45 protein-coding genes and 1 pseudogene (1 of these 46 running past the window's edge) are annotated in these 57,671 nt (G+C 74.0%); 23 read left to right on the forward strand and 23 right to left on the reverse strand.

The genetic code is table 11. From position 1 onward, the window contains the following. Positions 1-233 (forward strand): annotated as a pseudogene (locus K7854_RS29265) (histidinol-phosphate aminotransferase family protein); the annotation flags it as partial. Between the two features lie 15 nt (positions 234-248). Here the strand turns inward: K7854_RS29265 and K7854_RS29270 are convergent. The 14 genes from K7854_RS29270 to K7854_RS29335 form a co-directional block, all read right to left on the reverse strand. Then, positions 249-1,532, reverse strand: a complete 1,284-nt coding sequence (locus K7854_RS29270; protein WP_226029566.1) for a lytic transglycosylase domain-containing protein — start codon at positions 1,530-1,532, stop codon at positions 249-251. 84 nt (positions 1,533-1,616) lie between these two features. Beyond that, on the reverse strand, positions 1,617-2,381 hold the full coding sequence (locus tag K7854_RS29275; protein WP_226029567.1) for a hypothetical protein: 765 nt from the start codon (positions 2,379-2,381) through the stop codon (positions 1,617-1,619). Positions 2,382-2,429: 48 nt separating this feature from the next. Next, positions 2,430-2,978, reverse strand: coding sequence for an Rv1363c family protein (locus tag K7854_RS29280; protein ID WP_226029568.1), 549 nt, complete (start codon positions 2,976-2,978; stop codon positions 2,430-2,432). 26 nt (positions 2,979-3,004) lie between these two features. Beyond that, positions 3,005-3,712 carry a hypothetical protein gene (locus tag K7854_RS29285; RefSeq protein ID WP_226029609.1) on the reverse strand — a complete coding sequence of 236 codons (708 nt, stop codon included), beginning with the start codon at positions 3,710-3,712 and terminating at the stop codon, positions 3,005-3,007. Next, positions 3,712-4,221 carry a hypothetical protein gene (locus K7854_RS29290; RefSeq protein ID WP_226029569.1) on the reverse strand — a complete coding sequence of 170 codons (510 nt, stop codon included), beginning with the start codon at positions 4,219-4,221 and terminating at the stop codon, positions 3,712-3,714. The genes K7854_RS29285 and K7854_RS29290 overlap by 1 nt, the downstream gene beginning before the upstream one ends. Continuing rightward, a complete protein-coding gene (locus tag K7854_RS29295) occupies positions 4,218-5,519 on the reverse strand; it encodes an MlaD family protein (protein WP_226029570.1) in 1,302 nt (433 codons plus the stop codon). Before K7854_RS29295 ends, K7854_RS29290 begins: the two co-directional genes overlap by 4 nt. After that, on the reverse strand, positions 5,516-6,652 hold the full coding sequence (locus tag K7854_RS29300) for an MCE family protein (protein WP_226029571.1): 1,137 nt from the start codon (positions 6,650-6,652) through the stop codon (positions 5,516-5,518). The genes K7854_RS29295 and K7854_RS29300 overlap by 4 nt, the downstream gene beginning before the upstream one ends. Beyond that, positions 6,649-7,719 carry an MCE family protein gene (locus K7854_RS29305; RefSeq protein ID WP_226029572.1) on the reverse strand — a complete coding sequence of 357 codons (1,071 nt, stop codon included), beginning with the start codon at positions 7,717-7,719 and terminating at the stop codon, positions 6,649-6,651. Before K7854_RS29305 ends, K7854_RS29300 begins: the two co-directional genes overlap by 4 nt. Further along, a complete protein-coding gene (locus K7854_RS29310; protein ID WP_226029573.1) occupies positions 7,719-8,771 on the reverse strand; it encodes an MCE family protein in 1,053 nt (350 codons plus the stop codon). The genes K7854_RS29305 and K7854_RS29310 overlap by 1 nt, the downstream gene beginning before the upstream one ends. Further along, positions 8,768-9,832, reverse strand: a complete 1,065-nt coding sequence (locus K7854_RS29315; RefSeq protein WP_226029574.1) for an MCE family protein — start codon at positions 9,830-9,832, stop codon at positions 8,768-8,770. Before K7854_RS29315 ends, K7854_RS29310 begins: the two co-directional genes overlap by 4 nt. After that, positions 9,829-11,094: an MCE family protein gene (locus K7854_RS29320; protein ID WP_226029575.1), complete on the reverse strand. Its 1,266-nt coding sequence runs from the start codon at positions 11,092-11,094 to the stop codon at positions 9,829-9,831. Before K7854_RS29320 ends, K7854_RS29315 begins: the two co-directional genes overlap by 4 nt. A gap of 1 nt (position 11,095) precedes the next feature. After that, positions 11,096-11,902, reverse strand: coding sequence for an MlaE family ABC transporter permease (locus tag K7854_RS29325; protein WP_226029576.1), 807 nt, complete (start codon positions 11,900-11,902; stop codon positions 11,096-11,098). Between the two features lie 6 nt (positions 11,903-11,908). Next, on the reverse strand, positions 11,909-12,673 hold the full coding sequence (locus tag K7854_RS29330; protein ID WP_109031569.1) for an MlaE family ABC transporter permease: 765 nt from the start codon (positions 12,671-12,673) through the stop codon (positions 11,909-11,911). Further along, positions 12,670-13,680 carry an ABC transporter ATP-binding protein gene (locus K7854_RS29335; RefSeq protein WP_226029577.1) on the reverse strand — a complete coding sequence of 337 codons (1,011 nt, stop codon included), beginning with the start codon at positions 13,678-13,680 and terminating at the stop codon, positions 12,670-12,672. The genes K7854_RS29330 and K7854_RS29335 overlap by 4 nt, the downstream gene beginning before the upstream one ends. Before the next feature lie 652 nt (positions 13,681-14,332). Here K7854_RS29335 and K7854_RS29340 point away from each other — a divergent pair. The 5 genes from K7854_RS29340 (at position 14,333) to K7854_RS29360 (ending at position 20,775) form a co-directional block, all read left to right on the forward strand. Continuing rightward, positions 14,333-14,965, forward strand: a complete 633-nt coding sequence (locus K7854_RS29340) for a hypothetical protein (protein WP_226029578.1) — start codon at positions 14,333-14,335, stop codon at positions 14,963-14,965. Positions 14,966-15,077: 112 nt separating this feature from the next. Next, positions 15,078-16,679 (forward strand): DUF6801 domain-containing protein, encoded by a 1,602-nt coding sequence (locus tag K7854_RS29345; protein WP_226029579.1) that lies wholly within the window; start codon positions 15,078-15,080, stop codon positions 16,677-16,679. Positions 16,680-16,713: 34 nt separating this feature from the next. Then, the gene (locus K7854_RS29350) at positions 16,714-17,655 is read left to right on the forward strand and encodes a hypothetical protein (protein WP_226029580.1); all 942 of its coding nucleotides are present in this window, start codon (positions 16,714-16,716) and stop codon (positions 17,653-17,655) included. 183 nt (positions 17,656-17,838) lie between these two features. Beyond that, a complete protein-coding gene (locus tag K7854_RS29355) occupies positions 17,839-19,050 on the forward strand; it encodes a PucR family transcriptional regulator (RefSeq protein ID WP_226029581.1) in 1,212 nt (403 codons plus the stop codon). A 156-nt stretch (positions 19,051-19,206) separates the two neighbouring features. Then, a complete protein-coding gene (locus K7854_RS29360) occupies positions 19,207-20,775 on the forward strand; it encodes a substrate-binding domain-containing protein (RefSeq protein WP_226029582.1) in 1,569 nt (522 codons plus the stop codon). Positions 20,776-20,799: 24 nt separating this feature from the next. Here K7854_RS29360 and K7854_RS29365 read toward each other — a convergent pair whose 3' ends face one another. Then, complete coding sequence (locus K7854_RS29365; protein WP_226029583.1) at positions 20,800-21,453, reverse strand: DUF4360 domain-containing protein; 654 nt, start codon at positions 21,451-21,453, stop codon at positions 20,800-20,802. Between the two features lie 360 nt (positions 21,454-21,813). On the opposite strand from K7854_RS29365, the gene K7854_RS29370 reads away from it, so the two are divergent. Then, positions 21,814-24,582: a beta-galactosidase gene (locus K7854_RS29370; RefSeq protein WP_226029584.1), complete on the forward strand. Its 2,769-nt coding sequence runs from the start codon at positions 21,814-21,816 to the stop codon at positions 24,580-24,582. 25 nt (positions 24,583-24,607) lie between these two features. Here the strand turns inward: K7854_RS29370 and arfA are convergent, their stop codons facing one another. The 4 genes from arfA to K7854_RS29390 all read right to left on the reverse strand — a co-directional run bounded on the left by arfA (position 24,608) and on the right by K7854_RS29390 (position 29,358). Beyond that, positions 24,608-26,113, reverse strand: coding sequence for an arabinosylfuranosidase ArfA (arfA, locus tag K7854_RS29375; RefSeq protein WP_226029585.1), 1,506 nt, complete (start codon positions 26,111-26,113; stop codon positions 24,608-24,610). Positions 26,114-26,195: 82 nt separating this feature from the next. Continuing rightward, positions 26,196-27,065, reverse strand: coding sequence for a carbohydrate ABC transporter permease (locus K7854_RS29380; RefSeq protein ID WP_226029586.1), 870 nt, complete (start codon positions 27,063-27,065; stop codon positions 26,196-26,198). Then, positions 27,062-28,003 (reverse strand): carbohydrate ABC transporter permease, encoded by a 942-nt coding sequence (locus tag K7854_RS29385; protein ID WP_226029587.1) that lies wholly within the window; start codon positions 28,001-28,003, stop codon positions 27,062-27,064. Before K7854_RS29385 ends, K7854_RS29380 begins: the two co-directional genes overlap by 4 nt. Continuing rightward, positions 28,000-29,358 carry an extracellular solute-binding protein gene (locus tag K7854_RS29390; protein WP_226029588.1) on the reverse strand — a complete coding sequence of 453 codons (1,359 nt, stop codon included), beginning with the start codon at positions 29,356-29,358 and terminating at the stop codon, positions 28,000-28,002. Before K7854_RS29390 ends, K7854_RS29385 begins: the two co-directional genes overlap by 4 nt. A gap of 227 nt (positions 29,359-29,585) precedes the next feature. Between K7854_RS29390 and K7854_RS29395 the strand changes: the two genes are divergently transcribed. The 4 genes from K7854_RS29395 (at position 29,586) to K7854_RS29410 (ending at position 33,981) form a co-directional block, all read left to right on the forward strand. Then, positions 29,586-30,116: a toxin gene (locus K7854_RS29395; RefSeq protein WP_226029589.1), complete on the forward strand. Its 531-nt coding sequence runs from the start codon at positions 29,586-29,588 to the stop codon at positions 30,114-30,116. After that, positions 30,113-31,291, forward strand: a complete 1,179-nt coding sequence (locus tag K7854_RS29400; RefSeq protein WP_226029590.1) for an MAB_1171c family putative transporter — start codon at positions 30,113-30,115, stop codon at positions 31,289-31,291. Before K7854_RS29395 ends, K7854_RS29400 begins: the two co-directional genes overlap by 4 nt. Positions 31,292-31,373: 82 nt before the next feature. Then, positions 31,374-32,585, forward strand: a complete 1,212-nt coding sequence (locus K7854_RS29405) for an MAB_1171c family putative transporter (RefSeq protein WP_226029591.1) — start codon at positions 31,374-31,376, stop codon at positions 32,583-32,585. Then, positions 32,575-33,981, forward strand: a complete 1,407-nt coding sequence (locus K7854_RS29410) for an FAD-dependent monooxygenase (RefSeq protein ID WP_226029592.1) — start codon at positions 32,575-32,577, stop codon at positions 33,979-33,981. The genes K7854_RS29405 and K7854_RS29410 overlap by 11 nt, the downstream gene beginning before the upstream one ends. An 18-nt stretch (positions 33,982-33,999) precedes the next feature. Here K7854_RS29410 and K7854_RS29415 read toward each other — a convergent pair whose 3' ends face one another. Next, complete coding sequence (locus K7854_RS29415; protein ID WP_226029593.1) at positions 34,000-34,860, reverse strand: SMP-30/gluconolactonase/LRE family protein; 861 nt, start codon at positions 34,858-34,860, stop codon at positions 34,000-34,002. Then, the gene (locus K7854_RS29420) at positions 34,857-35,630 is read right to left on the reverse strand and encodes an IclR family transcriptional regulator (protein WP_226029594.1); all 774 of its coding nucleotides are present in this window, start codon (positions 35,628-35,630) and stop codon (positions 34,857-34,859) included. The genes K7854_RS29415 and K7854_RS29420 overlap by 4 nt, the downstream gene beginning before the upstream one ends. 124 nt (positions 35,631-35,754) lie before the next feature. Between K7854_RS29420 and K7854_RS29425 the strand changes: the two genes are divergently transcribed. Continuing rightward, positions 35,755-36,357 (forward strand): hypothetical protein, encoded by a 603-nt coding sequence (locus tag K7854_RS29425; RefSeq protein WP_226029595.1) that lies wholly within the window; start codon positions 35,755-35,757, stop codon positions 36,355-36,357. A 21-nt stretch (positions 36,358-36,378) separates the two neighbouring features. On the opposite strand, the gene K7854_RS29430 is transcribed toward K7854_RS29425, so the two are convergent. Then, the gene (locus K7854_RS29430) at positions 36,379-37,086 is read right to left on the reverse strand and encodes a FadR/GntR family transcriptional regulator (RefSeq protein ID WP_226029596.1); all 708 of its coding nucleotides are present in this window, start codon (positions 37,084-37,086) and stop codon (positions 36,379-36,381) included. Between the two features lie 227 nt (positions 37,087-37,313). Here K7854_RS29430 and K7854_RS29435 point away from each other — a divergent pair, with 227 nt between their 5' ends. From K7854_RS29435 to K7854_RS29445, 3 genes are all read left to right on the forward strand, one after another. Further along, positions 37,314-38,717, forward strand: a complete 1,404-nt coding sequence (locus K7854_RS29435; protein ID WP_226029597.1) for an SLC13 family permease — start codon at positions 37,314-37,316, stop codon at positions 38,715-38,717. Positions 38,718-38,834: 117 nt separating this feature from the next. Continuing rightward, on the forward strand, positions 38,835-40,292 hold the full coding sequence (locus K7854_RS29440) for an acyl-CoA synthetase (protein WP_226029598.1): 1,458 nt from the start codon (positions 38,835-38,837) through the stop codon (positions 40,290-40,292). After that, on the forward strand, positions 40,285-41,661 hold the full coding sequence (locus K7854_RS29445; RefSeq protein ID WP_226029599.1) for a carboxyl transferase domain-containing protein: 1,377 nt from the start codon (positions 40,285-40,287) through the stop codon (positions 41,659-41,661). Before K7854_RS29440 ends, K7854_RS29445 begins: the two co-directional genes overlap by 8 nt. A 269-nt stretch (positions 41,662-41,930) precedes the next feature. Here the strand turns inward: K7854_RS29445 and K7854_RS29450 are convergent, their stop codons facing one another. Beyond that, positions 41,931-45,599, reverse strand: coding sequence for a S8 family serine peptidase (locus K7854_RS29450; protein ID WP_226029600.1), 3,669 nt, complete (start codon positions 45,597-45,599; stop codon positions 41,931-41,933). Positions 45,600-45,777: 178 nt separating this feature from the next. Here K7854_RS29450 and K7854_RS29455 point away from each other — a divergent pair, with 178 nt between their 5' ends. From K7854_RS29455 to K7854_RS29490, 8 genes are all read left to right on the forward strand, one after another. Further along, entirely contained in the window at positions 45,778-46,239 is a 462-nt protein-coding gene (locus tag K7854_RS29455) for a CU044_2847 family protein (RefSeq protein WP_226029601.1), read from the forward strand. Continuing rightward, positions 46,236-47,891 (forward strand): VMAP-C domain-containing protein, encoded by a 1,656-nt coding sequence (locus K7854_RS29460; RefSeq protein WP_226029602.1) that lies wholly within the window; start codon positions 46,236-46,238, stop codon positions 47,889-47,891. Before K7854_RS29455 ends, K7854_RS29460 begins: the two co-directional genes overlap by 4 nt. Positions 47,892-47,963: 72 nt before the next feature. After that, positions 47,964-49,001: an AAA family ATPase gene (locus K7854_RS29465; RefSeq protein WP_226029603.1), complete on the forward strand. Its 1,038-nt coding sequence runs from the start codon at positions 47,964-47,966 to the stop codon at positions 48,999-49,001. Beyond that, positions 49,001-53,053 carry an SAV_2336 N-terminal domain-related protein gene (locus tag K7854_RS29470; RefSeq protein WP_226029604.1) on the forward strand — a complete coding sequence of 1,351 codons (4,053 nt, stop codon included), beginning with the start codon at positions 49,001-49,003 and terminating at the stop codon, positions 53,051-53,053. The genes K7854_RS29465 and K7854_RS29470 overlap by 1 nt, the downstream gene beginning before the upstream one ends. 139 nt (positions 53,054-53,192) lie before the next feature. Next, on the forward strand, positions 53,193-54,257 hold the full coding sequence (locus K7854_RS29475) for a rod shape-determining protein (RefSeq protein ID WP_226029605.1): 1,065 nt from the start codon (positions 53,193-53,195) through the stop codon (positions 54,255-54,257). Positions 54,258-54,289: 32 nt separating this feature from the next. Then, on the forward strand, positions 54,290-55,714 hold the full coding sequence (locus K7854_RS29480; RefSeq protein WP_226029606.1) for a sensor histidine kinase: 1,425 nt from the start codon (positions 54,290-54,292) through the stop codon (positions 55,712-55,714). 116 nt (positions 55,715-55,830) lie between these two features. Then, entirely contained in the window at positions 55,831-55,977 is a 147-nt protein-coding gene (locus tag K7854_RS29485) for a hypothetical protein (protein ID WP_226029607.1), read from the forward strand. Positions 55,978-56,131: 154 nt separating this feature from the next. Continuing rightward, positions 56,132-57,671 carry the 5' portion of an MMPL family transporter gene (locus K7854_RS29490; protein ID WP_226029608.1) on the forward strand. It continues 692 nt past the right edge of the window, so only the first 1,540 of its 2,232 coding nucleotides appear in the window; the start codon lies at positions 56,132-56,134; the stop codon falls past the right edge of the window.

Raw genomic sequence — 57,671 nt, forward strand, 5'->3', positions numbered from 1 at the left:
CGTATCCCGGGCCGGTGCCGGTCCCCCACCCGGCACCGGCCCCGCAGCCCGCGCCCGCCCCGGTGCCGGCGCCCGCCGCAGCCGCCGGGTATCCACCGCCCGTCGGCCCCACCCCGCCCGGCGTCCCGGCCCGCGGCGGTCTCACCGCCGCCCAGGTCAGGGGCACCAACGGTCTGGAGTCGGTGCCGGCGACGGGCTGGCCGCACACGGCCGGGATGGGCCAGGCGGGCTGATCCCGCCGGGCGTCCCTATCCGGCCGAGGCGGCCGGGGAGGCCGGAGTGTCCGACGGCGTCGGGCAGGGGGAGCCCGTCGGGGCGTCCGTGGGATCGGGCGAGGCGGACGGGGAGGACCCCGAGTCCGTGGAGCAGTCGTCCGTCGGGGTCGGCGAAGGGCTCGGGTCGGTCGGGTCCGGCGAGGGGTCCGGGGTCTCGGTGGGCGGCTCGGACGTGCCCGGGTCCGTCGGGAGCGCCGTCGGGGAGGACGGGTCCGGGGACGTGGACGGCACGGGGCGGGACGGGGACGGCCCGGGACTGTCCGGTGTGGTGCCCGGGTCGGGACCGATGTCGATGCCGTCGTCCCCGCCGCCACCACCGCCCTTCCCGCCCCCGGGCCCGCCGCCGCTGCCGCCGCTCTCGCCGTCGACGGGCTCGGTCGCCGGGGTGTCGCCGCCCGCGCCGGGGCTCTTCGGGACGACGCCCTCGCCGTCGGGGACGGTGTGGACTCCCCGGCGGTAGAACTCCAGCCAGTGCCTGACCAGTCCGAGGTAGGTGCGGGAGTTGTTGTAGCTGAGGATCGCCCGGTCCAGGTCCGCCGCCCGGGCCAGGTCCCGGTCCCCGGCGCACAGGTAGTGCCCGGCCGCCAGTGCGGCGTCGAAGATGTTGTTGGGGTCGGCACGGCCGTCCCCGTTGCCGTCCGCGCCCCAGCGGGCCCAGGTGGACGGCAGGAACTGCATCGGGCCCACCGCCCGGTCGTAGACCGTGTCGCCGTCGTGGACGCCGCCGTCGGTGTCCCGGATCAGGGCGAAGCCGCGGCCGTTGAGGGGCGGTCCGGTGATGCGGCCGAGGGTCGTGCCGTTCCGGTCGACGGCGCCGCCGCGTGCCTGGCCGGACTCGACCTTGCCGATCGCCGCGAGCAGTTCCCAGGGCAGCCGGCAGCCCGGGTCCGTCCTGCCGACGGCGGTCTCGGCGGCGCGGTAGGCGCGCAGCACGGTGGCCGGGATGCCCGACTGGGCGCGGATCTGCGGCTCGAGTGCGCCGGTGGCCGCCGATCCGCCGTCCCGGGTCGTCAGGGGCGGGATCTCGGTGTGGTACGAGCCGTCGCCGGGCGGGGCGAGTTCGGCGAAGGGGCCGCCCGTCGTGGGCGCGTTCAGGTCGTCGGCCGCCGTTCCGGCGTGGGTGTCCTCGGGATCGCCGGTGAGGCCGGGGGCCTGGGACGCGGTGAGGGCCGCCATGGCCGCCACCGCGAGGGCGGTCGTGCGCAGTCCCTTGCGGGCCCGCCCGCGGTACAGGCGTCGGGCACGGCGTACGGGCATGGTCGTCACTCCTGTCGGATCCGTCGGAGGTGCGGGCGCAGGGCGGGCAGGGGGTTCGGTCGGGCGTGCCGTCGGGCGTGCGGCTCAGCGGCCGAAGGTGTCGAGGGCGGAGATCAGCCAGCGTCCGTCGCGGTGCACGACGTCGACGGCGAGCATGGCCGCCGCGTACACGCCGTCGTCCTGGGCGGCGTCCTCGCCGGCCGTGCCCTTCTTGCCGCTGGTGGCGACGCTGCTCTGGTCGGCGTAGACGAGGACCCGCGCCCGGTCGCCGTCGATCCGTTCGACCGCGCTCTCGGTGACGGTCGTGGTGATCACGGCCTTCTGCACGTCGGCCCGGTCCCGGACGTCGGCGAGCAGTTCCCGGTGCTGGTCGACGGCCTTGCCGGTCAGGAGGTCCTTCGCCGCCTTGTCGAGGGCACCGGGGTCGGTGTGGTCGTAGGAGAAGAGGCGGTCGACGGCCTTGGTCACCTGCCCTTTGATCTCGCTGGTGCGGGCGAGGTCGGTCAGCGCGGTGTTGCTCCGCGCGGGCTCGGACCTCAGCCCGTCGGCCTTCGCGTGCGCCCAGCCCGCGAAACCGCCGAGCAGCACGGTGAGCGCGCAGAGCAGGACGAGGACCGGCGGACGGCGGCGCGGCCGACGCCCGGCGGCCTTCGGGGCCTCGGACGCGGGCGAGTCGCCGGTGGCGGCCGGAGCGGGCTCCAGGACGGCGGTGGCGCCGCGCCTGCCGGTTGGGACCGGCGTGCGCTCGGCGCGCTCCGTGCCTTCCGGGCGTCCCGCGGGGGCGGCGGGCCGGGTCTCGCGGGCCTGGCGGCGCCGCTGGCGGTTGATGTGGTGACGGGTCGTCGACATGGTGCGGTGTCCTCCTCGCTGCGGCCGGCTTCGCGGTACGGAACCGGGTCAGCCGGTCGATGTGCCGCCGACGGGTGCCTGTCCCAGGGCGCTCAGCTTCCACCGGCCGTCGGTCCGGGTGAGTTCGCCGAGCATGCGGCTGTCCTTGTCGCTCTTCGCGCCGTCGGCCGCCTGGACGGTGACGCGCAGGGCGACCAGCACCCGGGCGCGTCCGGCGCGGTCGTCGAGTTCGGTGACGGCGCCGGACAGCACCCGGGCGGTGCTCACCGTCTTCGCCTCCTTCACCTGTGCGGCGAACTCGTCGCGACCGGAGGCCAGTTGCTCGTGCAGTTCGCCGGTGGTCGACGACTCCCACAGGTCCAGGCCGCGCTTCAGCTCGCGGTGGTCGAGCGTGTTCAGGTTCTGCACGGCCTGTTCACCGGCGGAGAGTGCCGCGTCCCGCTGGACGGCGTACGCGGCCTGCTCGTCGTGGGCCGCGCGGTACCAGTCCTGACCGGCCCAGGCGGCGAAGCCGCCCGCGACGAGGGTGAGGGCGAGGGCCAGGGCCGGCAGCGGCCGGGAGCCGCCGAGGCGCAGGAGGCGGGCCGCGCGTGTCATGGGGTGCTCCAGTCTCCCGCGCATGGTCAGCGGGCCTTGATGTCGACGATCCGCCACCGGTCGTCGTCGAGTCGTGCCGTGACGGTGAGTTGGGCCGCGGCGGTGGTGGCCTTGCCCTTGTCCCGGTGGGAGGTCTGGTCGAGGAAGACCAGCAGGCGGGCCCGGTCGCCGTCGAGTTCGACCACTCCGGTGCGGACGGCCCGGGTGCTCAGGGTGACGCGCTGCTCGGTGAGGTCGTCGCGGACCCGGGCGAAGAGGGTCTCGTACTGGCGGGCCGCGCGGCCGTCGAGGACGGTGCTCGCGGAGCGCTCGGCGGCGGCGGTGCCGTCCGGTGTGTAGGAGAAGATCCGGGCGAGGGCGTCGCCGACGTCGCCCGCGACGCGTGCGGTCGCCTCGGCGTCGGTGAGCGCGTGGTTCCGGGCGGGTGCGGCCGACCGCAACTGGTGGGCCGCGTAGAAGAATGCGCAGCCGCCCAGGACGAGGGCCGCGGCGGTCCCGGCCAGGGCCGCCCTCCGCAGGCGCCCGTGCGCCACGGCCTTGTCGACGGGCGCGTCCCCGTCGGGCGCGTCGGGTGCGTCCCCGGTGTCCCCGTCGGGCGCGTCCCGATCGCCCGCGTCCTGCTCGGGCGTGTCCTGCTCGGGCGTGTCCTGCTCGGACGGGTCCGCGGGGTCCTGGGCCGGGTCCGTGCCGGGCTCCGGCGGGGCGGGCCTGCGCAGCAGCCAAGTCGGTGTCATCACTCCTCGCCCTCTCCTTCCGCCACCGGTACGGCGCTCAGTGCCCGCACCTTCCACTCCCCCTCGCCGGTGCGGGCCAGGACCGCCTCCAGGCGTTTGCGGTCGGTGGACGCCTTCTTCGTCCCGGCGGGGGTGACCTCGACGCGTACGGTGGCGATGAGCTTGGCCGTGCCGGACCGCGGGTCGAGCGCGGTGACGGCGGCGTCGGTGACCGTGCCGCGCGCCGAGGTCCCGGCCGCCGCCTCGGTGTCGCCGAGTTCCTCGCGCAGCGGCCCGGTGGAGACGGCACGCCAGTCCCGGATGCTCCGCTCCGCACGCTGCCGGGTGGACGCGTCGAGGGTGGTGAGTACGGCGATGCCCTCCCGCCCGTCGGCGAGCGCCGCGTCGCGCTGCCGGCCGTAGGCGAGCGCGTCGTCGGTGCGGGCCTGCGCGTAGGACCAGGCGCCGGTGCCGCAGACGCCGAGGGCGAGCACGAGTCCCGCCGAGGTGAGGATCCCGGCCCGCCTCATCGTGTGCCCCCGGTGTCCGGGGCGAGGAGACCGGTCAGGCCGGCCGGTGCCTCGCCGCGCTGTCCGGGCAGCGCGAGCGCGCCGGGGAGGGCGACGGTGCCGTCCTCGGCCGGGGTGCCGTGCCCGGCCCGGGTGGTCCCGCTGCCGCCGGAGGGCAGGGAGCCGGGTCTGGCCGGGTCGGGCACCGCGCCGCCCTTCGGGGCGTTGGCCGAGCCGCGCACGTTCTTCCCGCTCGACGCCGGGGCCGTGCAAGCTGCGTCGGTGTTGAGGGCGGGGGCGGTGCCGAGGTCGAGGCCGTTGCGGTAGCGCGTTCCGCCGTAGCCGTCGGTGCAGGGCAGGGGGCTGAAGAAGGTGACGGCGAGACCGAGGTTCAGTTTGCCCCCGTCGACGGCACTGGCGCCCGCGGAGACGGCGGCCGGGTACTTCACCAGCAGTTCCTCGATGCCGCGCTGCCGGGTGACGGCGACCTCGGAGGTGGTGAGGAGGTTGGCCAGAACGACGCCGAGGCTGGGGTCGAGGTCCCGCAGCAGGCCGCTGACCTGGGTGGCGGCCTCCGGGGTGACCGCGAGCAGGCGGCGCAGGTCGGCGTCGGAGCCCTTGAGCGCGGCGGCCAGGTCCTTCGCGCCGACGGCGAAGTCCCGGATGGCCTGGGCCTCCTCGGCCTGGGTGCGCAGGACGGTCTCGCCGTCGTGGATGAGCAGGGTGGTGGACGGCAGGGCGCGGTCGGCGGCCTCGACGAAGTCGCTGCCGCTGTCGACCAGCACCTGGAGGTCGTCGCCGTGTCCTTCGAAGGCCTTGCCGAACTCGTCGACGACCGTACGCAGATCGTCCAGCGGGACGGAGCTGACGAGGTCGTCCACGCTGGCGAGGACGTCGGTGACCGGCGCGGGCACCTCGGTGTCGGCCTGTTCGATGCGGGTGCCGTCGGCGAGGTAGGGGGAGCCGTCGCTCTCGGGCCGCAGGTCGATGTACTGCTCGCCGACGGCGGAGAGCCCGGCGACCACCGCCTTGGTGTCGGCGGGGATCCGGGGCGCGGACTTCTTGATGCGCAGTTCGGCGACGACGCCCTCGGCGGTGAGGTCGATCGGCCCGACCCGGCCCACCGAGACGCCCCGGTAGGTGACGTCGGAGTGGGTGAACAGGCCACCGGTTCGGGGTAGTTGCACGTCCACCGTGTAGTAGTCGGCGACCCCCACGTAGCGGCCGAGGTCGGCGTAGCGGATGCCGGGGAAGGCGAGGGCGAGGACGGCGATGACGAGGAAGGCCAGGTTCTTCAGCCGTACGGCCAGGGTGATCACCCGCGGTCACCTCCGGACGCGGACACGGAGGGCAGCGGCAGCGGCGAGGAGGACCGCTTCTTCGCGGGTGTGCCCTCGGGCACCAGCGGCGGGATCACCTGGGTGCCGGGCTGGGCGACGATGCCGAGGTAGGCGTTGAGGTAGTCGCCCTTCACCCCGCGCAGCACCTCGTCGGTGAACGGGTAGGTCAGCAGCACCTGGAGCGAGTCGGGCAGGTCGGTGCCCGCGTCGGCCAGCGCCTTCAGCGTCGGCGCCAGGGCCTTGAGGTCGGCGATCATGTCGTCCTTGCTCGCGTCGATGGTGGAGACGGCGACGCCGGAGAGGGTGTCCAGGGAGCGCAGCATGGTCAGCAGGGAGCCGCGCTGCTGCTCCAGCGTCTTCAGTCCGGGCGAGAGGTCGGTGAGGACGGTGTCGACGTCGTCCTTGCGGGTGGCGAGGGTCGAGGAGAGCCGGTTGACGGCGTCGAGGGCGTCGGTGATGTCCTCGCGGTGGTCGTCGAGGTCGCCCACCAGGGTGTTGACGCGTTTCAGCATGGAGCGCACCTCGGGTTCGCGGCCGCCGAGGGCGGCGTTGAGTTCCCGGGTGATGGTCTTGAGCTGGTTGACGCCGCCGCCGTTGAGGAGCAGGGACAGCGCGCCGAACACCTCCTCGACCTCGGTGTTGCGGCTGGTGCGGGCCAGCGGGATGACGCTGCCGTCGGTCAGCCGGCCGGTGCCGGTCTCCTTGGCGGGCGCGACCAGCTGGACGTACTTCTCGCCGAGCAGGCTGGACTGTTCGAGCCGGGCGGTGGCGTCGGCGGGCAGCCGTACGTCGCCGTTGATCTCCATGGTGACGCGGGCCGACCAGTCGTCCTCGCCGAGTTCGATGCCGGTGATCCGGCCGACGGCGACGTCGTTGACCCGGACCGCGGCGTGCGGGACGAGGCTGAGCACGTCCTGGAGTTCGGCGGTGACGGTGTAGGGGTGGTCGCCGAGGTCGGCGCCGCCGGGCAGCGGCAGGTCCTCGATGCCGTCGAAGCCGCTCGGCACCACGGTGAGTCCGCCGAGGGTCAGGGCGAGGGCGAGACCGACGGCGACCAGTCCGCCGGCGGTGAGGCCCGCGGCCCGGCCCGCGCCGATCCTGCCGCGCCTCATCGCCCGTCGCCCTTCTCCTGGTCGGACACTCCGTCGGACGCACCGCCGGACGCGCCGTCGGACGCCGGGTCGGTCGCACCGGCCACGGGCAGCGGCAGCAGGGGGCCGCCCATGCTGATCTCGTTGAGGTTGCCGCGGCCGTCGAGGGTGCGGGTGTCGGGGTTGTAGGCGTTCACGACGTTGCCCGCGGCCAGCGGTGCCACGTCCAGCGCCTCGGCCAGCGAGGCGCGTTGCTCGACCAGGGTGCGGGTGATGGGGACGAGCCGGTCGACGTTCTTCTTCAGCTCGCCCCGGTTGTCCTCGATGAAGGTCTTGACCTGGCCGAGGGCCTTGCCGAGTTCCTCCAGCGCGCCGGTGAGGTCGTCCTTGTTGTCGGCGAAGAAGCTGACGACGTCGTCGAGGCGTTCCTGCGCGGTGCGCACGTCGGTGTCCTTGTTCTTCAGCATGGTGGTGAAGGTCTGCAGGCTGGAGAGCGTCTTGAACAGGTCGCCGCTGCTGCCGTCGAGGGTCTTGGCCGCCTTGCCGAACTCCTCGACGCTGTCGCCGATCGCCTCGCCGTTGCCGTCGAGGTTGTCGGCGCCGGTCCTGAGCAGGTCGGACAGGGCACCGTCGGCGTTGGCGCCGTCCGGGCCGAGGGCGTCGCCGAGTTCGGTGATCGAGTCGTAGATCTGGTCGATCTCGACGGGAACGCGGTTGCGGGAGGCGGGCAGGACGGCGCCGTCGGCGAGGGCGGGCCCCTCGCGGTAGGCGGGGGTGAGCTGCACATAGCGGTCGGCGACGACGCTGGGTGCGACGACGACGGCCCTCGCGTCCTTGGGGACCTTGATCCCCTCGTCCAGCCGGAGGCCGACGCGGACCCGGGTTCCCTCGGGGTCCACCGACTCCACCTCGCCGACCCGTACGCCGAGGATGCGCAGGTCGGACCCGGCGTAGACGCCGATGGTGCGGTCGAAGTAGGCGGTGAGGCGGGTGCCTTCGGCGTCGAGGACCCGGGCGGCGACCAGGCCGCCCGCGGCGAGCACCACGAGGGCGAGCACTCCGGTGAGGATCTTTCGGCGTCGGGTCATCACTCACCGCTCCCCTGGGCCGCCGCCGGCTGTTGCGGCGGCCGGCATCCGGTCTCGGGCTGGGAGGTCGCGGGCAGGTAGTCGCGGGGCACGACCCCGCACAGGTAGCTGTCGAACCAGCGGCCGTTGCCCAGGGTGTTGCCGACCAGGCGGTAGTAGGGGCCGACCAGGGCGAGGGTCTCGCCGAGCTGGGTGTTGTTCTTCTCCAGGACGCTGGTGACGCGGCCGAGTGCCTTGAGGGTGGGGCCGAGCTGCTTCTCGTTGTCCTTGACCAGGCCGCCGAGTTCGGTGCCGAGGTCCTGACTGCCCTTGAGCAGGGCGCTGATGGCGGTGCGGCGGTCGCGGAGTTCGCCGAGCAGCGGGCCGCCGTCCTCGATGAGGGTCTCGAAACTGGACTTGTTGTTCTCCAGCGTCTTGGTGAACTCGGAGCTGCCCTTGAGGAGTTCGGCGAGTTTCGCGTCCCGCTTCGAGATCGACTTGGACAGGTCGGACAGTCCGGTGGCCGCCTTGCGCACGTGCGGCGGGGAGTCCTTGAAGGTGTCGGAGATGGTCTCGAAGCTCTCGGCGAGCTTCCCGGTGTCGATGTCGTCGACGGTGCCGCTGAGGTCCTGGAAGGCCTGGGTCACGTCGTAGGGGGAGGTGGTGCGGGCGAGCGGGATGCGGGAGCCGGGGTCCTGGCGGGAGGAGCCGAGCGGGTCGAGCGCCAGGTACTTGTCGCCCAGGACGGTCTTGATGGCGATGGCGGCGGTGGTCCGGTCGCCGAGCCAGGCGTCCTCGACCTCGAAGGTGACCTTGACCTTGGCGCCGTCGAGCGCGACTGCGGTGACCCGGCCGACCTTGACGCCGGCGATGCGCACCTCGTCGCCCTCGTCCAGGCCGGCGGCCTCGGAGAAGTCGGCGCTGTAGGTGGTGCCGCCGCCGAACGGCAGCCGGTCGACGTGGTAGGCGAGGAGGGCGAGGAGAGTGAGGACCAGCAGCCCGGCGACGCCGACGGCGACGGGGTTGCGTTCCTTGACCGGCTTGATGCGCGGCTTCCTGCGCGGGCCCGTCATCCGCGGCACCTCGATTCGGTGATCGCGATCCCGGTCGGCGGCTTCGAGCCGTCGGAGGTGGTCACTCCGCTCACCTGCGCCTCGCAGAGGTAGAGGTTGAACCACGAGCCGTAGGAGGACAGCCGGGCCAGGGCGGTCATCTTGGCGGGGCTCTTCGCCAGGAAGTCCTCGATCTGCGGGGTGTGCTCACCGAGGTTCGTGGCGAGCCGGCCCAGTTCCCGGACGTCCTTCTTGAGGGGCGCCCGTCCGTCCTTGAGGAGTCCGGCGGTGACGTCGGTCAGGTCGCCCATGGCGGCGACGGCCTCGCCGAGGGGTTTGCGGTCCTGGTTGAAGCCGGTGACGAGCTTCTGGAGGGTGACGACGAGGTCGTCGAAGCTGTCCTCGCGGTCGTTGAGGGTGTCCAGCACGGTGGTGAGGTTCTCGACGACCTGGCCGATCACCTTGTCCTTGGCGGCGACCGTCGTACCGAGCGAGCCGACGTGGCGGATCAGGCTGTCGACGGTGGTGCCCTCGCCCTGGAGCACCTGCACGATCGATCCGGCGAGTTCGTTGACGTCCTTCGGGGACAGGCCCTCGAACAGCGGCTTGAAGCCGTTGAAGAGCAGGGTCAGGTCGAGCGCGGGCGTGGTGCGGTCCAGCGGGACGGTGCCGCCCTCCGGGAGGGTGCCGGCGACGTCGCCGCTGCCGCGGCCGAGGGAGACGTAGCGCTGGCCGACCATGTTCAGGTACTTCACGGCGGCGGTGGTGGAGCGGGGCAGCCTGCGGTCGTCGCGGACGGTGAAGGTGACCTGGGCGGTGCGCCGGTCGACGACGCGTACGTCGGTCACCTCGCCGACCGTCACCCCGGAGATCCGCACGCTGTCGCCGTCGACGAGCCCGGTGACGTCGGTGAACAGGGCCTTGTAGGTGCTGGTGCCGGTACCGGAGTCGACACTGGTGCCGGCGACGCTCAGGCCCAGCACGGTGGTGGCGAGGGCGGTGACCACCACGAAGACGAGGGACTTGACCAGCGGTCCGGTCAGCGGGCGGCGCCGGGTGTGCGCGTGGTCGGCGCCGGTCATCCGAGGGTCACCTCCGTACCGCGGTAGACGGGGCCGACGAGCAGGCTGCTCCAGTCGGGCAGGTCGCCGGGGCTCTTCCCGGCGGCCGGGGCGATCAGTTCGTTGACGAGGTCGTTCTCCTGCGGGGAGTTGGCGGGCCCGAGGTCCTGCTCGGCCGCCGGGGTGGCGGTGGGCGCGGCGGGCCGGGGCAGGGTGCCGAGGTAGGGCACGGACGGGCAGCGGGGCCCGCCGCCGGAGTCGTACACCGGGGTGTCGCGTCCGGGGCGGTAGGCGCCGCGGGAGGCGACGGTGGTCAGGTCGACCTGGATGCCGGGCCGGTCGGTGCCCTTGCCGAGCGCCTTGTCCATGGCCGGCACGAAGTCGGCGAGGGTGCGCAGGGTGCAGGGGAAGGCCGAGGAGTACTCGGCGAGCAGCTCCAGGGTGGGGCGGCTGGTGTCGCCGAGCTGGATGATGTTGTCCTTGTTCTTGCGCAGGAAGGCCGTCACGTCCTCGGCCGTCCGGGTGGTGGCGCCGAGGGTGGCGGCGAGTTCCGCCTCCTGCTCGGCGAGGGTGCCGCTGGTGGTGGTGAAGTCGGTGAGCGCCGTGACGATGTCGGGCGCCGCGTCCGCGTAGACATGGCTGACCTTCACGAGTTCCTTGAGGTCGCGGTTGAGGGCGGGCAGGCTGGGGTTGAACTCGGCCAGGTGCTCGTCCAGCAGGGTGAGCGTGTCGCCGAGCCGGTCCCCGCGCCCTTCGAGGGCCTGCGAGACGGCGGACAGGGTGGCGGAGAGCTTCTGCGGCTGGACGGCGGTGAGCATCGGCAGCACGTCGTCGAGCACCTGCTGGAGTTCGATGGCGTTCGCGGACCGGTCCTGGGGGACGACGGCCCCGGCGGCCAGCGGTTCGGGCGAGGGGTCCGCGGGCGGTACCAGGGCCACGAACCGCTCGCCGAACAGGGTGGTGGGCAGCATCTGCGCGCGGACGTCGGCCGGTACGTGGTCCAGCGCGCCGGGCTTCATGGCGAGGGTGAGCCGGGCGCCGTCGCCGGTGGCGTCGATGGCGCGGACCTCGCCGACGACGACGCCGCGCAGCTTCACCTCGGCGCCGGGGTGCATCTGGTTGCCGACGCTGCCGGTCTCGACGACCACGGGGTCGGAGTCGGTGAACTCCTTGTCGTAGACGGCGACGGCCAGCCAGATCAGCAGGGCGGGCACCAGCACGAACACCACTCCGGCGCTGCGGCGGCGCAGCTTCTGTCCCCGGGGACCCAGGCGTGTGCTCATCTCACCCCGCCACCTTCACGGTCGTGGTCGCGCCCCACAGGGCCAGCGACAGGAAGAAGTCGGTGACGCTGATCAGCACGATGGCGTTGCGCACGGACCGGCCGACGGCGACGCCGACGCCGGCCGGGCCGCCGGAGGCGCGGTAGCCGTAGTAGCAGTGGGCGACGATCACCATCACGCTGAAGATCAGCACCTTCAGGACGGAGAGCAGCACGTCCGTCGGGGACAGGAAGAGGTTGAAGTAGTGGTCGTACGTCCCCCGGGACTGGCCGTTGAACAGGACGGTCACGTAGCGGGAGGCGAGGAAGGAGGAGAGCAGCCCGATGGCGTAGAGCGGGATGATGGCGACGACGCCGGCGATGATGCGGGTGGTGACGAGGTAGGGCATGGAGCGGATGCCCATGCCTTCGAGGGCGTCGACCTCCTCGTTGATGCGCATGGCGCCGAGCTGGGCGGTGAAGCCGGCCCCGACGGTCGCGGAGAGGGCGAGCCCGGCGACCAGGGGGGCGATCTCGCGGGTGTTGAAGTAGGCGGAGACAAATCCGGTGAACGCGGCGGTGCCGATCTGGTCCAGGGCCGCGTATCCCTGGAGTCCGACGACGGTCCCGGTGAAGAGGGTCATCGCGATCATCACGCCGATGGTGCCGCCGATGACGCCGAGGCCGCCGGAGCCGAAGGCCACCTCGGCGAGCAGGCGCTGCACCTCCTTGAGGTAGCGGCGCAGGGTCCGCGGGACCCAGAGCAGGGCCCGGACGTAGAAGAGGAGTTGGTCGCCGGAGCGGTCGAGCCAGACGAGCGGGGAGGCCATCGGACCTCAGCCTCCCTTCGGCGGGACGATCTGGAGGTAGACGGCCGTCATCACCATGTTGACGAAGAAGAGCAGCAGGAAGGTGATGACGACGGACTGGTTGACGGCGTCGCCGACGCCCTTGGGGCCGCCGCGCGGGTTGAGCCCCCGGTAGGCGGCGACGATGCCCGCGATGAACCCGAAGACGAGCGCCTTGAGTTCGCTGATGTAGAGGTCGGGCAGCTGGGCGAGGGCGGAGAAGCTGGAGAGGTAGGCGCCGGGGGTGCCGCCCTGCATGATGACGTTGAAGAAGTAGCCGCCGAGGATGCCGACGACCGAGACCAGGCCGTTGAGCAGGACCGCGACGCCCATGGCGGCCAGGACCCGGGGCACCACCAGGCGCTGCACCGGCGAGACGCCCATGACCTCCATGGCGTCGAGTTCCTCGCGGATCTTGCGGGAGCCGAGGTCGGCGCAGATCGCCGAGCCGCCGGCGCCGGCGATGAGCAGCGCGACGATGAGCGGGCTGGCCTGCTGCACGACGGCGAGGACGCTGGCGCCGCCGGTGAAGGACTGGGCGCCCAGCTGCTCGGTCAGCGAGCCGACCTGGAGGGCGATGACGGCGCCGAAGGGGATCGAGACCAGGGCGGCGGGCAGGATGGTCACGCTCGCGACGAACCAGAACTGCTCGACGAACTCGCGGAACTGGAAGGGTCTTCGGAAGACGGCCCGGACGACTTCGGCGGCGAGTGCGAACAGCCGCCCGGTCTGCCGCAGCGCGCCGGTGATCACGCGCCGCTCCCGGCGGCGGGCATCGGCAGGGTGGCCGCCTCGGAGCCCTTCGCGTAGGTGTCCCGGATGGCGGCGCGGGCGGCGGGCGGCAGCGTGTCGATCATGCGCATGACACGCTCGCGCCGGCGGGCCACGGCCTGCCGGGGCGGCAGGCCCGGCGACGGCTCCAGCTGCGGGACGATCACCCGGGGCGCGGCGGGGGCCGCGGGGGCGGCGTCCGCCTCGGCGGCGAGGGTGGCCGCGTCCTTCTCCTCGGACATCCCGATGGGCCCCTCGCGCCGGCCGCCGAGGAACTGGGCCACGACCGGCTCGTCGCTGGTGAGCAGCACCTCGCGCGGGCCGAAGGTGACCAGTTCGCGCAGGAACAGCATCCCCATGTTGTCGGGCACGGTGGCGGCGATGTCGAGGTTGTGGGTGACGATCAGCATCGTCGCGTCGAGCTGCGCGTTCAGGTCGATCAGCAGCTGGGAGATGTAGGCGGTGCGGACCGGGTCGAGCCCGGAGTCCGGTTCGTCGCACAGGATGATCTGCGGGTCGAGGACGAGCGCGCGGGCCAGTCCCGCCCGCTTGCGCATACCTCCGCTGATCTCTCCGGGCAGCTTTCCCTCCGCGCCCAGCAGCCCGACGACCTCGATCCGCTCCATGACGATGCGGCGGATCTCGGACTCCTTCTTGCGGGTGTGTTCGCGCAGCGGGAAGGCGATGTTGTCGAAAAGGGACATGGAACCGAAGAGGGCACCGTCCTGGAACATCAGACCGAAGAGTTTACGGGTTTCGTAGATGTCCCTTTCCGGGCTGTTCACCATGTCCACCCCGTTGATGAGGACACGGCCCTTCTCGGGCTTGAGCAGCCCTATGAGCGACTTCAGGAAAACGGTCTTTCCGGTTCCGGACGGGCCCAGCATCACGCTGACCTCACCGGCCGGAAGAGTGAGTGACACGTCCCGCCAGATGCTCTGCTTACCGAAGGACTTGGTCAGGCCCTCGACCACTACTTCGATTCCCATATCACCTCCAGCGGAAGCCGATCGGATACGCGCTGCGGGCCCGCACGTTAAGTCGGCCCGGAGCGCACTGACAACGGGTGCGGCACGGATCACCGGCGCCCTCGCGGAACTTGTCACCGCGCTGACAACCCGCCCGGCTCGTACTTGTCTCCGGGGAGACAGGGCAGGGTCTCGCGGTTCCGGGGGGTGTGGATCCCGCGGGACCCCGCCGGCGGACACCCTCTCCCGACGGGAGGACGGGCCGGAACGTGTCCGCCACGGCTCCGGCCGACGGGGGCCACCGACCTGGAACCGAGCACCGCACCGGCACGTTACGGCCGAGTAACCTCGGCGGGCAACACCGGAATCGGAGATTTCCGGGATACCGGCTGCGGCCATCCGGAACCTGTCAGGCAGGACACAAAAACCACTCGGAAACTTGTCATCGGGTGAGCACCTGAACCCCGGCGCGTGCGACATTCACAGGGCGGCAGCGGCACGGCGCGGACGTTTCGGACTTGGCAGCAGGTGACTAAGCCGAATCGCGATTCACTCACCCCGGAAACAGCTTGTTCCAGTTTTAAAAGAATCATGGACCTCCGCATTGTTCGGCTATGTTTCCGGCGAGTAACGTCACGGCGCAATGCAGGTCAACCCTCAAGGAGACCGAGTCATGAAGAAGAGCATCAGAAGGTCGGCCCTCGTGGTGTGTGCGGCCGCGTCGGCGCTCGGCCTCGCCGCCGTCCCCTCCTCGGCGGTGCCCTCCACGGTGTGGACGGTCAGCCCCTCGCCGGCCGCCTTCAAGGCCGTGAACGTCGGCAACATCGTGCTCACCGCCACCATCCCCATGACGTGCACGACCTCGACCGCGGCCGGGACCATGGCGAGCACCACCGGCAACCCCGGGGACGTCGCCGACATCACCACCATGAACTTCGGCGCGTCCGGCTCGCCGTGCACCAGCGTCCTGGGCAACGTCACCACCACGTCGATCACGCCGTGGGACGTCATCGCGGTGGACTACACCGCCTCCACCGGTGTCACCAAGGGCTACGTCGGCAACGTCAAGGCCAACGTGACCGCCGGCGCGTGCAAGTTCACGGTGACGGGCCAGGCCTCCGGCACGTACACCAACTCCACCGGCATCCTGGCGATCAACAGCACCGCCGGTGAACTGACGGTCACCAACCCCGTCAACTGCGGTGCGGTCGTCACGACCGCCACCAAGCCCACCTTCAAGGGCAACTACGCGGTCACGGTGGCGAGCACCGGCGCCATCCCCACCATCGTCGGCTCCAACCCGTAGGCCGCCGACCGGTCCCGTCCGCCCGGCCGGCACCCCGGCCGGGCGTTCGCAGGCCCCGTGCCCCGCGCCCGAGCAGACCGGCGCCCTGTCCGAGCCATCCGAGCGGAGTCGTATGAAAGCCACGCCAGCCGCCGCCCCGCGGCCGTCCCGGGCCCGTGCCCGCACCACGTCGATCGCCGCGTTCGTCGTGCTCGCCGCCCTGGTCCCGACCACGGCCACCGCCTCGGGCACCCAGGAGGTCGAGGCCGAGCTCCCCTACGTCTGCACCCTCCCCTCGGGGCAACTGCCCGCGACGGTCCGGGTCTCGGCGGACTTCCCGGAGCGGGCCGGGGCGGGCGAGGCGTTCACGCCGTCCGACGTCACCACCACCGTGGAACTCCCGGCGGAGGCGGTCGCGGACCTCACCGCGCGCGACGCGGCCGAGGTACGGGCGGCCACCCGGCTCACCGTCGGCGTCGCCCAGAACTCGGCCACCGCCACGGCGACCTGGCGGGGCGAGTCCGAGCCGGTCGCGCTGCCCGGGTCGGGGCCGCTGACGCTGGTCGCGCGGGGCGAGGTGCCCTCGGTGGCCGGCCGGAGCGACGGCGACCTGACCTTCTCCGCGGGCGCCCTCGCGATCGACCTGGCGCTCGGGGCGGCCGGCCCGGCCACCACGGACCCCGGCTCGCTGACCGTCGACTGCGCCCTCGCCGAGGACGCACCCGGCCAGGGGCTGCTGGCCACCGTACCGGTCGGCACGGACGAGCAGGCACCGAGCGGTTCGCCGTCCTCGCCGGGGCCGGCCGAGTCCTCCGGGGCGCCGGAAGGCGACGGAGCGCCGGACGCACCGGGAGACCGGCGGCCGGAGCGGCAGTCCGAGCGCTCGCCGAAGGTGCTGGAGAACACCCCGGGCGCCGCCGCGGACCGCGACGACGTCCCGCCGTGCCGCTACGACGAGCAGCACCCGCCCACGGACGTCTCGCTCAACGCCTACATCACCGGCTACGCCAACGTGAAGAAGATGAAGGGCGCCGCGTACCTCCCGCCGTCCTGCGTGCTGATCGAGCAGGGGCTGCCCGTGCCGGGTCCGCCCGACCCGGAGTACCTGATCTTCGACACCGTGTCGTACGCGAACTTCCACTACCGGGAGCGCAAGCAGACACCGCCCTTCGAAGCGACCTTCCTGTCCTTCGACTTCGCCCCGGTGAAGGCCACCATGGTGCTGGAGCAGACGGGCCCCATGCGGATCGACTCGCGCATGAAGATACGGCTGTCCGACTTCACCACGATCACCGACACCTACGTCCGGGCCCCGCTGGTCCTGCACGTGCTGGACCTCGAGGTCAACGGAACGCCCCTGGACGTCGGTTCCGGGTGCCGGACCGAGACGTCCCTCACCTCCGCGGACCCGGACCCCGCGAACTTCCCCGGTGACCACCTGGTGCTGTACGGCCGGGGCGAGCAGATCGTCGGCCTGCCGGCCACCGGCTACCTGCTCCTGAGCGGCGGCGCGCTGTCCGGCGAGGTGACCATCCCCGCCTTCACCGGCTGCGGCAGCGACGGTGAGGACCTCGACCGCCTGCTCACCGCCTCCGTCTCGGGTCCGGGCAACTACATCAAGCAGGTCCAGGGCCAGACGTGCGCGATCGCCGCCCCCGTCTTCCCGAGCCCTGAGAACGAAGGCCAGTGCACCGAGGACCTCCAGCCCTACGAGATCCCGGTCGCCGAGCGCTGATCCCCGTCTCCCACCTCCACGGAAGGCCACCACCATGCCCCGGATCTCCACCCGCACCCGGCTCGCCACCGTCTCCGCGCTGACCGCCCTCGGCGCCTTCGCCTCGCTGGGCACGGCCACCGCGGCCGACCCCGCGCTGAACGGCGAGTGGGCGCCCTTCACCCGCTGCCCCGTGGACGCCCCGGCGATGCTGGCCGCCGACGGCATCGACAAGACCCCGCAGTGCGTGGTGTCCACCTCGGCGAGCGGCACCATCAAGCTGGGCGACACCACCGTGACGACCGGCAGGACCAACCTCCAGATCGGCGTCGTCCAGAACGCGGACGGCACCAGCAGCGTGGTGGCCCCCGCCTCCGGCGCGCTGGTCGCCGAGCCCGCCACCGTGCCCGGCGGACTGCTCGGCCTGATGTGTCCCAGCGACATCTTCGTGATCACGGGCATCTGCGAGTCGCTGGAGAACTCCAGCCTCAACAAGATCACCGCGACCATGGAGTCGGTCGGCGCGCCGTACGCCTTCGACCAGACCGCGGGCGTCCTCACCGACCTGCCCATCGTCGCCCTGCCGGTCCGCATCCATCTGGAGAACCCGCTGCTGGGCGACAAGTGCTACATCGGGACGGCCGCCAACCCGATCGTGCTGCGCCCGGAGAACCGCAACCTCCCCGACTTCGGCATGACCTTCTACCAGGGCGACGGCACCGAGGACCCGGCCGGCGAGATGAGCCGGATCAACCTCACCGGCGCCACCCAGAACGACAGCGGCTTCGCGGTGCCCGGCGCCACCGGCTGCGGCCTGAACGTCGGCCTGATCAACGCCGCGGTGAACGCGAAGACCGGGCTGCCCTCCCCCGCCGGGAGCAACAGCGTCACGCTCAACGACACGCAGACCCATCTCACCGGACTCAACGCACCCGGCACCGTCGTCCCCGACGCCGGCAAGGTCCTGGCCGAGAACTGGCACTCCGCCGTCAAGTAACAGCCACGTTCCCCCACAACGGGGGCACGTTTCCTCCTCAAGAGATGTACATCACACGGAAGTTGATTTACCGTCTGCTTGCCAGACCGGTGAACGCCACGTGGACCGGTCCAGGCTCCGCCCGCCGCGGGCGGGGCCCGGTCGGCCCACCCCACCGGACATGTCGACGGCAAGGGATCACTCATGCCCGCAATCGCGCGTCCCACGGTGCTCGGTGAACCGCTCGACCCCCTCCCCAAGAAGTTCGCGGCCTTCATGCGCCCCCTGCTCCCGGGCCTGCTGAACGAGATACGCACCGAGGTCACCCGCAGCTATCCGGTGTACGGCAGGCTGCTCAACGGCCCGGACGGGGACGCGATCCGCCAGGGCGTCGAACAGGCCCTCACCGCCTTCGTGGACCGGGTGGCCGACCCCACCAGCAGTTCCGAGCTGCGGGACGAACTGCTGCGCAGGTTCGGCCGGGTGGAGGCCTACGAGGGCCGCGACCTCGAAGTCCTGCAGGGCGCCTACCGGCTGGGCGCCCGCATCGCGCTGCGCCGGGCCAAGACCCTGGGACGCCAGTACAGCCTCTCCCCCGCGCTGATCCTCGCCTTCGCCGACGCCCTCTTCGCGTACGTCGAGGAACTGGAGGCGATCACCCGCGAGGGGTACGCGGAGGTGCGGGAGCGGGCCGCCTCCGAGGAGTCGGCGTTACGAAGACAGTTACTGCACTTCCTGCTGGCCGCCTCGCCGCTGCCCCGGACGGCCGTCTCCGAACTGTGCAAGACCGCCGCCTGGGAACTGCCCCGCTCGTGCTTCCTGGTCGCCCTGCAGTCCCCGGCGCCGGAGCACATCCAGGCGGGACTCGACCGGGACGTCCTCGCCGACCTGGACATCCCGCAGCCGCACCTGCTCGTGCCCGGCGACCTCACCCCCGCCCGCCTGGACATGCTCCGCACCGCCCTGGCCGGGACCCGCGCGGCGGTGGGCCTGACCGTGCCGATCACCCAGGCCGCCGACTCCGTGCGCTGGGCCCGCCGGGTGCTGCAGCTCGTTGACGACGATGTCATACCCGACGCCCCGCTGGTCCGCTGCGAGGACCACCTGACGACCCTGTGGCTGCTGTCCGACCCCGCCCTGGTCGACCGGATCGCGGCCCGTGAACTGGCCCCGCTCGACGAGTTGCCCGCCAGGCGGCGCGACCGGCTCGTGGAGACCCTGCGCGTGCACGTGTCCACCCGGGCGCCCGCGGAGCAGGTCGGCGAGATGCTGGGCGTGCACGCGCAGACCGTCCGCTACCGGCTGCGGACGCTGGACACCCTGCTGGGCGACCGGCTCGCCGACCCCGACCACCGCTTCGCCATCGAGGTGGCCCTGCGCTCGCTGCACCTGCGGGGGCACGACGAGACTCAGTGACGCCCGCGGCAGCGGCGGTTGCCGTCCGGGAAACGGCGGGTGCCCGAGTTGACCGGCGCGTGAATTCGAACCGGACAGTCACCGCGGCCAGGCCCGCCGCGGCCCCGCCCCCGTCACCATGGCCTCCCATGTCACCGTCCTGAGGGGGAGCCGGGCGTGAGTCTGTCCTGGGGTTCCGTGGCCGCCGTGCTGGGTCTGGCCGTGCCGGTCGCGGCCGCGCTGTGGGAGTTCGTGCTGGCGGGCCGCAAACGGCTCGGCTACCGCGTCCAGTTGGACACCACGATCCGGGACTCGGCCGCCTCGGGGCCCGACACCACGGTGCTGCAGCGCATGCAGTGGGACGGCACGAACCTGCGCGACCCGTCGGTCGTGCTGCTGCGGATCGAGAACGCGGGCTGGAGCCCCGTGGTGGCCGGCGACTACGTCGCTCCCGCCAGCGACCCCGTGGGCATACGCATCGCCTTCCCCGGCCGCCGCGTGGTCGGCATGGCCGTCACCGAGCGCAGCCCCCAGGTGCCGCCCACCTTCTTCGTGCCGGGGGCCGAGGGGTTCGAGACCACCGGCCGGGAGATCAAGCTGCCCAAGGTGATCCTCAACCGCCGGGCGCACTACAAGGTCCTGGCCGTCCTGGACCGCGAAGAGGGCTTCACCGAGCCCGAGTTCCCCGAGCCGGAGGTGACCGCGGGGATCGTCGGCGGGGTGCGCGGCGGGAACATCAAGAAGACCGCGTACTACCCCTTCGCCTCGCGCCAGGTCCGCTGGCTGCTCGCCTCGCTCATCCTGGTGAGCGCCACCCAGTCCGCCTTCACCCTGGCCGGGAGCGAGGACGCGGCCGCGCCGCTGGACTGCGCCGCCGGGACCCTGCACCTGTCGGGCTCCACGGCCTTCGCGCCGGTGCTGCGGGAGGCCGCACGGCAGTACGAGCGGACCTGCCCCGACGCCCGCATCCCGCTGACCGCCACCTCCTTCAAGGGCAGCGTCGACGGGCTCGACACGCTCGCCGCGGCCGGTGCGGACACCCGGCCGCCGGACGGCCGGGGCCTGGGCGACCGGCTGGCGTTCAGCGACGGACCGAAGTCCGACGGCCGCCCGCGGCTGCTGCCCAGGCCCGTCGCGCTGTCCCTGTTCACGCTGGTCGTGCACGAGGACGCCGGGGTCGAGGACCTGTCCCTGAAGCAGGTACGGGACATCTACGCCGGGCGCGTCACCAACTGGAGCCAGGTCAAGGGCAACGACGTGCCCGTTCACCTGGTCAGCCGGAACCCCGGCTCGGGCACCCGCACCACGCTGGAACAGCAGGTCCTGGGCGGCCGTCCGCTCCCCGCGGTCACCACGCCCGACTGCGCGGGCCTCGACCGCGGCCGGCCGGGCCGCTGCGAGGTGGGCGGCACCGGGACGCTGCTGGACACGGTGGCCTCGACCCCGGGGGCCCTCGGGCACAGCGAGGTCGGCGCCGCCGCCGCGCGCGACGACGTGCGGCAGATCCGCATCGACGGCTACCCGGCCACCCTGGAGGGCGCCGACGAGGGCGCCTACCCGTACTGGCAGACGGAGATCGCCTACACCTACGGCGAACCGCCGGCCGACTCCATCGCGGCGGGCTTCCTGCGCTACCTCGCCGACGAGGTCGGCAAGGACATCGTCCGCTCGAAGGGTCACCGCCCCTGCGCCGAGCTGGACAAGCCGCTGCTGTGCCGGCCGGACGGCGCGCCCGCCGCGAGGTGACCGCGGCGGGCGCCGGCGGTCCGCTCAGGACTGGGGGCACTCCTTCCACGCCAGGTGGTACACGGTGCTGATGTCGCCGTCCGTCGAGTCCATGGTCATGAAGCTCACCGCGCCGGGGTCGGACGTGCCGGTGCTCACCCGCAGCTCGGTGTTGATGTTGAAGTTGCGCTGCACCCCGCAGGGCGCCCAGACCAGCTGCGCCCAGTCGGTGCTGTCGGTGGCCTGCCAGTTGTCGTCGTACGGGCCGTCGAAGGGGTGGCTGCGGTACTCCGTGTTCGGTGAGCCCTGGAAGTAGTACGAGGCCCGCTGGGTGCCCTTCGCGCCGGGCTGGAGGGCGGCGAAGCCGCGGTAGTCCGCGCTGGCGACGGCGTAGGTGAAGCCCTGCGGGACGTGGACGAGCAGGTTGAGCTGGCAGTTCTTGCGGAAGTCGGTGGGCGCGGAGGCGCCGCCCGCCTGGGCGAGGTAGTCGCTGTAGGTGACGGTGAAGGCGGTGTTGTCCTCGGAGACGGCGACCGCCGCCGTGCCCTGCGGACAGCCGGAGCCGTTCACCGTGGCGACCTTGATGACGATCTTGTCCGGCGGCGGGTCCTCGAACCCGCCGGAGGACTGGTGCTGCGCGGGCAGCACGGAGGTGAGGAGCGCGGCGATCGTGCCGCTCAGGAGCAGGCCGGTGGCCATGGGTCTCCCATCCCGTTCGGTGGGGGGTGGATGTGGTTGAATGCGTCCGCCATCTACACCTGGTGCGCACATGACATTCACGGAACGGTCGCATGGTAGGGAGCCCCGCCGGGGGCGGACAGGTACTCCCCCGGCCATTCACACCGGCCGGTTCCCACCGTGCGCGCGGGCGTCCGCGCCCGGGGCCCGGGCCGCGTCGGGGCCGGCGCCGGACGGGTCACCCCTCCAGAAATGTGTGCGGTCCGCACCACCGCGATCCTCGTACCGACCCCCGGGGCGTCCGCTGGGACAATGGCCCGGCACAGGCGTCCCGGGCAGCCGACGGGACCAGAGGTACCGCGCGCAACAGGAGAGGCTCCCTTGGAGCTCAGCAGGCCCAACAGACTCGGCAGACGAGCGTTCAGCGCCCTCGCGGGCACCACCGTCCTCGGTCTCGCGCTCGGCGGCAGCGTGAGCAGCGCGGCACTGCCCTACTCCGCCGGTCCCGGCCCCGTGCCCACCGGGCCGCCGCCCGGCCCGCCCGGCGCCGACGGGACGCGCCACCGGGTCGCCCTGGACCGGTACTCCCTGCTGGTGGACGGCAGGCGGCTGGCCCTGTGGTCCGGCGAACTGCACCCCTTCCGGCTGCCGAGCCCGTCCCTGTGGCGGGACGTGCTGCAGAAGCTGCGGGCGTACGGCCACAACGCGGTCAGCGTCCGCCTCGCCTGGAACCAGCACTCCCCGGCGCCCGGCAGGTACGACTTCACCGGCGTGCGCGACCTCGACCTGTTCCTGCGCACGGCCGCCGAGTGCCACCTGTACGTCGTCCTGCACCCCGGCCCGTACATCGGCGCCGACGTGGACGCCGGGGGCCTGCCGGGCTGGCTGACGGCGGCGGGGGCCCGGGCCAGGACCACCGACCCGGCCTACCTGCGCCACGCCGACGAGTGGCTGAGCCGGGTCAACGCGATCGCCGCCCGCCACCAGTTCACCCGGGGCACCGGCACCGTGCTGCTCTACCGGGCCGACACCCCCGGGCGGGCCGACCTGGACCACCTGCGCGAGCGGCTGAGCGCCGACGGCGTCGAGGTGCCGCTGCTGCACGCCGGCTCCCCGCTCACCTGGCAGGAGCCCGGGCCGGTCCGGGACGCCGCCGAGGCGCGGCGGGTGCACTTCGACCGGCTGGCGCACGGGAGCACGCTGCACAACGTCCGGATGGCCTTCGGCGGCACCTCGTGGGGCTGGCTGCCCGCCCCGTCGGCGCCCTCCCCGACGTACGACCCCGCCGCCGCGATCGACGAGGCGCGGCGGCCCACGCAGAAGCTCGCTCCGCTCCACCAGCTCGGCCAGCTCCTGCGCCACGTGCCGGACTTCGCCCGGATGACCGAGGCCCCGGCGGTGCGGGCCACGGACCGCCGGATCCGGGTGCGGCACCTGGCCAACCCGGACACCGGCGCGCACGCCTACGTGCTGCGCAACGACTCCGCCGCCGACGTCACCTCGAAGCTGCCGATGGGCGGCACCGACGTGGAGGTCACCGTCCCGGCCCGGGACGCCAAGCTGCTCGCCACCGGGCTCCACCTGGGCGCCGGGCGCAGGCTCGCCTACGCCACGGTGCAGCCCATGCTGTCGCTGAGCGTCGGGAAGCTGGACATCGCCGCGTTCGTCGGGCGGGCGGGCGAGACGGCGCACCTGGTCCTGGACTGCCCGGACGAGCCGTGGCCGACCCGGCTGGACGAGGAGGCCGCCTGGACCTTCGACCACGGCGAGCTGCACGTGATGGTGCCGCTCGAGGAGGACCGGCTGACCCGGGTGCGGGTACGCAGCGGCGAGACCGACCGCACGCTGCTCCTGCTCTTCGCCGACGACGCCGCCTCGCTGCGGCTGTGGCCCTACGAGACCCCGTCGGGCCGGGTCCTGGTGCGCGGCCCCGAGCTGCTGCGCGAGGCCGCCCTGGACGGTGCCACCATCCATCTGACCGGTGACACGGTCGGCGAGCGCGAGCTGGAGGTGTGGACGCCGCCCGGCATCACCGACGTCACCTGGAACGGCGAGCGGGTGCAGTCGGGCCTCGGCCGCGCCCTGAGCCTGATGACGGTGTGGCCGCTGCCGGGCGTGCCCGAGCTGGTCCTGCCCGCCCTCGACGGCTGGCGGCGGCGCACGGAGGACTTCGAGCGCGAGCCCGGCTACGGCGACGAGGGCTGGACGGTCGCCGACCGGCGCACCTCGCACAGCACGACGCCGGTCCCCGACGGGCAGCCGGTGCTCTTCGCCGACGACTACGGCTTCCACTACGGCGACGTCTGGTACCGCGCCCGGCTCACCGGCGCCCCGGACCTGGAGTCGGTGTCGCTGTCGTACAGCACGGGCGCGCACGGGCTGCTGATGGCCTGGCTGGACGGGGAGCCGCTGGGCACCCACCGGCCGGGCGGGCCGGGCGACGGGAAGGGCACGTGGACGGCCACGGCGGACTTCCGGCTGCCGCGGGACCTGCGCGCGTCCCTGCGCGCGCGGCACGGCGCGGACGGCGGACCCGCCGTGCTCTCCGTCCTGGTCCGGCGCACCCAGCACGGCCAGGACGCGTACCGGGCGGCCCGCGGCCTGACCTCGGCCCGCTTCGAGGGTGCCTCGCCCGACGTGCGCTGGCGGATCATGGGCGCGGCCGCCCCCGACCCGGTGCGCGGGCCGCTCAACCACGGCGGGCTGTACGGGGAGCGCCACGGCTGGCACCTGCCCGGGTACGACGACGGCGGCTGGGAGCCGGGGTCCCCGGCGGATGCGCGGGACGAGGTCCGGCGCCAGGGTGTGACCTGGTTCCGGACCACGTTCCGGCTGGACGTCCCGCCGGAGACGGACGCCTCGGTCGGTCTGGTCGTCGGCGACGCCCGGGCCCGCGGCGTGCGCGCCCAGGTCTTCCTGAACGGCTGGAACATGGGCGAGTACGTGGGCGACCGGGAGGCCGCCCCGCACACCTTCGTCCTGCCGAACGGCATCCTGCGCACCCGCGCCGCCGCCAACACCCTGGCCCTCGCGGTGCTGTCCGACGGCGGCACGGCGCCGGGGCCCGGCCCGGTCCGGCTGGAGCTGCTGGGCAGCGCGGCCGGCGGGGTACCGGTGAAGCCGGTCGCCTCCCCCGGCCGGCGCGGCTGACCCGGCAGCAGGCCCCGGGGCCGGCTCAGCGCAGCCGGATCACGTTCCAGGACAGCGGCTCCAGGGCGGCGGTGAGCCTGCCGTCGGCCAGGGTCGTGCCGTCCACCCGGTGCGGGACGACGCGCTCGGGTTCGGCGAGGGTGTTGCGGGCGTCGGGGTCGGCGTCCGCGAGGGCGCTGTGCTCGACGACCCGTGTGAGGTCCAGGCCGCTGAGGGCGACCTCCAGCGGGAGGGCCTCGGTGCGGGAGCGGTTGACCGCGAAGACGGTGACCGAGCCGTCCCCGGCGCGCACCGCGGTGGCGTGCAGGAGGTCGGCCTCGCCGTACTTCGCGGTGTCGTACGTCGGGGAGTCCACGCGGACGTCAAGGACCTCGCCGCGGCCGTACTTCGAGGCCTGGGAGAAGGGGAAGAAGGTGGTCTGGCGCCAGGCCGGGCCGCCCGGCTCGGTCATGATCGGGGCGATGACGTTGACGAGCTGGGCGAGGCAGGCGACGGTGACCCGGTCGGCGTGCCGCAGCAGGGCGATCAGGAGCGAGCCGAAGACGACCGCGTCCAGGACGCTGTAGTTGTCCTCCAGCAGGCGCGGCGCCTCGGGCCAGTCGAGGGCGCTTACCTGGGCCTCGGTCCGGCTCATGTACCAGACGTTCCACTCGTCGAAGGAGAGGTTGATCCTCTTCTTGGACTTGAGGCGGGCGCCGACGTGGTCGCAGGTGGCGACGACGTTCTCGATGAAGGACTCCATGTCCACGGCGGAGGCGAGGAAGGAGTCGACGTCCCCGTCGTGCGGTTCGTAGTAGGCGTGCAGGGAGATGTGGTCGACCAGGTCGTAGGTCTCCTTCAGTACCGTCGCCTCCCAGGCGGCGAAGGTCTCCATCGCCTGGCTCGACGACCCGCAGGCGACGAGTTCGACGTCCGGGTCGATCTGGCGCATGGCGCGGGCGGTCTCGGCGGCGAGACGGCCGTACTCCTCGGCGGTCTTGTGGCCGGTCTGCCAGGGGCCGTCCATCTCGTTGCCCAGGCACCACAGCCGGATGCCGAAGGGGTCCTTGTCGCCGTGCTCGGCGCGCAGGTCGGACAGCGCCGTGCCGGCGGGGTGGTTGGCGTACTCCTGGAGTTCCAGGGCCTCCGCCACGCCCCGGGTGCCGAGGTTGACGGCCATCATGGGTTCGGCCTCGGGGCCGATCTTCTTCAGGAAGGCGATGTACTCGGAGAGGCCGAAGCGGTTGGTCTCGGTGGAGCGCCAGGCCAGGTCGAGGCGGCGCGGGCGGTCGGCCACCGGGCCGACCGAGTCCTCCCACTTGTAGCCGGAGACGAAGTTGCCGCCGGGGTAGCGCACGGCGGTGACGCCGAGTTCCCGGACCAGCTCCAGCACGTCCTGGCGCAGGCCCTCGGCGTCCGCGGTGGGGTGGCCCGGTTCGAAGACGCCGGTGTACACGCAGCGGCCGAGGTGTTCGACGAAGGAGCCGAACAGACGGGGGTTGACGGCGCCGACGGTGAAGGCGGGGTCGAGGGTGAAGCGGGCGGGGCGCATCTTTTCCTTTCGGGGGTTGTGTTTTGTCTGCGGGTGCGTGGGGGCTGGTCGCGCAGTTCCCCGCGCCCCTCACAGGGGCGCGTCACTGACCGGCGAGTCCGGTATGGGCGACGCCCGCCACGATCTGGCGCTGGAAGAAGACGAAGACGACGATCAGCGGCAGGCCCGCCATCAGGCCGCCGGCCATGAGCTGGGCCCACTGGATGCCGTAGGAGTTCATGACGGTCGCGATGCCGTTCGGCATGGTCATCAGGTCGGGGTTGTTGGTGACCATGTAGGGCCACAGGAAGTTGTTCCAGGAGCTGATGAAGGTGAAGATGCCGACCGCCGCGAGCGAGGGGCGGGACAGCGGCACGATGATCGTGAAGAAGACGCGCCAGCGGCCCGCGCCGTCGATGAAGGCGGCCTCCTCCAGCTCGCGCGGGATGCCCTGGAAGAACTTGTAGAGGATGTAGACCATTGCGGCGGGCGCGCACTGCGGCAGGATCATGCCCCAGTAGGTGTCGACCATCCCCATCTGCTGGACGGTGGTGAACAGCGGGACGCCGAGCACGGCCGGGGAGACCATCAGGCCCGTCATCACCACGCCCATCAGGACGCCCTTGCCGCGGAACTCGGTGCGGGCGAAGCCGTATCCGGCGAGCGCGGCGACCAGCAGCACGATCGCGGTCACGCAGACGGACACGACCAGCGAGTTGACGAACCAGTCGGTGATGTTGCCGGTCTCGAAGAGGGCCGTCCAGGCCTGGCCGGTCCAGTCGTGCGGCAGCCAGTGCGTGGGCACCTCGACCGCCTCGGTCTCCGACTTGAGCGAGGTGAACAGGGCCCAGGCGAGCGGGGCGAGGAACACCGCGGCGACGGCGGTGCCGAGCAGGGTGAGCACGATCTGGCCCGGGGTCCAGCCCCGGCGGGGGCGGGTGCGGGTGCGGGCCGGCGCTGCGGCGGTGGTCATCGGCCGCCCTCCTCACGGTTGCGCAGCAGCCACATCCGGGCGAGGGCGACGGCCGCGATGAGCACGAAGAAGATGATGGAGATCGCGGAGGCGTAGCCCACGCGGTAGCTGGTGAAGCCCTGTTCGAGCGTGTACTGCACGAAGGTGCGGGTCGAGTCCTCCGGGCCGGGACCGAAGTCCTGCATCACGACGGCCTGGTCGAAGACCTGGAGGGAGGCGAGGATCTGCAGCGCGATGACGAGGCCGGTGATGTTGCGGAGCATCGGCAGCGTGATGTGGACCGTGCGGTGCCAGGCGTTCGCGCCGTCCAGCTTGGCGGCCTCGTAGAGGTGGGCGGGGATGCCCTGGAGTGCGGCGAGGTAGAGCAGGAAGCTGAAGCCGACGGTCCACCACAGGGTGGTGATGACGACCGCGAGCATGGCGTACGACTTGTCGGTGAGCCACGGTGTTTCGAGGCCGAAGACGTGGTTGACCATGCCGGTGCCGGGGTTGAACAGCCACTGCCACAGGTTGGCGGCGACGGTGGACGGCAGCAGGAACGGCAGGAAGAAGCAGAGCCGCCACAGCCACTTGCCGCGCTCGATGTGGTGGGCCAGCAGCGCGAGCAGCAGGGCGAGGACGGTGATGCAGGGCACGACCAGCAGCGTGAAGTAGGCGCTGTGGCCGAGCGCGTCCCACATCAGGGGGTCCTGGAGGGCCTCGCGGTAGTTGTCGAGGCCGACGAAGCTCGCGCTGTCGCCCGAGATGTTGGCGTCGGTGAAGCTGAGGTAGAGGCCGCGCAGCAGTGGCCAGATCACGAACAGGGCGAAGAGCGCGAGGAACGGGGCGACGAACCAGCCGCCGTGCTGGAAGCCCTGCCCGTGGCGGACGCCGGCACTGTCGGCGGCGGTCCGGGCACGCGCCGGGCGGATGATCGTTTCAGCGCTGGTGGTGGTCATGCGCCGGCCCTTCCCTGTGCGGCGGTGCGGCCGTCCATGGGGTTCTTCATGGCGAGCAGTTCGGTGAGCGTGCTCTTCATCCGGCGGGCGGCGGCCTCGGGCTTCGCGGAGCCCGTCGTCGAGGAGACCACGATCGGGCCGACCCGCTGGGCGAGGATGCCGGTGGACCCGGCGAACCACACCTTGGGCTCGGTGGCCTGGTGGTCCATGGCGGAGACGTACTCGTTCTGCGGTTGCAGCCTGCGGTACGCGGCGGTGGACAGGGTCGGCGTGTAGGCCGGGATGTGCCCGCCGGCCGCCCACTGCCGGGCGTGTTTGACGACGTAGGCGGCGAGCCGGTGTGCGCCCTCGTTGGCGGCGCCGCCGCGGTCGGCCTGGTGCGGCAGGACGAAGGAGTGGGACTCGGCGTGGGTGGCCCGCCTGCCGAAGACGGGCGGCAGCGGGGTGGCGCCGTAGTCGAGCTTCGCGGCGTCGAAGACCGGCACGGACCAGTTGCCCTCCCAGCAGAAGGGCGAGCCGTTGACGAACTGCTCGGCACCGGCCCCGCCGCCGAAGGAGGGGTTGGCGTACCCGTCGGCGACGTGCTTGCGCAGGAACTCCAGGACCCGCACGGCCTTGTCGGTGTCGAAGGTGACCTCGGTGTCGGCGTCGTCGAACCAGGTGCCGCCGAGCTGGGTGTAGAAGGCGACGAAGAACCACCACTGGAAGTTCTGGTCGTTGTGCCACAGCCCGATGGTCTGCAGCCCCCTGGCGGTGGCCTTCCTGGCCTCCTTGAGCACGCCGAACCACTCGTCGGTGGAGGTGACGGGGACCATCCGGCCGTCGTCGCCGAGCAGTCCGGCCTTCTTCAGCACGTCCTTGCGGTAGAAGCAGAGCTGGACGTGGATGTCGAGCGGCAGCGCGTAGAGCTTGCCGTCGATGACGGCGCGCTTCCACAGCTCGGGGTTGAAGTCCTCCTCCTTCACGCCGTACTCGGCGAGCAGGGCGGGGTCCCAGGGGTCGAGGAGGCGGCCGGGCGAGAAGCCGGTGACCCGGCCGAGGTGCATGACGCCCAGGTCGGGGGCGCGGTTGCCGGCGGCGGCCATGGCGAGCTTGGTGTAGAACGGGCTGCCCCACTGGAGGGTGGAGTCCTTCACGTCGATGCCGGGGTTGTCCCTGCGGAAGGAGTCCAGCATCGCGATCATGTTGTAGCCGTCGCCGCCGCTGAAGAGGTTCCAGTAGCGGACCCGGGTGTCCGCCCCGGAGGCGAGCGCGTCGGCGCCGGTGCCGAGCGCCGCGAAGCCGAAGCTGCCCGCGACCGTCAGACCGCCGGCCGTGGCCAGAAAGTGCCTGCGATTCAGGCCAGGTCGTCCCATGCCCTGCCCCATCTATGTTCGAAATACCGAATGTCGCTCGTAACTTCGAACGGGAAACGTAGGTGGGAAGCGCTTGCACGTCAATGGTTCGGGCAGGATCCCGGGCAGGACTTTTCCCGGGGGCGCGGAGACGGCCCCGGACCTGCCGTGGAACTGGCCCCCGGGGCATGCCTCTTGGCATATTGCAGGGGTGAGCGGAGGACGGCCGGGGGGACGAGGAGACAGCGGTGCGTACCAGGAAGGAGATGCGTCGTCTCGCTGACGCCCTCATCGACCCCATCCGGGTGCCCGTGCCGGCCGATCCCGAGGTGCTGTTCGAGGCACTCGTCGCCTCCGTCAGCGCGTGGCGGGGCCGGGAGGTGGTGGTGCACCGGGCGGCCTTCCCGCCGCACACCGCGAGCGGACTGTGGCTGGAGCGGGAGAGCCACGACGACGTGGTGGTGGACGAACGCGCGGCCGTCTGGCACCAGATCGTGATCCTGTGCCACGAGGTGTGGCACATGAGCCGCCGTCGGGCCGAGGGGGCGGAGGACGGTACCGGCGACCGGCCCCGGCCGGTGGCCGCGCGCACCGACTTCTCGCTGGCCGAGGAGCAGGAGGCGGACCGCTTCGGCATGCTGATGGGCAGCCGGCTGCGCGCCTGGCTGGACGCCTCGACCGACTCGGTGTTCGCCGCGGAGAGCGGCGGCCCGGCCAGCCCGCAGAGCCTCGCCGGCCGTATCGGGGCCGCGCTCAACTACCGGGGGACGGCCCGGTGAACAGCCTGATCAACTACCTGAGTTGCGGAGCGCTCTGGCTCGGCCTCGCGGTGAAGGCCCCCGACCTGCTGCGGCACCGGCACGATCCGTATCTGCGGGCCATCTGCGCGGTGCTGGGACTGGCCGGGCTCTGCTTCCTGCTCGGGGCGCCTCCGACGGTCGGAGCCGTCAACCGGCTCAGCGGTGTGCCCAACCTCGCGGCGCCGCTCACCTACGCGGCGATCACCGGGTACTGCGCCGCCTCCCAGGTCCTGGTCGTCCACTGGCGCGGCGGGCCCCGGGTGCACCGCACCGCACGCCGGTGGACGCTCGCCTACGCCGCCGTGGTCCTCGGCATCGCGGTGACCTTCGCCCTCGGCGACGCGCCCGTGGAGCGCCGCACCGATCTGGACACCTACTACGCGACGACCCCGTTCATCGCCGAGATGATCGTGCTGTACCTGGTCGCGCACCTGACCGCGGTGACCGTCACGACGGTGTCGGCGCTGCGCTGGGCCCGGCAGGTGCGCGGCGGGCTGCGGGCGGGGCTGACGCTGCTCGGGGCGGGCGCGCTGTGCGGTGCCGGTTACAGCCTGGCCAAGCTCGTCGCGGTCAGTGCCCGCTGGTCCGGGCGCGACTGGTCGGCGCTGGACACCGCCGTCTCCCCGGTCGCCGCCGGTCTCGGGGCCCTGCTGATCGTCGTCGGGGTGCTGGTGCCGCTGGTGACGCCGCGGGTGGCCGAGTGGCGGCGCGCGTCACACGCGTACGCCCGGCTCGGCCCGCTGGAGCGGGCCCTGGACGACCTGCTCGACCGCCGGGCGCTGCGGCTGCCGCGCCCGCGTCCCGCCTCGCCCGCCACCCTCCTGATGTGGCGCCGGACCAGCATCCACAACGCGCTCGGCCGCCTGGACGCGTACTGCGACCGGGGCCTGTACGACCGGACCCGCGCCGACACGCTGGCGGCGACCGGGGACCCCGAACTGGCCCGGGCGCGGGCCTGGGCCGCGGTGATCCTCGACGCGCTGCGGCGGGAGGCCGGCCCCGGGGAGGCGCCGCCCCCGGGAGCCGGCCGTCCGCCGGCCCCGTCCCCGGACCCCGCGACCCTCGCGAGGATCGCCGACGTGTTCGCCGGCGCCGGGCGGGCCCCGGCCGCGTCCGCCGTGCCGCGCGGCAGGACGACGGCGGGCGCCGCGTGACGGGCGTACGCGGCGTGACGGGCCCAGGCGGTGTGACGGGCGTACGCGGCGGACAGGTGCCGCAGGTGAGGAGTGGTCGGACGTGAGTCTCGTCGTCTATCTGGCGGCCCTGGTGTTCGGCATGACCTCGGTACTGCTGTTCCGCCGTCCGCGCACCGCGGTCCGCGACCCGCTGACCCTGTCCACCTGCGCGGCGATCGTCCTCGGCGCCCTGGTCTTCGTGTGCGCCGCCCCGGCCACCCTCGGCACCGTCAACGCACTCACCGGTGTCCCCAACTTCGGGGCCCCGCTGACCTACGGCATGCTCTGTGCGTACAGCTGCGCCGTGCTGGTGCTGCTGATCAACTGGCGGGGCGGGCCCCGGCCGGTGGTGCGGCGCGCGGTGATCCGCAGCATGGCCGCCTACGGCCTGCTGGTGGCCGCCATCGTCGTGCTGTTCCTGCTCGCCGACGCGGACACCGAGCGGCTGACCGACCTCGACACGTACTACGCGGGCACCCCGTTCATGCGGGAGATGATCCTGCTCTACCTCCTCGGGCACAGTGCGGCGATGCTGGTGATGTGCGCCGTCTGCGTCAAGTGGAGCCGCGAGGTGGGCGGTCTGCTGCGCGTGGGACTGCGGCTCATCCTGCTCGGCGCGCTGCTGGACCTGGTGGGGTTCCAGCTCACCAAGTACACGGCGGTGGCGGCGCGGTGGGCCGGTCACGACCTCGACTTCCTGTCCACCACGGTGGCCCCGCCGATGGCCTCGCTGGCGGCGCTGGTGTGTTCCGTGGGGTTCGCGCTGCCCAGGCTGCTGCCGTCCGTGCTCGCCCACTGGCGGGGCCTGGACGACTACCGGCGACTGGGTCCGCTGTGGTCGCTGGTGAAGTCGGTGTCCACGGCTCCCGGGCAGCCGTCCGCCTGGTGGCAGCTTCCCCGGGCCCGCCTCCAGTGGCGCGAGGTCTCCATCCACGACGCCCTGCTCACCCTCGCGCCGTACTTCGACCACCGGGTCCGCGAACGGGCGCGGGACGCCGCCCTGGGCGCGGGACGCTCCCCCCACGAGGCCCGGCTGGCGGCGGAGGCGGCGATGCTCACCGACGCCGCGCGCCGGGCCGCCGCGCACGAGGAACCGCCCGAGGCCGCCGGTTCCTACCGGTTGCACGCCACCGAGGTGCCCGGCCCGAGCGGGCTGGTGGAACTCTCCCAGGCGCTGCACCGCGAGCCCGGCCGTGCCGCCGCCCCGGGCGGCGCGAACCCGTCGTCCCCGACCGGAACCCTGACCGAACCCGAGGAGCCCCATGTCGCGTAGAGCTGTCGTCGTCGGTGCCGGACTCGCCGGGATGCTGGCCGCGGCCGTACTGGCCGACGCCGGCGTGCCGGAGGTCGTCGTGCTGGACCGCGACGAGCTGCCCGACGGCCCCCGTCAGCGCCGCGGGCTGCCCCAGGGGCGCCACGCCCACCTGCTCATGACGGGCGGGCTGAGCGCGATGGAGGAGATCGTGCCCGGTGTGAGCCTGCGCAAGCGGCTGCTCGCCGCCGGGGCCCACGAGGTGTCCCTCAGCTCGGGGATGCTGGCCCGCACCCCCGAGGGCTGGCTGCGCCGCTGGCGGCGGGCGGGGCCGGACATGCTCACCTGCACCCGGGCGCTGGTGGACTGGACGGTACGGGCCGCGGTGCTGGAGGACCCGCGGGTCGAGGTGCGCCGGGCGGCCGTGGCCGGACTGACCGGGTCCGCGGGGCGGGTGCGGGGCGTGCGGGTCTCGGGGCCCGACGGGGAGACGGACCTGGAGGCCGACCTGGTCGTCGACGCGAGCGGGCGCGGTACCCGGATCGTCACCTGGCTGGACGGGCTCGGACTGTCCGGCGTCCGCACCCGGACCGTGGACTCGGGGCTGGTCAACGCCTCGCGCCTGTACCGGATACCGGCCGGGGCGGAGCGGTTCCCGCTGACGATCGTGCAGGCCGACCCGTACGTGTCCCGGCCGGGCCGCAGCGCCATGGTGATGCCGGTCGAGGGGGACCGCTGGCTGGTCAGCTGCGGCGGCACCCGCGGGGGTGAGCCGCCCGCCGATCCCGAGGGCTTCCTGCGCTACACGCTCGACCTGCCGGACCCGATCGTCGGCCGGCTGGTCTCCGGCGCCGAACCGCTCACCGACGTGCACCTGAGCCGGTCCACCAGCAATGTGCGGCACTACCTGGACAAGGTGCCCAACTGGCCGGAGGGCCTGGTGGTCCTCGGCGACGCGCTCGGCACCTTCAACCCGGCCTACGGGCAGGGCATGTCGGTGGCCGCCTTCGGCGCCCGCGTCCTGGGCCGGGAGCTGGCCCGGGCCGGCGCTCCGGACGCGCCCGGCCTGGCCCGACGGGTGCTGCGGGGCGCGGCCCGCCCGGTGGACGCCGCCTGGGCGATGGCCGTCGGGCAGGACGTCCTCTACCCCGCCACGCGCGGCGGCGGACGGCCGGGGCTCGCCGACCGGGCGGTGACGGCGTACACGCGGCGCATGACGCGGGCGGCGACCGGCTCCTTCGCGGCGGCCTCGGCGATCTGGGACGTCACCAGCATGCGCACCCCGCCGACCCGCATGTTCCGCCCCGACGCGGTCCTGGCCGCCCTCGCGGGCCCGCCGCTCCCCCTGTTGACCGGGCCGCCGCTGACCCCCGGCGAGCGCGCGGTGCTCGCCGGGCTCGACCGCACGGGGGCGTGAGCGAACGGGCCGGGCTCCTCACCCCGCGAACGCCGGCTGCGCCACCCCCCGCCCCGCCCCCGGCACCACCAGCAGCGAGCCCGCCAGGGGGTGCGGGTCCGGCAGGCCGACGCGGGCCGTGGTGACGTACAGGTCGGTGAGGTCCGGGCCGCCGAAGGCACAGGCCGTGACGCGGGGGACGGGGAGGGGGATCACCCGGTCCAGGTCGCCGGCCGGGGTGTAGCGGCGTACCGCGCCGCCGTCCCACAGGGCGGTCCACACGCAGCCGTCGGCGTCGACGCACAGGCCGTCGGGGAAGCCCGCGCCGTCCTCGATCACGGCCAGCGGGCGGCGGCCCGCCACCCGGCCGTCCGCGGTGACGTCGAAGACGTCGATGCGGCGGGTCGGGGTGTCGGCGTAGTACATCAGCGTGCCGTCGGGGCTCCAGCCGGTGCCGTTGCTCACCGTCACGTCGTCGAGGACGGTCTCGGCGGTGCCGTCGCCGGTGAACCGGGTCAGGGTGCCCCCGCCTGGCGCCTCGTCGTAGCGCATGGTGCCCGCCCACAGGCTGCCGTCGGGGGCGACGGCGGCGTCGTTGCCGCGGCGGCCGGGGACGGGCTCGCGGTGCAGCCAGCGGAAGGTGTCGTCGGGGTCGAGCAGGCCGATCCCGTCCCGCAGGTTGAGGACCAGGCCGCCGCCCGCGCGGGGCTTGGCGGCGCCCACGTGCTGCTCGGTGCGGCGCAGGGTGCGCCGGCCGGTGGCCGGGTCGTAGGTGTGGACGCGGGAGTTGAGGATGTCCAGCCACAGCAGGCGGCCGGTCGCCGGGTCCCAGGTGGGGCCCTCGCCGAGGGTCGCCTCCGCGTGGACGGCCACCTCGAAGGCCGTGCCGGTCGCCGTCATGCCGCACTCCTGTGGCCGAGCCGCTCGGAGAGGTCGGCGGCGCCCTTGACGGCCAGCTGCTCCAGTTCGGCGCGGCGTTCCTCGCTCCAGCGGATCATGGGCACCGAGATCGACAGCGCGGCGACGACGCGGCCGGTGCGGTCGCGCACCGGGGCGGCGACGCAGGACACGTCCGGGTTGGACTCCCGGCTCTCCACGGCGGTGCCGCGCTCCCGGATCGCGGCCAGCGCCTCACGCAGCGCGGCCGGGTCGGTGATGCTGTTCGGCGTCATCGCGGTCAGCTCGGCGCCGTCCGGGAAGCGCGCGGCGACCTCCGGCTCGGGCAGCGAGGCCAGCAGCATCTTGCCGACGGACGTGCAGTGCGCGGGCAGCCGGCGTCCGGCCGCGGAGACCATGCGCACCGCGTGCGTGGAGTCGACCTTGGCGATGTAGATGACGTCGGTGTCCTCCAGGATCGCCACGTGCACCGTCTCGTCGCAGGTCTCGGCGACGCTCCGGGCCACCTGCTGGCCCTCGGCGGCGAGGTCGAGCTGCTCGGCGTAGCGGGCGCCGAGCTGGTACGGACGCACGCCGAGCCGGTACCGTCCGGACTGCCCGGGCACGGGGACGATGTACTTGCGGGCGGCGAGCGTGGTGACCAGCTCGTGCACGGTGGTGCGCGGCAGCTGGAGCCTGCGCACGATGTCGGGGGCGGAGAGCGTGCCGTCCCCGTCGAGGAAGAGCTCCAGTATGTCGAGAGCCCGGGTCACGGCCGGCACGAGACGTCCCATGTCCAGCCCCCTCCCTAGTGTGTTCGAGATTTCAACAGACGATCGGAATGACGAACACAGGCTACTCATATCGCGTTTGCCCGGGCAATGGGCGAGCCCTCGCCCCTGCTCCTCGTCGTCCCCGATGATGGTGGCCATGCCGACCGGAAAGCAGCCCGCAGGCCCGTTCACCGCGCGCGACTTCCAGCTCGTCCTGCTGCGCCGCATGGCCGACCACAACCCCGGCCGGGTCGAGGACGCCCGCCGCGAACTGGGCGCCTCGGCCGCGGACATGCGCGAGGCCAACCGGCGCTGGCAGGCGATGCTGCACTCCCCCCGGTCCCGCCCGGCCGCCTCGCGGTACCGCTCCGTGCTGGGCGAGCCGGAGTCGGTGGCGCCGCGCCGGATCGGCGATCTGGAGTGCGAGGCCCGGCAGTGGGCGCTGCCCCTGTGGCCGGACCTGCGCTTCGAGGTGCTGGTCGCGGACCGGGGCGTCGTCTGGAACGAGTGGCTGGTGCGCGCCCCCGGCGCCAGCGGGCCCGAGCTGCGCACCCTGGACGATCTGACGCCCTGGTCGTGCACGGTGGACGAGGCGGCCCGCGCCTTCGCCCCCGCCCGGCCGCTCCAGGGCTCGGCGCCGACCCGGTGGGGGCTGGCCTTCGCCGCCCCGGACCGGGACGGCGTACGGCACGAGGTGGTCGCGGAGTTCACATGGGGGCTGCTGCAGCGCACCGCGACCGGCGGGTGAGGCGAGTCCCGCGCGGGACGGTCAGCGTTCGTCCTCCGGGTCCCAGTCCAGCAGGCGGACCTTGGCGACCGTGCGGACGTGGCGGCGCATCGCGGCGGCGGCCTGCCGGGGCTGCCGGGCGGCCACGGCGTCCAGGATCGCCCGGTGCTGGGCCAGGGAGCGGCCGGGGCGGCCGGGCTGGCGCAGGGACTCGGTGCGGCTCTCGGCGATCTGCTGGGCGATGGAACGCATGAACTCGGCGAGCAGGCCGCTGTGCGCCGCCGCCGTCACCGCCGCGTGGAACAGCCGGTCCCCCTCGACGCCGTGCCCGCCCGCGTCGATCTCCTCGGCCATCACGGCCAGCGCGGAGCGCATCGCGGCGAGGTCGTCCTCGGTGCGGCGCTCGGCGGCCAGTTCGGCGAGCTTGGTCTCCAGGGCCTCGCGGGCCTCCAGGACGTCCGGGAGGCGTCGGCGCCGTTCGACCATCCGCTCGACGGGTTCGACGTCGAGGCTGTCCCGGACCAGATAGGTCCCGCCGCCGTGCCGCGCCTCCACCAGGCCCTGGACCTCCAGGACCACGATGGCCTGCTTCACCGAGGCGCGGCTGACGCCGAGGCGCTGGGCGAGGTCCCGCTCGGGCGGGAGCCGGTCGCCGGCCCGCAGGCCGCCGTCGGTGACGTACTGGCGCAGCCGCTCCAGCACCTGTTCGTACAGGCGCTGCCTGGTCATGGGCCGCAGGGCGTCGGTCATGGGGTCCCCCCTCCCGCCGGGAGCGTAGCACCGGGGCCGACGGCGGCCCGGTGGCCGAGTGGCTGAGCCAATTATTGCGCGACCCCTTGACGGGGCCCCGGGCCGGGCCCACGCTGACCAGCCAGCCGCACCGTCAAAGTGGCTCAGCCACTCAGCCATTCCGCCCGGAAGTCGGATCAGCAGCAGCCAGGTCAGCAGCAGTCAGGTCATCACTCGGGAGCCCCCGCATGTCCCCCGAACTCATCTCGATCCTCGTCCTCGTCGTGGTCTTCGTCATCGCCACCACCCGCTCCGTCAACATGGGCGCGCTCGCCTTCGCCGCCGCGTTCGGGGTGGGCACGCTCGTCGCCGACCTCGACGCGGACGGCATCTTCGCCGGCTTCCCCGGCGACCTGTTCGTCGTCCTCGTCGGCGTCACCTACCTGTTCGCCATCGCCCGGGCCAACGGCACCACCGACTGGCTGGTGCACGCGGCCGTCCGGCTGGTGCGGGGCCGGGTCGCGCTGATCCCGTGGGTGATGTTCGCGCTCACCGGTGCGCTCACCGCGATCGGCGCGGTCAGTCCGGCCGCGGTCGCGATCGTCGCGCCGATCGCCCTGAGCTTCGCCACCCGGTACTCGATCAGCCCGCTGCTCATGGGCACGATGGTGGTGCACGGCGCGCAGGCCGGCGGGTTCTCGCCGATCAGCATCTACGGCTCGATCGTCAACGGCATCGTGGAGCGGGAGAAGCTCCCCGGCAGCGAGGTCGGCCTGTTCCTGGCCTCGCTGGTCGCCAACCTCCTCATCGCGGCCGTGCTGTTCGCGGTGCTCGGCGGGCGGAAGCTGTGGGCGCGCGGGGCGGTGGCCCCGGAGGAGGACGGCACCACCCCCGGCGAGGGCACGGAACGCGCCGGCACGGGCCCCGCCGCCGGCACCGGTACGGGCGCCGGCACCGGTACGGGCACGGGCCCGGCCGGCGGCGGCACCGCCCCCGCCGCCGTGGCGGTCCGCCCCGGCCAGGACACCGGCGGCACCGAAGGCACCGGCCTCCGCCTCGACCCCGCCCGCATCGCCACCCTCACCGCTCTGGTCGCCCTGGTCGTGGCCGTCCTCGGCTTCGACCTGGACGCGGGACTGACCGCGGTCACCCTGGCCGTCGTGCTGAGCACCGCCTGGCCGGACGACAGCCGCCGTGCGGTCGGCGAGATCGCCTGGTCCACGGTGCTGCTGATCTGCGGTGTCCTCACCTACGTCGGCGTACTGGAGGAGATGGGCACCATCACCTGGGCCGGTGAGGGCGTCGGCGGCATCGGCGTCCCGCTGCTGGCCGCGGTACTGCTCTGCTACATCGGCGCGATCGTGTCGGCCTTCGCCTCCTCCGTGGGCATCATGGGCGCGCTGATCCCGCTGGCGGTGCCCTTCCTCGCGCAGGGCGAGATCGGGGCGGTCGGCATGGTGGCGGCGCTCGCGGTGTCGGCGACGGTGGTGGACGTCAGCCCGTTCTCGACCAACGGCGCGCTGGTGCTGGCCGCGGCCCCGGACGTGGACCGGGACCGCTTCTTCCGGCAGCTGATGGTCTACGGCGGGATCGTGGTGGCGGCCGTGCCGGCGCTGGCCTGGCTGGTGCTGGTGGTGCCCGGATTCGGGTAGGTCCGTCTCGCGGATCCGGCGCGATCCGGCAGCCTTGAACGACAGCTCTCGAGCAACACACCTGAGGCAACGCCTCTCGGACAACAGCTCTCGGGCAACAGCTAAGGAGTACTTCGCGTGTCCTCTCTCTTCCCGGCCCTCTCCCCGGCCCCGGCCGGCGCTCCGGCCGACCGGCCCGCCCTGCGGTTCGGCGAGCGCTCCCTGACGTACGCGGAACTCGCCGCCGCGGCGGGCGCCACGGCCGGGAGGGTCGGCGGCGCCGGCCGGGTCGCGGTCTGGGCCACCCCGGCGCTGGAGACCGCCGTCGCCGTGGTGGCGGCCCTGCTGGCCGGGGTCGCGGCCGTGCCGCTCAACCCGAAGTCCGGCGACAAGGAACTCGCGCACATCCTCACCGACAGCGCGCCCTCCCTCGTCCTGGCGCCCCCGGGCGCCGAACTCCCCGCCGCCCTGGGCGCCCTGGAGCGCGTCGACGTCGACGTGACGGCCCGCGCGGGCGTGCCCGAGGACCGCGCCGCCGACGGCGACCCCGCGCTCGTCGTCTACACCTCCGGCACCACCGGGCCGCCCAAGGGCGCCGTGATCCCCCGGCGGGCGCTCGCCACGACCCTGGACGCGCTCGCCGACGCCTGGCAGTGGACCGGCGACGACGTGCTGGTGCAGGGGCTGCCGCTGTTCCACGTGCACGGGCTGGTCCTCGGCATCCTCGGCCCGCTGCGCCGGGGCGGGTCCGTGCGGCACCTGGGCAGGTTCTCCACCGAGGGCGCGGCGCGGGAGCTGAACGACGGCGCGACCATGCTGTTCGGCGTGCCGACGATGTACCACCGGATCGCCGAGGCGCTCCCCGGCGACCCGGAGCTGGCGAAGGCGCTCGCCGGGGCCCGGCTGCTGGTGTCGGGGTCGGCCGCGCTGCCGGTGCACGACCACGAGCGGATCGCCGCGGCCACCGGCCGCCGGGTGATCGAGCGGTACGGCATGACGGAGACGCTGATGAACACCAGCGTGCGCGCCGACGGCGAGCCGCGCGCCGGGACGGTGGGCGTGCCGCTGCCCGGCGTGGAGCTGCGGCTGGTGGAGGAGGACGGCACCCCGATCGCGGCGCTGGACGGGGAGAGCGTCGGCGAGATCCAGGTGCGCGGCCCGAACCTGTTCACCGAGTACCTCAACCGCCCCGACGCCACCGCCGCCGCCTTCACCGCGGACGGCTTCTTCCGCACCGGCGACATGGCGGTGCGCGACCCCGACGGCTACGTCCGCATCGTGGGCCGCAAGGCCACCGATCTGATCAAGAGCGGGGGTTACAAGATCGGGGCCGGGGAGATCGAGAACGCGCTGCTCGAACACCCGCAGGTGCGGGAGGCCGCGGTCACCGGGGAGCCCGACCCCGACCTCGGGGAGCGGATCGTGGCCTGGATCGTGCCGGCCGACCCCGCCGCGCCGCCCGCCCTCGCCGCGCTGGCCGACCATGTCGCGGACCGGCTCGCCCCGCACAAGCGGCCCCGCGCCGTCCGCTACCTCGACCGGCTGCCCCGCAACGACATGGGGAAGATCATGAAGCGGGCGCTGGACCGTGCCTGAGCGGCTGTCGGCGCGGGAGTTCCTCGCCCTGGTCGCCGACGACTCCACCTTCACCGAACTGCCCCACCGGGACGGCCCGTGGCGGCCCGACGGACCCCTCGGCTGGCCCGGCTACGACGCCTCGCGGGCCCGCGCCGCCGAACGCACCGGCGAGACGGAGTCCGTCGTCTGCGGCACCGGCCGCGTCGAGGGCACCCGGGCCGTGCTCATCGCCTTCGAGTTCGGCTACCTGGGCGGCTCGCTGGGCCACCGCACCGGCGACCGTCTGGCGGCCGCGTACGCGTACGCCCGCGAACACCGCTTGCCGGTGGTGCCGTTGGTCGCCACCGGCGGCAGCCGGATGCAGGAGGGGATGCTCGCGCTGACCCAGCTGCAGCGGGTGGCCCGGCAGTCGGCGCTCACCCGGGCGGCCGGTCTCGCCCAGGTCGCGGTGGTGCGGGACCCGGCGACCGGCGGCGGCTGGGCGACGCTGGGCGCGGGCGCCGACGTGGTGCTCGCCCTGCCCGGCGCCCAGGTCGGCTTCGCGGGCTCGCGGGTCCGGCCGCCGGACGCCGACCCGGCGGCGTACACGGCCGAGGCGCAGCTGGCGGCGGGCAGCGCGGACGCGGTCGTGCCGCCCGGGGAGCTGCGCGCGACGCTGGGCCGGTGGCTGCGGCTGCTGACGGCGCCGTCCGGGGACCCGGCGCCGGTGCCGGAGCCGCTGGGCGCGCGGGACCTGCCGGCCGGCGGCTGGGAGGCGGTACGGCGGGCCCGCGACCCGGGACGCCCGCGTGCCGGTGCGTATCTGGACGCCTACTTCACCGAGCGCGTCGCCCTGTCCGGCGACCGCTGCGGCGGCCGGGACGTCGAGGGCATGCTGTGCGGCTTCGGCACGCACGCGGGGCGGACGGTCGCCTACGCCGCCCAGACGGGCGCGGCGACCCGGCCCGCCGGATACCGCACCGCGACCCGGCTGATCCGCCTCGCGGACCGGCTCGGCATCCCGGTGCTGACGCTGGTGGACACGCCGGGCGCGGCCAACGACGCGGCGGCGGAGCGGGCGGGGGTGGGTCCGGCGATCGCGGACCTGTTCGGCGCCGTGGCCTCGGTGCGCACGCCGGTCACCACGCTGGTGATCGGCGAGGGCGGCTCGGGCGGGGCGCTGGCCCTGGCGGCGCCCGGCAGCACCTGGGCGACCCCGGACAGCTACTTCTCCGTCATCGCGCCGGAGCACGCGGCGGCGATCCTCAAGCGCCCGCCCCAGGAGGCGGAGGCGACGGCCGGTCAACTGCGGCTGCGCCCGCAGGACTTGGCCCAGCTTGGCGTGATCCGAACAAGCGAGCAGTTGTTCCCTGGAACAGGTGATCGTCGCTCTGAAGGGCGCATGTGACTGCAGGGACCAACGATACTTACGGAGTGCGAGCGACGGGCTGCAGACCGTAGTCGACGCACATGTCCCGAGTAGTCCCGCGGGTCTCGGTCCCAGAGGCCCGCACCTGAACAGCGCAAGGAGCTGCACGATCATGAACCTTCTCACCGACATCCTCGCCGGCCTCGTCCACTTCGTCGGCTGGCTGGTCTGACGGTCCGAGAAACCGACGGCGCCGCCTCCCCGTCCCAGGGAGGCGGCGCCGTCCGCGTGCGGCGAGCGGCGGGGGCCTACCGCACGGCCACCGCCCGCACGATCTCCTGGGTGACCGAGCCGCCCCGGTCGTCGCGCGCCGAGGCCCGCAGCGAGACGTGCTGAGCGTCCCGCGGCACGCTCAGCGTCCCGTGCCAGGACGCCTTCCCGTCACCGCCGCGCAGCCCGACCTGCCGCCAGGTCTTCCCGTCGTCGTAGGAGACCTCCAGCTTGCCGCCGCCGATCTCGCCGGTGTCCGGGGCGCCCGCCACGTGCTCGGCGCCGAGCCCGACCCGCAGCTTCTTGCCGCCCCGCACCTTCCCCGCGAGGTCGGTGCCGACGTCGAAGGAGAGGTTGATCAGCGGCAGGAAGGTCCACCGGTCGTCCGGCGTCGCGGCCGACCGGAAGGTCCACTCCGCGTGGCCCTTCGTCGCCGTCGGCCAGCGTGCCGCGTCCAGCGCGGTGTCGGTGACGAGCTTGTAGGTGTGCTCGTCGGCCGGGGCGTCCCACACGTACGCGGCGGAACTCGGCCCCTGGTCGACCAGTTCGCCGTCCAGGTACACCGACGTGGTCTGCGACATGCCGCTGCCCTCGGTCCACACGTCGCCGAAGCCGGTGTGGTCGGGCCCGGAGTCGCCCCAGCCGGGCGCGTTGAACTGGAGCCGGTTCCCGGCGCGCTGCTGTCCCCAGCCGAGCCCGGTGCCGAGGTAGGGGTGCCACACCGGCTTGAACCAGTTCAGCTCGGTGCGCGAGCCGCCCCGGTAGGCGACCACTCCGCCACGCTCCTCCAGCGCCTCGCCCGCGCTCGTCACCGTCTCGTGCCACAACTGGCCGGGACCGGTGGACACGTACTCGGTGCGTTCGGCGGGGTAGTCGATCCGCTCCCGGAAGCCGAGGCCGATCGGGAAGGTGTCGGTGATCGAGTACCGGAACTCGCCGCCGCTGGACGGCTCGTCGCCGTGGTACTCGGCCCGCACCTCGGCGAGGTCGCGGTGCCGGGGCTCGAAGGTGAGGTCGCGGTCGGGCACGGCGCCGGGGTGTCCCTCGGACAGGTCGTACACGTAGGGCGTGTTGCGGGTGCCGGTCATGTCGACCCGTCCGGACCGCCGGAGCCGCTGGGCGTCGGCCGCGGAGACGGTGGCGATCTGCAGCGGCCGGTCGGCGTTGTCGTCGGTGCCCCACCAGGCCATCAGCCGTCCGGGGGCGTCGTCGGTGACGAACAGCGCCTTCACGCCCGCGTCCTGCGCCGCCTGGGCGAGCGCGGCCGGTTCGGTCCCCTCGGTGAGCCGGGCCAGGACCGCCTTGCCCCGTACGCCGTCCGGGAAGGGCCCGGCGCCGGCGTCCCCGACGTCGACCAGGGGCAGCCGGGTGCGGCCCTCGGTCAAGGTGCCGCCGGACTGGACGGCCGCCTCGCCGATCCCCTTGACCTCCAGGAGCGGCTTGCCGAGCCGCCACACGGTGCGGTACTCGAAGCCGCCCCGGGTGACCTTCTCGGTGGGCGCGGCGAAGACGCTGTCGTACGTCAGCGGCACCTGGACGGCGCCGAACAGGTCGGAGCCGTTCGCGCTGCGGTCGTACTCCATGAGCAGTTGCCGGGTCTCGGTGCGCTTGCCGACGTCGGCGCTGATCTCACGCAGCTTCCGGCCGTCCAGGGTGATCTCGCGGTCCCGGTCGACGACGACCTCCGGCGCGGCGAGGAAGCCGAGGCCGAGGGAGTCGGCGCCGTGGCTGCCGCGCACGTCGAGGAAGGACGACAGGCTGTACGTCCCGCGCGGGAGCCGCAGCTCCAGGGTGCCCGAGTCGCCGACGTGCGCCGGGAAGGGGTCGACGCCCTCGGTGAGCTGCTGGACGGTCAGGTCGGCCGGGGCCGCGGCGCCGGAGCGGTCCTTGACGTGGACGGTGAGCGTGTACCGCTCGTCCTCCTTGACCAGCCCGAACGCGGTGTGCGCGAGGGTCTTCCCGCTCGCGTCGGCCGCCACGATCTGACCGCTCGTGGTGCCGACCGGCGCCTTGGACCCGTCGCCGGTGACGGTGGTGGCGGCGGTGCCGTGCGCGGGCACGGTGAGGGTGGAGTCGGCGAGGGTGGCGACGCCCTCGGGGGCGCCGCGCACCGACAGCTTCAGCTCGACGGGCGCGTCGGAGTCGTTGGTGTACGTGACCGTCCTGGTGACGGGCTCGTCGGCGGCGTACGGCCAGGAGTAGAAGCCCAGGTCGGCGCTGCCGGTGGCGGTGACGTCGGCGTCGACCGCGCCGGGCACGCTGACCCGGCCGGCGCCCAACTGATGGACGGGGGCGTCCAGTTCCTTCGAGGTGGACATCAGCGCGTCCTTGAGCCGCGCGCCGCTCCAGTCGGGGTGCTTCTCGGCGAGCAGGGCGGCCACCCCGGCGATGTGCGGCGTCGCCATCGACGTGCCGTCCATGCTGGTGTAGTCGCCGCTGCCCTCGGCGAGCCGGGAGCGGGCGGCGAGGATGCCGACGCCCGGGGCCGACAGGTCGGGCTTGAGGGCGTTGTCCCCGTACCGGGGTCCGGCGCTGGTGAACCAGGCGGCCTGGTCGGCGGAGTCGACGGCGCCCACCGTGAGGGCGGCGTCGGCCGCGCCGGGCGAGCCTATGGAGGACGGGGCGCCGGTGTTCCCGGCCGCGATCACGAACAGGGCGCCGGTCTCGCGGGACAGGGTGTTGACGGCCTCGGCCATCGGGTCGGTGCCGTCGCTGGGTTCGGTGGAGCCGAGGCTCATGGAGACGATGTCGGCGTCCACGTCCCGGGCGGCCCACTCCATGCCCGCGATGATCTCCGACTCGCTGCCGGAGCCCCCGTCGTCGAGGACCTTGCCGACCGCGAGCGTGGCGCCGGGCGCGACGCCCTTCTCCTTGCCGTCGGAGGCCGCGCCGCTGCCGCCCACGGTGGAGGTGACGTGGGTGCCGTGACCGTGCCGGTCGGCGACCTCCTCGCCCGGGATGAAGCTCTTGCTCTGCGCGATCCGCCCCGCGAGGTCGGGGTGCCCGGCGTCCACTCCGCTGTCCAGCACGGCCACGGTGACGCCCTTGCCGGTCAGCCCGGCCTCCCAGGCCTCGGGCGTGCCGATCTGCGTGTTGGACTCGGCCATGGCCGCGGTGACCCGCCCGTCGAGCCACACCCCGTCGACACCGGCGCCGCCACGGGTGAATTCCCGCCAGAATTCCCGCCCCTTGTCGGCCTCGACGGCGGCCCCGCGCACGCTGGGCAGCGACCGGGTCCGCTCGGCGCCCCGCGGGGTGGCGGCGGCCCGCGCCTTCTCGTCGTAGGTCACGATCAGCGGCAGCTCGCCCCTCTCGCTGTCGGCGAGCCCCTGCTCCAGCAGCTCACCGACGTCGAACAGCCGCGGGTCGAGGCTCCCGTCGCGCAGGTACGGCAGCGCCTCGTCCGGTACGACGGTGGTCCGGCCGCCCGAGCTGCTGGTGCGCACGGCCCCGGTGGCGCCCTCGGGCCGCTCGACCGTGACGGTCTTCCGGCCGCCGCCGAGGTCGGCGACGGTCACCCGGTCGCCGGTGACGAGGGTGACGGTGCGGGACGCGCCGGCCGCTTGGGCCGTGCGGGCGGCCGCCGTTCGGGCCTGCGCCGGGTCGGGGGGCGGGTCCTGCGCCGCCGCCGTCCCGGCCGGCAGCAGCGCGATCACGAGCCCCGCCGACAGGAGGGTCGCCCCACGTCTGACTGGTCCTGTGCTCATCCACGTCTCTCTTCGTGTCGTCGTAGAGTGCTGTGACGAGTGCTGTGAGCAGTCTCAGGGGGCCCGTGGGGCAAGGGAGTTGACCGGAGGCGGCGGTTAGTCGCCTTGGCGGGTTTCCGCCAGCGGCCGAACGGCCGGGCGGGCCGGGACGGGACACGGCCGAGTACCGTCCGTCACAATGGTGCTGCGCACGGACACGTACGGCACACGGGGAGCGAGCGGCGTCATGGACGGGTTGGTCGAGTTCAGGACCGAGGACGGCGTGCGGGTGACCGTCGAGGGCGTCGAGGACGAGGACGGCGCGCGGCTGGTCTCGCGCGGCGACGGCCCGGCCCGCGCGGCCCGCACCTTCGAGGACTCCCTGGACGGGGTGCGGGCGGCGGCCGCATCCGCGCTGCGGGTCTTCCGGGACGGCTCGCTCAGACCCGACGCGGTGGAGCTGGAGTTCGGCGTCAAGCTGACCGCGGAGGCCGGCGCGGTCATCGCGAAGGGCTCGGCGGAGGGCCATCTGGTGGTGCGGCTGAGCTGGTCGCCGGAGCCCTCCCCGGCCCTCCCGGAGCCGCGGCCCTCCGGCAGCCGCCCCGAATCCGGTCCCGCCCCGGCGCGTCCCGAGACCCCGGACGCCGCCGCGCTGTCATGAGCGGTGCCGCGTGGCACGCCCGCGTCGAGTGCGGCAAGGAGGTCGGCGCCGGATTCCTGGTCTCCGCCCGCCGGTTGCTCACCTGCGCCCATGTCGTGAGGTGGGCCGACCGGGCACCGGTCACGGTGACCTTCCCGGGCCGCCGCGGGCTGGGCGAGCTGTCCGGCACGGTCGCCGTGCACGGCGGCTGGCGGGACGGCGCCGCCGACCTCGGCGACCTGGCCGTGCTGGAGCTGGACCGGGAGGTGCCGCTCGCCCCGGCCGTCTTCGCCCCGCCCGGCACCGAACGGACCGCGCCCGTCCCCGAGCTGATCGCCTACGGCTTCCCCAAGGGGTACGACGAGGGCATGCTCGCCTCCTACCGCGCCCTGCCGGGACCGCTCATCTCCGACGAGTGGGTGCAGTTGGAGGCGCTCACGGCGCACGGGCAGCCGCTGGCCGCCGGGTTCAGCGGCGCGGCGCTGACGCTGGCCGACGGCACGGTCGTCGGCATGGTCTCCGCCGTCGCCGGGGCCCGGGACGTGCGCGTCGGCCGGATGCTGCCGCTCGAGGTGATGGCGCGCTACTGGCCGGAGCTGGGCGAGCTGGTGCCCACCCCCGGCCACCGGGCGGACGCCCGCAGACGGCTGTACGCGCTGGTGCGCCGGGCGGAGCAGAACGGCCCGGACTGCGACCCCAACCGGCTGTACGTCTCCGCCATGGACGCCTTCGACCCACCGCTGCCGGAAGGCGGTTTCGCCTCCCTGCGCCAGGCCGCCGCCTATGTGCAGTGGGAGGTGCCGGACCCGGCGGCGGTGGCCCGGTTCGCCGACCGGCTGGCCGAGCTGCTGCACGCCCCGCCGCCGCGCCCCGCGACCTGGTCGCCCATCGTCGTGGAGATGGACCGCAGCGGCGCCGGTGCCGACCAGGTCACCGTCGAGGTGTCCGCCTACCGGGACGGGCAGCGCCGCCCGGTGGGCTCGCGCCGGCTGGCCCGCGGCGCGGTGCGCGCCTACGTCCAGGAACGCATCGACGAGGCGTTCACCCAGCTCGATCCCGGCGCCGACGAACTGCTCGCCTTCGTGCTCCCGCGCGAGTGGCTGAACGAACCGGTGGCGCACTGGGAGTGCGGGGCGGACGACTCCACGCCGCTGGGCTGCGCCTACCCGCTGGTGGTGACCGACCGGTACCGCCACCGCAGCGGCCGCCTCCGCCACCAGCTGCGCAAGAAGTGGCACCGGCTCGGGGCCCGCCCGGGCGGCACGCTGCACCGCGTGGACTGCGACACCCGGGAGCGGCCGGCCGGACTGCGCAAACGCCTGCGGGACGAGGCGGAGCTGGCCGGTTTCGCCACCCCGCCCTCGGCGGCGCCGGAGTACTTCGAGGTCGGCCTCAACCTCCCGGTCCCCGTGCTGCTCTGGTCGCGCCGGGACTGCCCCGGCGACGCGGGGCCCGACGGCCGCTGCGCCGGCACCGCGTTCCTCGACGAGCTGGCGGCGTCCGTGACGGGCGTGCCGCCGGCCGAACTCCCCCGGCTGGTCATGGAGCTGCGCGAGACCGCGGACGCCTCGGACACCCCGGACGAGCACTGGGCGCGCGACGTCCAGCTGCTGTGGGACGACCCCCGCTGCTTCGCCGAGCCGCCCGCCCTGCTCCACTCCCCGGTCGGCTGACCCGGCCGACGTACTCACCGCCATGTCCACCGCCGTACCGACCGCCGACCGACCGCCCGGAGAGAAGAACCCATGCCCCTGTGGCCCGTCTACACCGGCGCGCCTGACCCGCACGACGGCATCACCCGGCTGCCGCCGCCCCCGCCCTGGCGGGACTTCGACGGCGGCCCCGTGCTCGATCCGCCCGACGCGGACGGCGACCCGGCGGCCGCCTCGCCCGACCGCGCCCACCGGGCCGCGACCTACCAGGCCACCGAGGACACGGTGCAACTGGTCAACGCGGCCCTGTACCTGCGGCGCCCGCTGCTGGTCACCGGGCCGCCCGGCACCGGCAAGTCGTCCCTCGCCTACGCGGTCGCCCGTGAGCTGCGGCTCGGCCCGGTGCTCAGGTGGAACATCACCAGCCGCAGCACGCTGGGCGACGGCCTCTACACCTACGACCCGCTCTCCCGCCTGTACGCGGCACGCCGGCCCGCACAGCCGTCCGACGCCGACTCCCCCGCCCACGCCCCCGCCACGGGTGTCGAGGACCATCTGCGCCTGGGCCCGCTCGGCACCGCCCTGCTGCCCTACGCACGGCCGCGCGCCCTGCTCGTCGACGAGATCGACAAGAGCGACCTGGACCTGCCCAACGACCTGCTGCACGTCCTGGAGGAGGGCCAGTACGAGATCCCCGAACTCGTCCGGGCCTCCCGGGACACCCCGGGCGGTCATGCCGAGGTCCTGATCGACGGCGCCGACCTGCGGGTACCGGTGGCGCGCGGCCGGGTCCGCTGCAAGGCCTTCCCGTTCGTCGTGCTCACCAGCAACGGCGAGCGCGAGTTCCCGCCCGCCTTCCTGCGCCGCTGCGTCTCGCTGCGGCTGCGGCAGCCCGACGACGACCACCTCGCCGAGATCGTCCGGGCCCACCTGGGCGAGCCCGACGCGTACGCGCGACAGCTGATCCACCGGTTCCTGTCCCGGGTGGGCAGCGGCGAACTGGCCACGGACCAGCTGCTCAACGCCATCTACCTGGCCCGTTCCTCCGGTCTTGGCGCCGACTCCCTGGACGAGCTGGCCGAGCGGCTGATGCCGTACCTCGGCCGGTCCGCGCGGCCCGACGCCTTCTGATGCCCACCGACCGGCCCGGCGCACCGGACCCGCCGCCCCTGCCCCGCCTCGCCGACGTCCTCGGCCGGGGGGCGGGCACCGGTGCCCGCCCGACCCCGCTGGAGCTGGCCGAACTCCTCTGGCTGGCCGGGCACATGGAGCCCGCGGCACCGGACCCGGCGGACGCCCCCGCGTCCGGGACCCGGCCCGCGGACCCGCCCCCGGCCACCGCGGACGCCCCGGACCGGCACCGGGACCAAGACGGGGAGGGAGAGGGGGACCGGGCCGGGGAACGGGAGCGGGACCGGGCCGGCGGAAGGGGGCAGGACCGGCACGGGCGCCGGACCCGGGACGACCGGGCGGCGGGCACCGCGCCCCCGCCCGGAGCCCCGCGCACTCCGCTGCGGCTGCCGTCCCCGGCCCCCGCGCCCGGCACCTCGGCGGCCCAGCCGCACAGCGCCCTGCTCGCGCCCGCACCGCCGATGCTGCGCCACACGCTGGCGCTGCAACGCGCCCTGCGCCCGCTCAAGCGCCGCAGCGACGCGCCCGTCGGCCACGAGGTGGACGAGTCCGCGACCGCCGACCGCATCGCGCGCCTCGGCGCCGCGCCCGAGTGGTGGCTGCCCGTACTGCGCCCGGTACGGGAGCGGTGGCTGCGTCTGCACCTGGTGCACGACGCGGGCCCCACGATGCCCGTCTGGCAGCCCCTCGTCCGCGAACTGCACACCGCGCTCGCCCAGTCGGGCGTCTTCCGCACCGTCACCCTGCACCGCGCGGAGGCCGACGGCACCGTCCGCGGGGACGGTGCCCAGATCCCCGCCGACGGCCGTACGGTCATGCTGCTGATCAGCGACTGCATGGGCCCGCAGTGGCGCGAGGGCCCGGCCGGCACCCGGTGGTTCGGCACCCTGCGCGGCTGGGCGCGCCGCACTCCGCTGGCCGTTCTCCAGCCGCTGCCCGAGCAGTTGTGGCGGGACACCGCCCTGCCGCCGGTCCCGGGCCGGCTCCTGGCCCCGCACCGGGCCGCGCCCAGCGCCTCGCTCGCCTTCACCCCGTACGACGAGGCCGCGCCCCGGGCCCCCGAGGGCGCTCCGTACGTCCCCGTGCTGGAGCCGGGCCCCGAGTGGCTGGCGAACTGGGCCGCGCTGGTGGCGAGTCCGGGCGGCACCCCGTACCCGGGCGCGGCCGCCGCGCTGCACCGCCCGCTGCCGGCCGACGCCGACGACCGGACGGACCTCGCGGGGCTGTCGGCCGAGGAGGTCGTCCTGCGTTTTCGCGCCGGCGCCTCCCCGCAGGCCTACCGGCTGGCCGGGCACCTCGCGCTGGGCCGCCCCGACCTGCCGGTGATGCGGCTGGTGCAGGCCGCGGTCGAGCCGGACCCGCGGCCCCAGCACCTGGCCGAGGTCATCCTCGGCGGACTGCTCACCGCGGTCCCCGGACCGCCCGGCTCCTACGCCTTCCGCCCCGGCGTGCGCGAGCTGCTCCTGCGCGGGCTGCCGCGCACCGCCCGCAACCGCACCCACGAGCTGCTGCTGCGCACCGGCGGCCTGATCGACGAACGGGCGGGGCGCTCGCCCGGGGAGTTCCGGGCGCTGGTGCCGTCCCGGGAGGGTACCGAGCGGGCCGACGGGAGCGAGTCGTTCGCGGCGATCAGCGAGGAGAGCGCGCGGCAGCTGACGGTGCGGGAGCGGCCCCCCGCGCGGTCGCCGTTCCCGGCCGCCCTCGGCGCCCGCTACCGGCCCACGCGCCGGCTCACCCCGAGCGGGAGGATCTGGCTGGCCGAGGACACCGGTCCGCAGCAGGCGGCGCCCGGCCCGACGGCGGCCAACCGGACGGTGGCGATCCGGCTGCACCGCACGGACTCCGACCCGGCCTCGCACCGCGCCTTCCTGCGGGACGCGCGGCGGCTGACGCGGCTGTCCCACCCGAACCTGGTGACCGTCCTCGACGCCGGTGTCGAGGACGACGTCCCGTACGTGGTCATGGAGCACCTCGACGGCATAGCGCTGAGCGCCCTCACCCGGTCCGACGACCCGCGGCTGCCGGTGCCGCTGACGGTGTCGGTGGGGGCGCAGCTGGCCCGGGCGCTCACCGCCCTGCACCGGGCGGGTGTGGCGCACGGCGGCCTCAAGGCGTCCCGGGTGGTGCTGCTGCCGGACGGCACGGTCCGGCTCAGCCTCTTCGAACCGGGGCGGGCCGCGGGCCCGGCGGGACGCTCCGCGGACCTGCGCGCCCTGTGCGACCTCCTGCTGCGGCTGACGTCGGGGGCCCCGCAGCCGGCCGTCCCGGTCGACTCCCGCCGCCTGGACCGGCTGCCCCGATCCCTGCGCATCCACTACGCGCACGCCTTCGACCAGCTGATGTCGCCCTCGTCGGCGACCCAGGCCCGCGGTCTGGAACTGCTCGCCGACCCGCAGCTGCTCACCCGGGCGAAGGAGGCGTACGCGCCGCGCCGCTACCGCGCCCTGGGTCCGCTGCGGGTCGACGTCCCGGACGGCTCGTCCCGCCCCGCACCCGAGGTGCACGCGCTGCTGGCGATGCTGCTGCTCAAGCACGGCCGCACGGTGACGCACGAGGAGCTGCGGTGGGGGCTGTGGGACCCGGGCGACGAGCCCCGCAACCCGCGGGCCGAGGTGACCCGGCTGGCGGCGCGGCTGGCGGACGTCCTGGGCCCGGGCGTTCTCGCGAAGTCCGCCCACGGCTACGGCCTGCACACCAGCGCCGACGACCTGGACCTGGTGCGCTGCGACGAGCTGGTGCGGCGTGCCGAGGCGGCCGGGCTGCGGGACGCGCTCACCGAGGCCCACGGTCTGGTCACCGAGGCGCTGGCGCTGTGGGGCGACGCCGGGCCCCTGGCGGACGTGCCCGGCCCCGCCGCCCGCACCGCCCGCACCCGCCTGCTGCGGCTGCGGCTCGCCCTGCACACCAGGCGCGCCGAGCTGGACCTGGCCCTCGGCGAGTACGACCGGGCCTCGACCGACCTGGCCGGCCTGCTGCGGGCCCACCCGCACCGAGAGGACTTCCGCCGCCTGTACCTGATCGCGCTGCGCCGCCAGGGCCGGGGCGAGGAGGCGCTGGAGGTGTACGAGGAGTACGAGCTGTCCGGCGGACGCAGCCCGGCCCTGACGGCACTGGGCCGGGAGCTGCGCGAGGAGCACGCCGCGCCGGCGGACGAGGCGCCGTGGTCGGAGTACGGGCAGCGCCCGCACGACCCGGACGGCACCGAGTCCGTCGTGTCCGCCCCGGACGAGCTGCCGGAGGGCCCCTTCCCGACCGAGGACGACCTCTGGACGCCCCTGCTCGACGACGACGCGGGGCACGACACGGCACGGTCCCCGGCGGACCGGGCCGCGCGCGAGGAACGGGAGGAACGGGAGGCGGACCGGGCCGCGCTGCGCGAGGCGATGCGGGACGAGGGGCTGGAACCGGAACCGGAACTGGAACCGGACGAGGAACCGGCATGGGCCGAGGCGGAGGAACCGGATCCGCAGCAGCCGGACCTCGGCCTCGACACCGACTTCCGCTGCTGCGCCCGCTACGCCTACGCCGACGGCCCGCGGACCGGGCCCCCGGCCCACCCGGTGGCCCCCGACGCCCGCGCGGCCCTGCACGGCGTGGTCGCGGACCTGCTGGCGGACAGCGGCATGGACGGCGCCTCGTACGAACTCCTGGACGACCGCGGCGGCCTGCTGGTGCTGTTGGCGCCGCGTGCGGAGGCCGCGCCGCTGCTGAGGGCGACCGTGGCCGGTCTGCCCGGGCTGCTGCCCCGCCTGGGCGGCCCGCGGCTGCGGGTGGAGTTCTGGCAGGTGGAGTTCCGGCTGGACGGGACCGGGGAGCAGTCGCTGGGCCGCGCCGACGCCGGGGCGGTCGGCGCGGTCCTGGACGCCTCCCCCGCGCGTGCGGTGGTCGCCCTCTCCGACTCCCTCTACTACGACGAGGTGCGCGAGGAGGGTCAGGACGGTCCCGCCTTCCCGCCGGACCTCTTCCGGTCGCTGCCCGGCGACACCGGCTGGTACCACCTGGTCGGGAGCGCCGGGCCCGCGGCGGCGCGCACGGCCGCCGGGAACCGCTGAACGCTGCGCGCCCCCCGTTCAGCGGCCCCCCGCCCGGCCCCCTCCAGCGGGCGCCCGCCCGCGCCGCCGCGCACGATCGGAGCCTGGAGGCCGTCCACCGGGCGGCCCCGCACGGTCCGCGCTCTCGGGAGGATTCGCCATGACCGCCAGTACTGCCAATACCGCCAGTCTGGAGGCGCTGCGCCGCTGCCACTTCGCCGTCGACCTGGGCGCGGCGCGGACCCGCGTCTATGTGAAGGGTGCCGGGCTCGTCGTCGACCAGCCGTCCGCCGCGGCGGTCAACACCCGCACGGGCGCCCTCATCGCGGTCGGCGAGTTCGCGGAGAAGATGACCGGCCGCACCCCCGGCTACATCCGCGTCGTGCGGCCCGTCTCCGGCGGCACGGTGGTCGACATCGAGATGGCCCAGCGCATGCTGCGCCACCTGCTCGGCGACCGGATCCGGCGCGCCCTGCGCCGCAAGCCCCGGCTGCGGGCCGCCGTCTGCACCCCGCACGACGCGGACCCGCTGTCCCAGCGCGCGGCGATCGAGACGCTGGTCGGGCTCGGGGCGCGCCGGGTGGAACTGGTCGACACGCTCATCGCGGCGGCGGTCGGCTGCGGACTGCCCGTGGAGCAGCCCGAGGCGACCATGATCATGGTGTGCGGGGCGCACGCCACGCAGGTCGCGGTGCTCTCGCTCGGTTCGATCGTGACCGCCGAGCGCATCCCGGTGGGCGGCGAGGCCGTGGACCACGCGATCGTGCAGCTGCTGCGCCACCAGCACGAGCTGGTGCTGCCCAGCCAGTCGGTGCGCCCGCTGCAGCTCGCCCTGTCCGGCAACGGGCTGACCCCGCAGGGACCGGCGTCCACCGAGATCCACGGCCGGGACGTGGCGACCGGTCTGGCCCGCAGTGTGCGGGTCGACACCGCCACGGTGCGCAACGCCATCCAGACGCCGCTGACTGCGGTGCTCGACGGCATCGGCAAGGTGCTGCGGGACTGCCCGCCCGACCTGGTCGCGGACCTCGCCGACCGCGGGATCATGATGGTCGGCGGGAGCGCGCTGCTGCCCGGCTTCGACCAGATGCTGCGTCAGGCCACCGGCATGCCGGTGCACATCGCGGAACGGCCGGACGTGTGCGCGGTCCAGGGCCTCGGCAGCATGCTGGAGGGCCGGGTCGAGCCGCTGGTCCTGCACCCGACGACCGCCGACTCCGACTGATCGGCCACCGGGGTCCCGAGGAGGCCGGGCGCATGACCGGGCAGCCCGCGCCGCCCCGGCTGACCCGGCTCCTCGAAGCCCTCCTGGGCGTCGGCACCGGCCTGGATCTGCGCGGTGTCCTGCAGCGCATCGTGGACGGCGCCGCCGAACTGACCGGCGCCGCGGGCGCGGCCCTGGTCGTCACGGACCCCGGCGAGGGCGGCCTGGCCGGGATCCGCACCCCGGGCCCCGGTCCGGTGCCGGGGACGGGGCCCGTGCTGCGGGTGCCCGTCCAGGTGCGGGACGAGGAGTTCGGCGAGCTGCGGCTGGCCGGACGGCCCGGGGCGGCACCGTTCACCGTCGAGGACGAGCAGCTGCTGCGGGTCCTGGCCACGCAGGCCGGTGTCTCGATCGGCAACGCCCGGCTGTACGAGACGGCCCGGCAGCGCGAGCGCTGGATCGAGGGCGCGGCGGCCGTCACCACCGCGCTGCTCACCGAGGAGGGCGCCGACGACGCGCTGACCACGGTGGCCGAACGGGCCCGGCTGCTCGCCGGCGCCTCCGCGGGCGTCATCCTGCACCCGACCGCCGAGGGCGGCATGGAGATCGTGACGGCCTCCTCGCCGGACGACCCGGACGGCATGGTCGGCGCGACCATCGCGCCGGGCAGTCCCGTGCTGGAACAGCTCCTGGGCGGCGAGCCGGTGTTCATCGAGGACTCGGCGACCGATCCCCGTATGACGACCCACGTACGGCACCGGTTCGGGCCCAGCATGATGCTGCCCCTGCAGGCCGACGGCCGGCTCATCGGCACCCTCGCCCTGCCCCGCCGGCGCGGCGGGCGCCCGTACACGGAGCTGGAACGGCTGCTCGCGACGCAGTTCGCCTCGCAGGCGGCGCTCGCCCTCGTGCTGGCCGACGCCCGGCGCGGCCGGGAGCGGCTGGCGGTCTACGAGGACCGCGACCGCATCGCACGCGACCTGCACGACCTGGTGGTGCAGCGGCTGTTCGCCACCGGCATGATGCTGGAGTCCACGCGGCGCCGCCCGGGTGCCGAGGACGTCCGCGACATCCTCGGCCGTGCGGTGGACGAGCTGCGCTCGACGGTCGGTGAGGTCCGCACCACCATCTTCGCGCTCCAGCAGCCCCCGGCGGACCCGCCGACCGGACTGCGCGGCCGGGTGCTGCGCGAGACCGCGTCCGCCGCCGCCCGGCTCGGCGTCACACCGTCCACGCATTTCCGCGGCGCCGTGGACACCCGGGTGCCCGACCGGGTCGCCGACCGCCTCGTGACCGCCCTCCGCGACGCCCTGGCCGACGCGGCCGCCCGCCCGGGCGTATCCCGCGTCGAGGTCACCGTGGAGACGCCCGCCCCCCTGCCGCAGGGCCGGGGAGGGGTGCGGCTGAGCGTCTTCGACGACGGCGAGGGCGAGGACGGGACGCGGGGGACGACGGTCACGTGGTGGGCGCCGCTCTGAGGCCGGACAGAGCCGGACGGGGCCGGACGGGGCCGGGCAGGCGGCCCGGTCGGGTGGTGCCGGCCTCGCAGGCGGGGTACCCGGCCGGGGACCGCCCGGCAGGAGGAGGTACCACGATGAGCGAGCCGACCCCGTCCCAGGCCGAGGGCGAACGCGACGACGAACCGGACACGCCGGACGTGCCCCACACCACTCCCTCCCAGGCGGAGGGCGAACGCGAGGACGAAGTCGAGAGCACCGAGGAGGAGCCGGGAGCCCGGTGACACGTCTCCCTGACGGTGTCAGGAAAATCTCGCACTGCCAAAGCTGCTTGCCGCGTGGATAGCGTCATGGCCGGCGACGGGGCAGCGGCTCCGCCGCATCCCCACACCAGCGCGGGCCATGGGTGCACGCCGTGAGAACGCAAGGAGACAGTGCGTGTTTGAACGCATGGCCGAACTGGCGATCCGCCGGTCCCGGCTGGTACTCGTCGTCGCAGCCGTGACCGTGGTCCTCATGGGAGTCCTGGGCGCCGGCGCGTTCGGCAAGCTCCTGCCCGGTGGCTTCGACGACCCGTCCTCGCAGTCCAGCAGGGCCAAGGCGGTCATCACCGAGAAGTTCGGCGGGGAGTCGAACCTGGTCCTGCTGGTCCGTGCCCCCGAGGGCGGCGTCGACGGCGCGGAGGCCAGGCAGCAGGGCGAGGCGCTGACGGCCGGCCTCAAGAAGGAGGAGACGGTCGCCAACGTGATCTCGTACTGGGACACGGGCAACCCGGACCTCCGTTCCGCGGACGGCAGTCAGGCGATGGTGCTCGCCCATGTGAAGGGCGGTGACACCAAGGAGCGGGAGAACGCCGCGGAGATCATCGACGAGTACGCCGGCACCGAGGACGGCGGGCTCACCGTCGAGGCCGGCGGCAGCGCGGCCGTGGGCGACGACATGGGGACCTACTCCTCCGAGGACCTCGTCCTCGCCGAGACCATCGCCCTGCCCCTGACCCTGCTGCTGCTCCTGTTCGTCTTCGGCAGCGTGGTCTCGGCCCTGCTGCCGCTGGCCGTCGGACTCATCGCGATCGCGGGCACGTTCGCGGAACTCTTCCTCCTCGGCAGCGTCACCAGCATCTCCGTGACCGCCACCAACCTGACCACCGCCCTGGGGCTCGGCCTCGGCATCGACTACGCGCTGCTGATGGTCAGCCGGTTCCGCGAACAGCTCGCGAAGGGCGCGAGCGTGGACGACGCCGTCCGGCACACCGTGCACACCGCGGGCCGTACCGTCGCCTTCTCCGCCGCCACGGTGGCGGTCGCGCTCGCGGCGCTCCTGGTCTTCCCGCAGTACTTCCTGCGCTCGTTCGGGTACGCCGGCGTCGGCGTGGTCGCCATCGCCGCCGTCAGCACCCTGTTCGTGATGCCGGCCCTGCTCCACGTCCTGGGGCACCGGGTCAACAAGGGCAGGCTGCCGTGGGCGGGCAAGGCCGAGCGGCGGGACGGCTCCCGGGTGCCCTTCTGGGGACGGCTGGCCCGCACCGCCATGCGCCGGCCCGCTCTCACCGCGCTGCCGGTGCTCGCGGTGCTGCTGCTGGCGGCGAGTCCGCTGCTGGGCATCTCCATCGGCATCGCGGACGAGCGCTCGCTGCCCGAGGACGCGGGCAGCCGCCGGGTCTCGGCCCAGCTGGCGGAGAACTTCAACGGCAGCGACGCGGCGGCGATCCACGTGGTCATGGACGAGTCGGTGGGCACGGCACCGCTGGGCTCGTACGCGGGCGAGCTGTCGCGGCTCGACGGCGTCGTCCGTGTCGAGGCGTCCACCGGGACCTACACCGACGGGCAGGCCACCGCGCCCGGTCCGCGCAACGCCGTGCTGGGCCGCCCCGAGGCGCAGCGGATCAACGTGGTGAGCGACCTGGCCCCGATGTCCGACGCGGCCCAGGACCTGGTCGAGGACGTACGGGCGGTCGCGGCGCCCGAAGGGACCGACC

The sequence above is a fragment of the Streptomyces hyderabadensis genome (assembly GCF_020404845.1).
Taxonomy (GTDB): Bacteria; Actinomycetota; Actinomycetes; order Streptomycetales; family Streptomycetaceae; genus Streptomyces; species Streptomyces hyderabadensis.

Coding starts and splice junctions, on each gene's coding strand:
- K7854_RS29270 (WP_226029566.1), bottom strand. CDS start 1,532: ATGCCCGTACGCCGTGCCCGACGCCTGTACCGCGGGCGGGCCCGCAAG.
- K7854_RS29275 (WP_226029567.1), bottom strand. CDS start 2,381: ATGTCGACGACCCGTCACCACATCAACCGCCAGCGGCGCCGCCAGGCC.
- K7854_RS29280 (WP_226029568.1), bottom strand. CDS start 2,978: ATGACACGCGCGGCCCGCCTCCTGCGCCTCGGCGGCTCCCGGCCGCTG.
- K7854_RS29285 (WP_226029609.1), bottom strand. CDS start 3,712: ATGACACCGACTTGGCTGCTGCGCAGGCCCGCCCCGCCGGAGCCCGGC.
- K7854_RS29290 (WP_226029569.1), bottom strand. CDS start 4,221: ATGAGGCGGGCCGGGATCCTCACCTCGGCGGGACTCGTGCTCGCCCTC.
- K7854_RS29300 (WP_226029571.1), bottom strand. CDS start 6,652: ATGAGGCGCGGCAGGATCGGCGCGGGCCGGGCCGCGGGCCTCACCGCC.
- K7854_RS29305 (WP_226029572.1), bottom strand. CDS start 7,719: ATGACCCGACGCCGAAAGATCCTCACCGGAGTGCTCGCCCTCGTGGTG.
- K7854_RS29310 (WP_226029573.1), bottom strand. CDS start 8,771: ATGACGGGCCCGCGCAGGAAGCCGCGCATCAAGCCGGTCAAGGAACGC.
- K7854_RS29315 (WP_226029574.1), bottom strand. CDS start 9,832: ATGACCGGCGCCGACCACGCGCACACCCGGCGCCGCCCGCTGACCGGA.
- K7854_RS29320 (WP_226029575.1), bottom strand. CDS start 11,094: ATGAGCACACGCCTGGGTCCCCGGGGACAGAAGCTGCGCCGCCGCAGC.
- K7854_RS29325 (WP_226029576.1), bottom strand. CDS start 11,902: ATGGCCTCCCCGCTCGTCTGGCTCGACCGCTCCGGCGACCAACTCCTC.
- K7854_RS29335 (WP_226029577.1), bottom strand. CDS start 13,680: ATGGGAATCGAAGTAGTGGTCGAGGGCCTGACCAAGTCCTTCGGTAAG.
- K7854_RS29340 (WP_226029578.1), top strand. CDS start 14,333: ATGAAGAAGAGCATCAGAAGGTCGGCCCTCGTGGTGTGTGCGGCCGCG.
- K7854_RS29345 (WP_226029579.1), top strand. CDS start 15,078: ATGAAAGCCACGCCAGCCGCCGCCCCGCGGCCGTCCCGGGCCCGTGCC.
- K7854_RS29350 (WP_226029580.1), top strand. CDS start 16,714: ATGCCCCGGATCTCCACCCGCACCCGGCTCGCCACCGTCTCCGCGCTG.
- K7854_RS29355 (WP_226029581.1), top strand. CDS start 17,839: ATGCCCGCAATCGCGCGTCCCACGGTGCTCGGTGAACCGCTCGACCCC.
- K7854_RS29365 (WP_226029583.1), bottom strand. CDS start 21,453: ATGGCCACCGGCCTGCTCCTGAGCGGCACGATCGCCGCGCTCCTCACC.
- arfA (WP_226029585.1), bottom strand. CDS start 26,113: ATGCGCCCCGCCCGCTTCACCCTCGACCCCGCCTTCACCGTCGGCGCC.
- K7854_RS29380 (WP_226029586.1), bottom strand. CDS start 27,065: ATGACCACCGCCGCAGCGCCGGCCCGCACCCGCACCCGCCCCCGCCGG.
- K7854_RS29385 (WP_226029587.1), bottom strand. CDS start 28,003: ATGACCACCACCAGCGCTGAAACGATCATCCGCCCGGCGCGTGCCCGG.
- K7854_RS29390 (WP_226029588.1), bottom strand. CDS start 29,358: ATGGGACGACCTGGCCTGAATCGCAGGCACTTTCTGGCCACGGCCGGC.
- K7854_RS29410 (WP_226029592.1), top strand. CDS start 32,575: ATGTCGCGTAGAGCTGTCGTCGTCGGTGCCGGACTCGCCGGGATGCTG.
- K7854_RS29415 (WP_226029593.1), bottom strand. CDS start 34,860: ATGACGGCGACCGGCACGGCCTTCGAGGTGGCCGTCCACGCGGAGGCG.
- K7854_RS29420 (WP_226029594.1), bottom strand. CDS start 35,630: ATGGGACGTCTCGTGCCGGCCGTGACCCGGGCTCTCGACATACTGGAG.
- K7854_RS29425 (WP_226029595.1), top strand. CDS start 35,755: ATGATGGTGGCCATGCCGACCGGAAAGCAGCCCGCAGGCCCGTTCACC.
- K7854_RS29430 (WP_226029596.1), bottom strand. CDS start 37,086: ATGACCGACGCCCTGCGGCCCATGACCAGGCAGCGCCTGTACGAACAG.
- K7854_RS29435 (WP_226029597.1), top strand. CDS start 37,314: ATGTCCCCCGAACTCATCTCGATCCTCGTCCTCGTCGTGGTCTTCGTC.
- K7854_RS29450 (WP_226029600.1), bottom strand. CDS start 45,599: ATGAGCACAGGACCAGTCAGACGTGGGGCGACCCTCCTGTCGGCGGGG.
- K7854_RS29455 (WP_226029601.1), top strand. CDS start 45,778: ATGGTGCTGCGCACGGACACGTACGGCACACGGGGAGCGAGCGGCGTC.
- K7854_RS29460 (WP_226029602.1), top strand. CDS start 46,236: ATGAGCGGTGCCGCGTGGCACGCCCGCGTCGAGTGCGGCAAGGAGGTC.
- K7854_RS29465 (WP_226029603.1), top strand. CDS start 47,964: ATGCCCCTGTGGCCCGTCTACACCGGCGCGCCTGACCCGCACGACGGC.
- K7854_RS29470 (WP_226029604.1), top strand. CDS start 49,001: ATGCCCACCGACCGGCCCGGCGCACCGGACCCGCCGCCCCTGCCCCGC.
- K7854_RS29475 (WP_226029605.1), top strand. CDS start 53,193: ATGACCGCCAGTACTGCCAATACCGCCAGTCTGGAGGCGCTGCGCCGC.
- K7854_RS29480 (WP_226029606.1), top strand. CDS start 54,290: ATGACCGGGCAGCCCGCGCCGCCCCGGCTGACCCGGCTCCTCGAAGCC.
- K7854_RS29485 (WP_226029607.1), top strand. CDS start 55,831: ATGAGCGAGCCGACCCCGTCCCAGGCCGAGGGCGAACGCGACGACGAA.